Below are 56,358 nucleotides of genomic sequence, written 5' to 3'. Positions count from 1 at the left end.
ACCAGGTGAACAACTTCTGGAAATGCCTGGCCGCCCACCCGCCGACGTTGCGCCGCACCTGGGAAAGCCTCAAGGAAATCATGGCACCAGGAGCTCTCGACCCGCTGACCAAGGAGTTGCTGTATGTGGCGGTCAGCGTGACCAACAATTGCCCGTATTGCATCGCCTCCCACACCGCCGCCGCACGCAAGGCCGGCATGACCGACGAGATGTTTGGCGAGTTGCAGGCCGTGGTCGGCATGGCCAACGAGACCAACCGCCTGGCGACCGGCTACCGTGTACCAGTGGACGATATGTTCAAGTGGCCGTGATACCCAGCTTCATGCGCAGATGCGCGAGGCTTCTGCCGGGCGCGCAGGGCGGTGGTGATAGAACTGCCCCTGCTGCGCCTTTCGGCTTCTGCGGGACTGGGAACGGGTCCATGTGGTGAAGTCAAAGCGAGTGGCCGACACGACGTTTTCCTGAACCAGCAGGATCGGCCTGGGGCGGTTTATAGGGGCGTGGTAAGTGTGGAGCGTGACCTCCAATGTGTCCTTGTCCCGGTACCCGCTGAGTATGGGCACCAGGCTGAACCCCTGACCAATGCCTTCGGACTCCGTGGGGGTGCCTGCGAATACTACAATCCCGACATAGACCTTCCTGTTGCTCAAACTGAACATGCACGGCACACACTTGACGATGGACTCTCTCAATAAAAGCTTGAATGGCGTGCCCTCAAGAACACCCAGCGAAAGCACATGGTAGAGCTGCGTGTCGGTTTCCAGCTTCAGCATTTTCTTCTTCGCGCGTACATATAGCCTTGCCCAGAAAAAAGGAATCGCCAGAGTGGTCATACCCGCCTGCAACATGAAAACCCATAGCGTGCAGTTTTTCTCATTGGCAATGTCGAGTTGTACCAATAGCGTACCCAGTTTTTGGCTGTAGTCCGCCGCAACTTCATGCCCGGCGATAAAGGCTGCTTGTTTTGATAACGTCAGCAGGGCAGCACTCAAAAACGTGGCAACGATTAGGCAGAGCATTCCGAGCCTTGCTACCTGCAGGTAAAGCAACTGTCCCTGGAATCGGTGCAATCGCAAGTAGAAAAACGGGTGCCTGAGGCAGACCAGATAGCCACTGACCAGTAACGGCACAATGATCAGCAGGCCCATGAGTCGTCTGACTCCATTTTTTGCACTTGGCGCAGAGCGTCCTTGTAACCCTCTGACGCGATAACCTCATCGATGTCCAGGCCGATGCCTCCACGTACGAGCTTCCAGGTTTTACGGGATTTGACATCCCTTACTCGATCCCAATCGTCCTGAGTCGGTTTCCCAAACAACAAATGCAATAAAGACATGGCGACAACCTCGAAAAGAAGTAGCCATTTTTATAGCAAGCGACTGGGTGCCTCACCACTGATGGCAAGCCGCGCCACTGTCGCCAGTTCCCGTAGGAAACGTCTGCATTTGCTACAGCGGCCTAAAATGTCGGGGGTGTAATCACCCAGATCACCACTGTATCCACCTTGCCCGGGTTGCCATACCGGTGCGGCTCGCTGCTGGCAAAGCTGAAACTGTCGCCTTCAGCCAACAGAAAATGCCGCTCACCGACCCACAGCTCAAAGGTGCCGCTCAACACATAGCCCGCTTCTTCGCCTTCATGGCTGTAGCTTTGCTGGCTGTAGGTGCCGGGTGGGAAGCATGAGTGCAGGATCTCCAGTTGGTGGTTGGGCAATGGCGTCAGCAGTTGGTCGACGATGCCATCTTCATAACGGATGCTTTGACGATTGTTTTTACGTACCACATAGCCTTCATCCGCTGGGGCAGGGGCGGCCTCGCTGGCAAAAAACCACTGGATAGTCACGCCCAGGCTGCGGGCGATATTGAACAGCGCCGGGATCGATGGGTACGCCAGGTTGCGCTCCAACTGGCTGAGATAGCCGGCGGTCAGTTCACTCAGTTGCGCCAGTTCGGTCAGCGTCAGGCCGCGTGCCTTGCGCAGGCCGCGAATGCGGGTGCCGAGAAACAGTGGCTGCGGTTCGTCGTTCAGAGTTTCCACGCTACCTTGAGTCCTTCGTAGATCGCCTCTTCGGCGGTGCGCGGCGCCAGGCAGTCGCCGATGCGTTCAAACGGCACCAGCCCGGCAAGCGCCGTGCCCAGAGTGTCCACCGGCTGATGGCCCTGGCACAACACCAGGCTGTCGATATTCTCCAGCAGCATCGGTTCGCCGCTGGCGCTGTGTTGCAAGTAAACCGTGCTGTCGTCGCAGCCGTAGAGGCGCGCATAAGGGATGATGGGAATGCCCAGACGGTGTAGCTCGCCCGCCAGTTGATCGCGTACATAGAGCGGCAGGTTTTCCCCGCAATGCGTGCCATTGACCGCCAGTTGCACCTGATGGCCGGCGCGCACCAGACGCTCGGCGATACCGGGGCCGATCCAGTCGCAGCGCCAGTCGACCACCACCACCGAGCGCCCCAAGGTGACCTGATCGCGCAACACCTGCCAGGCATCCACTACTTGCAGCTCGCCGCCGCGCTCGAATGCCGGCCAATAGGGTTCGGCGCCGGTGGCGATGATCACGTGGTCGGGTTGCTCCTGCACCACCAGGGCGCGGTCGACGCGGGTATTGCGCAGCACACGCACGCCTGCCAGCGTCATCTCTCGTTGCAGGTTGGTACTGGCGCCGCCGAATTCGCTGCGCCGTGGCAGCAACTGCGCCAACAGCACCTGCCCGCCCAATTGCCCGCTGGCTTCAAACAAGGTCACGTCGTGGCCGCGTTGCGCGGCCACAGCGGCAGCTTTCATGCCGGCCGGGCCACCGCCGACCACCATGATGCGGCGTCGCTTCAACGTCGGTTGCAGGTTACCGAAGTGCAGCTCGCGCCCCGTCTCGGGGTGCTGGATGCAGGAGATTGGCAAGCCCTTGTGAAAGTGCCCGATACAGGCCTGATTGCAGGCGATGCACGCGCGCACGTCTTCAGCGCGGCCGCCGAGGGTTTTGGCCGGCATCAGCGGGTCGCAGATCAGTGCGCGGGTCATGCCGCACACATCGGCCTGGCCGCGCGCCAGGATCAGCTCGGCCTCCTGCGGCTGGTTGATCCGCCCGGTGACAAACAGGGGTATCGACAGGCTGGCTTTGAACGTCGCGGCCGCATCGGCCAGGTACGCGGCGGCGATGGCCATGGGCGGCACGATATGCACTGCGCCGCCCGTGGACGCCGAGGTGCCGGCGACGATATGCACATAATCCAGCTGCGTTTGCAGGTGTTGCACGGCCTCCAGGGATTCGCTTTCGGTAAGGCCTTCGCTGTCGCGCTCATCGGCAGAAATGCGCAGGCCGATGATGAACTGCGGGTCGGTCGCGGCCCGCACTGCGGCAATAATTTCCCGCAGGAATCTCAGGCGCTGTTCAAGCACGCCGTTGTAGTCATCGGTGCGCCGGTTAACCCGTGGGTTGAGAAACTGCGCGGGCAGGTAGCCGTGGCTGGCGACCACTTCCACGCCATCAATTCCCGCCTGATGCAAGCGCCTGGCCGCCGCTGCGTAACCGCTAACGATCTCATCGATCATCGCCTGGTCGAGCGCCCGTGGCATCACCCGAAACCGCTCATTAGGCACTCCCGACGCCGAGTACGCCACCGCCAGCAACCCGTCTGCCGACTCCATGATCTCGCGGCCCGGGTGGAATATTTGCGACAGCACCACGGTGCCCTGAGCATGGCAAATATCGGCAAGCTCGCGATAGCCGTCGATGCATGCGTCGTCGGTGGCCATCAGCACATGGGAGGTGTACCGCGCACTGTCATGCACGCCCGCCACCTGCAGCACAATCAGCCCCACACCGCCTTCGGCGCGCGCACGGTGATAGGCGATCAATTGCGCATTGACCCGGTTATCCGTCGGCATCGAGGTGTCATGCCCGCTGGACATGATGCGGTTCTTCAGACGTTTGCCGCGCAGTACCAAGGGTTCGAACAGATGCGGGAAGGCAGCGTGCGACATGGTGCGGATACTCCAGGCGCTGTTATTGTTATTTTTCTAGTAAGAGGCGAGCGCCAGTAAAAAATCAACTTGTTTTTTTACTGACGGCTGGCTTAGCGTCGCCTTTACCAACCCCGTGCCTGGAGAATAAAAATGACTCACTCCACCGAGCAGCAACTGCGCGAAGAGCTCGCGGCCTGCTATCGATTGGTCGCGCACTACCGCATGAGCGACCTGATCTTCACGCATATTTCGGTGCGTATTCCCGGGCCGGAACATCACTTTCTGATCAATCCTTATGGGCTGATGTTCGATGAAATCACCGCCTCCAACCTGGTCAAGATCGGCCTGGACGGGCAGGCGGTCGAACCTTCTGCTTATGCCGTAAACCCGGCTGGTTTTGTCATTCACAGCGCCATTCATGGCGCTCGCGAAGACGCCCAGTGCGTGCTGCATACCCACACCCGTGCCGGCTGTGCGGTGGCGGCGCTGGAGTGCGGTTTGTTGCCGGTCAATCAGATCTCGATGGAGTTCTACGGCAAGGTTGCCTACCACGACTATGAAGGCGTCGCCCTGGACATGCACGAGCAACGCCGGCTGGTGCAGGACCTTGGCGACAAGCCGGTGCTGATGCTGCGCAACCATGGTTTGTTGACGGTGGGCGAGACGGTTGGTGAGGCGTTTCTGCGCATGTATTACCTGGACAAGGCCTGCGATATCCAGATCGCCGCGCAGGCCTGCGGCAAGCTGATCCTGCCGCCGGCTGAGGTTTGCGCTTACACCGAGCAGCAATTCAATAACCCCAACCGAGCGCTGGAGGAGGGCGAGCTGACCGATGTGAATGCCATGCAGCTGGCATGGGCGGCGTTGCTGCGGATGCTGGATCGGGTGTCGCCCGGTTACCGCGACTGAGGTAGAGTCGTGCAGCCGACTCAACCGAAGGACACCGCCCCATGACTCAGGAATCGCGTTTCTCCCGCATGGAGCCGCAATTGCGCAAGGCCAACCTGGTTCAGGCGACGCTGACGTGCCTCAAGCGCGATGGCTTCCAGGGCGCTTCGATCCGCAAGATCAGCGCTGAGGCCGGGGTGTCGGTAGGGCTGATCAGCCATCACTATTCGGGCAAGGATGAGTTGGTGGCCGAGGCCTATCGCACCATCACCGCCCAAGTCATGAGCCTGTTGCGCGAGACCATGGCCAAGGCGCCGCCGCAGCCGCGTGAGCGTTTATCGGCGCTGTTCCGTGGCTCCTTTTCAGCTGAACTGCTCGACCCACAGTTGCTGGACGCCTGGCTGGTGTTCTGGGGCGCGGTCAAGACCGCGCCGGCGATCAACCAGGCCCACGAGCATTCCTATGGCGAGTACCGCACCATCATGCGTTCGGCGTTGGCGGACATGGCCAGGGAGGAAGGCTGGGAGCAATTCGACGCTGATTTGGCCGCCATCGGCTTGAGCGCGTTGCTCGATGGCTTGTGGCTGGAGTCGGGGCTCAACCCCGGCACGTTCACGCCGCAGCAGGGCATCCAGATCTGCGAAGCCTGGGTGGACGGCCTGCAAGGCGGCGGTCGCGCGCGCTACCAGCTCAAAGCCTGAACCTTCCCTTCAGCGCCTGAACGCTCTATTCGGGCGTTTTTTTTCGCCCTGAAAATATTTGCAGTTTGCCGATTGCCTCATTACTGAACACTCGTTTAGTATCTCGCCATGTCGCACCCCTCACGCCAACTAAAATAATTCGAGGAAGCCATGACTACCGATTCGCCCGTGCTCACTCAGGTGCAAGCTGGCGTTGCCTGGATCACGCTCAACCGTGGCCCGCAGCGCAATGCACTCGACATCCCGACCCTCAACTACCTGCATGCGGTGCTCGACGCGTTCAACACCGACCCCAGCGTGCGGGTGGTGGTGCTCACCGGCAGCGGCCGTAGTTTCTGCGCCGGTGCCGACCTGGCTGAGTGGGCCGACGCCGAGTCCCGTGGCTCCCTGGAAACCTACGGCTGGACCGAAACCGCTCACGCCCTGATGACCCGTCTGCATACCCTCGACAAACCTACGATTGCTGCGATCAACGGCACCGCCGTCGGCGCGGGCATGGACCTGACCCTGTGCTGCGACCTGCGCATCGCCGCCCAGTCGGCGCGGTTCAAGGCCGGCTACACCAGCATGGCGTATTCGCCGGACGCTGGCGCCAGTTGGCACTTGCCGCGCTTGATCGGCAGCGAGCAGGCCAAGCGCCTGCTGTTCCTCGATGAGCTGTGGAGCGCCGAGCGTGCACTGGCCGCCGGGCTGGTGGGCGAAGTGGTCGCCGATGAGCAGTTGCATGCCCACGCAAGCGAGCTGGCCACGCGCCTGGCCAACGGCCCCACCTTCGCCTTCGCCCAGACCAAAACCCTGATCCGCGAAGGCGCCGGGCGCAGCCTGCCTGAACAGCTTGAGGCCGAACTGGCCGCCGGGCTGCTGTGCGGGCGCAGCGACGACGGCGCCGAAGCGCTGCGTGCCTCGATGGAAAAACGCCTGCCGGTTTTCTCCGGTCGCTAAGCCCACACAGGAAGCCCACATAGGTAGCGCCATGAATTTCCAACTCAGCCAAGAACAAGACATGTTGGTGGACGCGGTACGCAGCTTTGTTGCCAAGGAATTGTTGCCCCATGAGGACGCGGTGGACCGTGCCGACGCGGTTTCGCCCGAGCTGGCCGCGCAGATTCGCGACAAGGCTGTCGCTGCCGGCTTCTATGCTTTCAACATGCCCGAAGAGGTGGGCGGTGGTGGCCTGGATTACCTGTCCCAGGCGTTGATCGAACGCGAGTTGTCCAAAGTCTCGTGGGCGCTGCATGTGTTTGTCGCGCGCCCGTCCAAGATTCTCATGGCTTGCACTGGCGCGCAGGTCGAGGACTACCTGTTGCCGTGCGTGCAAGGCAAGAAAGTTGACTGTTTCGCGCTGACCGAACCCGGCGCCGGCTCCGACGCCAATGCGATCAAGACCCGCGCCGTGCGCAGCGGCGAAGACTTCGTGATCAACGGCAGCAAGCACTTCATCAGCCACGCCGGCCATGCCGATTTTGCCATCGTGTTTGCCGTCACCGACACGTACGAACACAACGGCCGCCAGCGCAATGCGGTGACGTCATTCCTGGTCGATCGCGATACGCCCGGCATGACCATCCGCCGTGGCCCCAAGTGCGTGAGTAACCGCGGTTATCACACCTATGAAATGTTCTTCGACGACTGCCGTGTGCCTGCCTCCAAAGTGCTGGGCGAAGTCGGCAAGGGTTGGGACGTGGCCAACGCCTGGCTCACCGCCGGCCGGGTGATGGTCGCTGCCAACTGCGTCGGCCAGGCCCAGCGTGCGTTGGAGGTGTCGCTGCAATGGGCGGCGGACCGCAAGCAGTTCGGCCAGCCCATCGGCACCTACCAGGGCGTGAGTTTCAAGCTGGCCGACATGGCCACGCAGATTCGCGCCGCCGAGCTTCTGACCCTGCACACCGCCTGGAAGATGGACCAGGGCAGCATGACCGATGGCGAGGCCGGCATGGCCAAGCTGTTTGCCAGTGAAACCCTGGGCAAGGTAGCCGATGAAGCCGTGCAGATCTTTGGCGGTATGGGCTTGATGGATGAAGGGCCGGTGGAGCGCATCTGGCGTAATGCGCGGATCGAACGGATCTGGGAAGGCACGTCGGAAATCCAGCGGCACATTATTGCCCGTGAACTGTTGCGGCCGTTGTTGCGCTGATCGGCGCGGAGAACGCTTATGTCCCAGGCTATTCGCGACAACCTCAAGCGCCTGCTGGCGCCCCGGCACCTGGCTTTTGTCGGCGGGCGCAGCATGGCCCGCGCCCTCAAGCGCTGCGCCGACGGCGGTTTTACCGGGCCGATGTGGCTGGTCAACCCGCAGCATGACAGCCTCGACGGCATCCCGTGTGTACGTCGGGTTGCCGATTTGCCTTACGGCCCGGATGCGGTGTTTATCGCGACTAACCGGGAGCTGACCTTGGCTTGTGTAGCCGAACTCGCCGCCCTCGGCACTGGCGGCGCCATTTGCTATGCCTCCGGGTTTGCCGAGACCGGTGCCATTGGTGCGGCCTTGCAACACCAGCTTATTTCAGCGGCGGGCGACATGGCCTTGCTCGGCCCCAACTGCTACGGCTTGTTGGACTATTTGCACAGCGCCGCGCTGTGGCCGGTGGCCCACGGCGGCAAGGCGGTAGAGAAGGGCGTGGCGGTGCTCACCCAGAGCGGCAACTTTGCCTACAACCTGTCGATGAGCGACCGCTCGCTGCCCATTGCTTATATGGCGTCGGTGGGCAACCAGGCGCAGTTGGGGGTTGCCGAGTTGATGGACGTGCTGCTCGATGAGCCGCGCGTGACCGCCATCGGCCTGCACCTGGAAGGCTTGAAGAATGTGCCGGGGTTTGCCCGCGCGGCGCACAAGGCGCTGGAAAAAGGCATCCCGATTATCGCGCTGAAAACCGGCGTGTCGCAGATCGGCGCCGAGTTGGCCCTGAGTCACACCAGTTCGCTGTCTGGTTCCGATGCGCTGTACGACAGCCTGTTTGCGCGCCTTGGCGTGATCCGCGTGAGTGGGCCGGTGAGTTTTGTCGAAACCTTGAAAGCGGCGGCCTGCGGCAATCTACCTGGCGGCAATTGCCTGATCGCACTGGCCTGTTCCGGTGGCGACGCGGGGCTGATTGCCGACTACGCCGAGCGCAACCAGCTGGCCTTGCCGAAGCTCGACGCAGGCCAGCGCGCCGAACTGGCGCAGGTGCTGCCCAGCTATGCCAACCTGGTCAACCCATTGGACTTCACCACCGCCATCTGGGGCGACCGCGAGGCGCTCGAACGCATGCTCGAAACGGCCCTGCGCACCGATGCCGATGCGGCGATGCTGGTGCTGGATTACCCGGCCGAATTCACCGGCGAGCGCAAGGAGTGCGACCTGTTGCTGGCGCTGTTTTGCGCTGCGCTCAGTCGTCATGGCAAAACCGGATTCGTCACCTCGGCCTTTCCCGAATTACTGCCGGCCCATGCCCGCGAACGCCTGCATGCCCACGGCATTGCCGCGCTGCAAGGGGTGGAAGATGCACTGGCTGCCTGGGGGCGGATTGCCGACTATCAAAACCATCGCCGTGTGTTGTTGGAACGCGGCGAGTCGATCCTTGCACCGCTGTGCCCTCAGCCTCTTGCGGGCCAAGGCCTGGCGCTGGATGAATGGGCGTCCAAACAAGCCTTGCGCGCCTTTGGCTTGAGCACGCCAGCGGCGGTGCTGAGCACGCCAGGGCGCGCCATCGCAGACGCCAAACTCTTGGGCTATCCGTTGGTGCTCAAGGCCGTCAGCACCGACCTGCCGCACAAAACCGAAGCCGGTGCAGTGGCGCTCAACCTGAAAGACGGTGTCGCACTGACCGCCGCGCTGGAGCAGATGCGCGAGCAAATCGGCGCTTATGCGCCGGGCATTGTCTTTGATCAATTGCTGTTGGAAAGCATGGCTACAAAGCCCTTGGCCGAGTTGATCGTGGGCATCAAGCGGGAAAATGACTTTGGCCTGGCCCTGGTGATTGGCGCTGGCGGGATCCTCGTGGAATTGCTCAAAGACAGCCGCAGCCTGCTGCTGCCGACCACCGATGAGGCGATTCGCAACGCCGTGCTCAGCCTGCGCAGCGCGGCCTTGCTGCAAGGTTTTCGCGGGCGTGAAGTGGCGGATATGGATGCGTTGGTGGCGGCCATTCGCGCGGTGGCCGACTACGCCTGCGCCAACGCCGGGCAGTTGCTGGAACTGGATGTGAACCCATTGTTGGTCAATGCCCACGGCACGCTGGCGGTGGATGCGTTGATTCGCCTAGGAGATGAACATGCAAGATAAGACCCTGACCGGCGGCCAGGCCCTGGTGCGGTTGCTGGCTAATTATGGCGTCGACACCGTGTTCGGCATTCCCGGCGTGCACACCCTGGAACTGTATCGAGGTTTGCCCGGCAGCGGCATTCGCCACGTGCTGACACGCCACGAGCAGGGCGCCGGTTTTATGGCCGACGGCTATGCGCGGGTCAGCGGCAAACCGGGCGTGTGCTTTGTGATCACCGGGCCTGGCGTGACCAACGCCGCCACCGCCATCGGCCAGGCCTACGCCGACTCGATTCCGATGTTGGTGATCTCCAGCGTCAACCACACCGCCAGCCTCGGCAAAGGCTGGGGCAGCCTGCACGAAACCCAGGACCAGCGCGCCATCACCGCGCCGATCACCGCGTTTTCGGCGCTGGCCTTGAGTGCCGAGGATTTGCCCGAATTGATCGCCCGCGCCTATGCGGTGTTCGACAGCGAGCGGCCACGGCCGGTGCATATTTCGGTGCCGCTGGATGTGCTGGCAGCGCCGATCAAACGCGACTGGAGCCATGAAGTCGTGCGGCGCCCGGGACGCGGCATGCCATCGGCCGAGGCGCTGGAGCTGGCCGTAGCCAAGCTCGCGGCGGCCAAGCAACCCATGATCATTGCCGGTGGCGGCGCGCTGGCGGCGGGTGATGCGTTGCAGCGCTTGAGCACGTTGTTGGCGGCGCCGTTTTTCAGCAGTGTGGCCGGCAAGGGTTTACTGCCGGTCAATGACCCGCTGAATGCCGGTGCCACCCTGTGCGTGGAACCCGGCTGGCAACTGATCAGTCAGGCGGATGTGGTGCTGGCCGTCGGCACGGAAATGGCCGACACCGATTACTGGCGCGAGCGCTTGCCCATCACCGGCGAACTGCTGCGCATCGATATCGACCCGCGCAAGTTCAACGATTTCTACCCTTGCGCCGTGGCGCTCAAAGGCGATGCCCAACAGACCTTGCTGGCCTTGCTCGAACGTCTGCCGCCTGCGCCGCGTAACGCCGATGCGGCAAGCCAACAGGTCGCGACATTGCTTGAGGCGGTCGAGCTGGGGCACGGCCCTTTGCAGGCCATTCACCAAGGCATTCTTGAGCGTATCGAGGCCGAGCTGCCCGCCAACGCATTTATCAGCAGCGACATGACCCAGTTGGCCTACACCGGCAACTACGCCTACCGCAGCCGCGCCCCGCGCAGTTGGCTGCACCCTACCGGCTACGGCACCTTGGGCTATGGCTTGCCTGCCGGCATTGGCGCCAAGTTCGGCGCGCCGCTGCGTCCGGGCCTGGTGTTGGTGGGCGATGGTGGCTTCCTCTACACCGCCCAGGAACTGGCGACCGCGGTCGAGGAACTGCACAGCCCGTTGGTGGTGCTGCTGTGGAACAACGACGCCCTCGGCCAGATCCGCGACGACATGCTCAGCCTGGACATCGAGCCCATCGGCGTGCTGCCACGCAACCCGGACTTTGCGCTGTTCGCCCAGGCGTTCGGCTGCACCGTGAACCAACCCAAAAACCTGGATGAGTTGCAGACGGACTTGCGCAACGGTTTCAAACGCAATGGCGTGACCTTGATCGAGCTCAAACATGCCTGTGCCTGTTGACCTTTAGAGGAGCAAGACCATGAGCGAAAACAACAACAAAATGACTCAAGCGATGCACCGAAGGGACTTTCTCAAACACAGCGCCGTGGCGGGTGCGGTGGCGGCAGCGTTTTCCATGGGCCTGCCGTTGCACGCGTTTGCCGAAGAGGCGACACCCAAAGCCGGCGGCGTGCTGCGCCTGGGCCTGGCCGGCGGCAGCACCACCGATTCGCGCGACCCCGGCTCCTGGGTCGACACTTTTACGTTTGTCGGCTTCTCGGCGGTGTACAACACACTGACTGAAATCGCCGTCGACGGCAGCGCGATCCCCGAGCTGGCCGAGCGTTTTGAATCCACCCCGGATGCGCGGGTGTGGACCTTTCACTTGCGTCAGGGCGTGACCTTCCACAACGGCAAAAGCCTCAGCGCCGACGATGTGGTGGCGTCGATCAATCACCACCTGAGCAAAGACTCCACGTCGGCGGCCAAAACCGTACTGGGCGACGTCGCCAGTGTCAGCGCCAAGGGCAATGATACGGTGGTATTCGAGCTGCATTCCGGCAATGCCGACTTTGCTTATGTAGTTGCCGATTACCATTTGGTGATCATGCCCGCCAAAGACGGCGCCGCCGATTGGCAGGCCGGTGTGGGCACCAGCGGTTACCGCTTGAAAAGCTTTGAACCCGGCGTGCGCATGGACTTGGAACGCAACCCCGATTACTGGAAGCCCGGCCGCGCGCACTTCGCCAGCGCCGAACTACTGGCCATCGCCGACGGCGCGGCGCGGGTCAATGCACTGGTCACCGGGCAAGTGGATGTGATCAACAAGGTCGACCTCAAAACCGTGGCCTTGCTCAAGCGCAATCCAAATCTTGTGATCGAGGAAACCAAGGGCGCCCAGCACTACACCTTCCCGATGCTGTGCGACAGCAACGAGTTCAAGAACAACGACATCCGCCTGGCGATGAAGCACGCGATCAACCGCGAAACCTTGCTGGCTTCGGTATTGCACGGCTACGGCCTGGTGGGCAATGACCATCCGATCCAGCCCGGCAGCCGCTTTATCAACGCCGCGCTGGAGCAGCGCACTTACGACCCGGACAAGTCACGCTTTTACCTGCGCAAAGCCGGTGTGGACTCGCTCAAGGTACGGCTGCAAGCCTCCGACGCCGCCTACACCGGCGCGGTGGACGCCTCGGTGCTGTTCAAGGAGCAGGCGCGCCAGGCCGGTATCGACATTGACGTGGTGCGCGAACCCGCTGACGGGTTCTTCTCCAATGTGTGGATGAAACAGCCATTCACCACCTCGTTCTGGTACAGCAGCCTGACCGCCGACCGCATGTTCAGTATCGGCTATGCCAAAGGTGCAGCCTGGAACGAAACCCACTGGGACAACCCACGCTTCAACCAACTGCTCACCGCCGCCCGTGGCGAGATGAACGCGCCGCTGCGCCAAGAGATGTACAACGAAATGCAGGCCCTGTGCCGCGATGACGGCGGCGCGATTGTGCCGCTGTTCGCCAGCTCCGTGGCAGCGCGTTCGAACCGCGTGAGTCATGGGCCGCTGACGGCGCCCTACGGCGAACTGGATGGGCTGCGGTTGATTGAGCGGTGGTGGCAGGCATAGAAACCCTCCAAACAATGAAGACTCAATGTGGGAGCTGGCTTGCCTGCGATGGCGGTGTGTCAGGCTAAAAATCTATCGCTGATGTACCGCTATCGCAGGCAAGCCAGCTCCCACACTGGATTTGTGGTGGCTTAGGAGTCAACACACACATGAATAGTCTGTTGAAACTGGTCCTCCAGAGATTGGCCCTCGGCCTACTGTCGTTGTTCGCCGTCTCGGTGATCATCTTCCTCGCCGTCGGCCTGCTGCCCGGCGATATCGCCCAGGCCATGCTCGGCCAGTCGGCCACGCCGGAAACCATCGCCGCGTTCCGCGCGCAGTTGGGCCTGGATCTGCCGCCGCTGACGCGCTTTGCGCACTGGCTGTTGCGGCTGTTACAGGGTGATCTGGGTGCGTCGCTGGCCAACCAGCGGCCCATCGCCGAGTTGATCGGTGCGCGGCTGGGTAACACCTTGAAGCTGGCCGCCCTGGCGGCATTGGTGTCGGTGCCTACCGCGCTGGTACTGGGCATGCTTGCGGCGCTGTACCGCAACAGCTGGTTCGATCGCCTGCTCAACACCACGGCGTTGAGCGCAGTGTCGTTCCCGGAGTTCTTTGTCGCGTACCTGCTGATCCTGGTGTTCTCGGTGAAGCTGGGCTGGTTTCCCAGCCTGTCCAACCTGGCGCCGGATGCCACGTTCGGCATGTTCCTGGAGCGCTCGGTGCTGCCGGTTGCCACCCTGAGTCTGGTGGTGATCGCGCAGATGATGCGCATGACCCGCGCCTCCTTGATCAACCTGTTGGCCAGCCCGTATATCGAGATGGCCCGGCTCAAGGGCATCAGCCAATCGCGGATTATCTGGAAGCACGCGTTGCCCAATGCACTGGCGCCGATCGTCAACGTGGTGGCGCTGAACCTGGCGTACCTGGTGGTGGGTGTGGTGGTGGTCGAGGTGGTATTTGTCTATCCAGGTCTCGGCCAGTTGCTGGTGGACTCGGTGTCCAAGCGTGACATCCCGGTGGTGCAGGCGTGCAGCCTGATTTTTGCCGCCACTTACATCCTGCTCAATACCGGGGCGGATGTGCTGTCCATCGCCAGCAACCCACGCCTGATGCATCCCAAGGGGTAAGCCATGAGCCTGTTGAGCCAAGTGGCCCGCGCGCCGTTGAGCGCCAAGTTCGGCCTGCTGATTATTCTGTTATACGTCGCGCTGGCGCTGTTGGCGCCGCTGCTGGCGCCCTATGGCGAAACCCAGGTGGTGGGTGAAGGCTTCGCGCCGTGGAGCGGCCAGTTTTTGCTGGGCACCGATAACCTGGGGCGCGACATGTTCAGCCGCCTGATGTACGGCGCGCGCAATACCTTGGGCATTGCCTTCCTGACGACGACGCTGGCGTTTCTGCTCGGTGGTTTGAGCGGTTTGGTCGCGGCGATCAAGGGCGGTTGGGTCGACCAGGGGTTGTCGCGGGTGGTGGATATCCTCATGGCGATCCCGCAGCTGATTTTTGCCTTGTTGATTCTCAGCGTGGTCGGCACCAATGCCACCTCGCTGGTGCTGGTGATTGCGCTGCTGGATTCGACGCGGGTGTTTCGCTTGTCCCGCGCGGTGGCGATGACGGTGGTGGTGCAGGATTTTGTCGAAGCCGCGCGCCTGCGCGGTGAAGGCTTGTGGTGGCTGGTCACCCGCGAAGTACTGCCCAACGCCGCGGCGCCGCTGATCGCCGAGTTCGGCCTGCGCTTTTGCTTTGTGTTCCTGTTTATCAGCGCGCTGTCGTTCCTCGGCCTGGGCATCCAACCGCCCACCGCCGACTGGGGCAGCATGGTGCGCGACAACGCGGTGTTGATTACCTTCGGCGATATCAGCCCATTGTTGCCCGCGTTGGCGGTGGCGTTGATCACCGTCAGTGTGAATTTTGTCGTCGACTGGATGCTGCACAAATCCAGCGGCCTGAAGGAGGGTTGAGGATGGACAGGCCATTGCTGGAAATCCACAACCTGCAGGTCGAAGGGCATTACGAGGATGCCTGGCACCCGTTGATCAAGGGCATTGACCTGACCTTGCAGCGCGGTGAAGTGTTGGGGCTGATCGGTGAGTCCGGGGCGGGTAAATCCACCCTCGGGCTGGCAGCGATGGGCTATGCGCGCGACGGTTGCCGCATCATCAGCGGCTCGGTGTGTTTTGATGGCATTGAGTTGCTGCAGGCCAAGCCCGAAGCCTTGCGCAAGCTGCGCGGCTTGCGCATCGCGTATGTGGCGCAGAGCGCGGCGGCGTCCTTCAACCCGGCGCATCGTCTGATCGACCAGCATGTGGAAACGGCAGTGATCAACGGCGGCATCAGCCGCGCCCAGGCCGAGCGCGAGGCGGTGGAGCTGTACCGCGTACTGCGTTTGCCCAACCCCGAGACCATTGGCCAACGCTACCCGCATCAAGTCTCGGGCGGGCAGTTGCAGCGGGTGATGACGGCCATGGCCATGGCCTGCCATCCGGACCTGATTATCTTCGACGAACCCACCACCGCCCTCGACGTCACCACCCAGATCGAAGTGCTGGCGGCGATCCGTGACGCGGTGAAAACCTTCGGCAGCGCCGCCTTGTACATCAGCCACGATCTAGCCGTGGTCGCGCAGATGGCCGACCGCATCATGGTGCTGCGCCACGGCAAGTTGGTGGAGGAGGCGGACACTCGCAGCATGCTCAGCCAGCCGCAGCAGGACTACACCAAATCGCTGTGGGCAGTGCGCAGCTTTCGCACCGAGCCCAAGGCATGCCCGGTGGCGCAGGTGCCGTTGCTGGAAGTGCGTCAGGCCTGCGCCAGCTATGGGCAGCAGCCGGTACTGCATGAGGTGTCGATGCAGCTGTATCGCGGCCAGACCCTGGCGGTGATCGGCGAGTCCGGCAGTGGCAAAAGCTCCACCGCGCGCTTGATTACCGGGCTGCTGCCGGCCACGGCAGGGCAGGTGCTGTATGACGGCGAGGCGCTGCCGGTGGATTTTCGGCGGCGCAGCAAGGAGCAATTGCGGCGCATCCAGATGATCTACCAGATTCCCGACACGGCGCTGAACCCGCGTCAGCGCATCGTCGACATCATCGGCCGGCCACTCACGTTTTACCTGGGCCTCAAAGGCAAGGCGATGCGCGCGCGGGTCGCCGAGTTGCTGGAGATGATTGAACTGGACCCGGCGGTGTTCATGGAGCGCCAGCCCCGTGAATTATCGGGCGGGCAAAAACAACGTATCTGTATCGCCCGCGCGCTGGCGGCCGACCCGCAACTGATCATCTGCGATGAAGTCACCTCGGCGCTTGATCAACTGGTGGCCGAGGGCGTGCTGAAACTGCTCAACCGCCTGCAGCAACAACTGGGCGTGGCCTACCTGTTTATCACCCACGACGTGGCCACCGTGCGGGCGATTGCCGACGAGGTGCTGGTGATGCAGCGGGGCAGGGTAGTGGACCAAGGCAGCCGCAATGCGATTTTTACTCCGCCGTACCAGGCTTACACCGGCCTGTTGTTTTCATCGGAGCCGGAAATGGACCCGGACTGGCTCGACCATTTGCTGGCCCAACGGGCGGCGCCCACTGTTTGAGGAATGCACATGAAGGTGTTGATTGTTCACGCTCACCCTGAGCCTCAGTCGTTTACCGCGGCGTTGCGCGACCAGGCGCTGGCTACGTTACAAGGCCAGGGCCATGAAGTGCAGGTGAGTGACTTGTATGCTATGCAATGGAACCCTGTGGCGTCTGCCGCTGACTTTGCCACGCGGGAGAATCCGGATTATCTGGTGTATGCCCTGGAGCAGCGCCTGGGCGTAAAAAATCAGTCGATCGCGGCGGACATCCAGGGCGAACTGGACAAGCTGCTGTGGGCCGACCTGCTGATCCTCAACTTCCCGATCTTCTGGTTCTCGGCACCGGCCATGCTCAAGGGCTGGATCGACCGGGTGCTGGTGTCCGGCGTGTGTTACGGCGGCAAGCGTTTTTACGATCAGGGCGGGCTGGCAGGCAAGCGCGCGCTGGTCGCCGTGACCTTGGGCGGGCGTGAGCATATGTTTGGTGAGGGCACGATCCACGGGCCGTTGGAGGAGATGCTGCGGCCGATTCTGCGCGGCACCCTGGCGTATGTCGGGTATGACGTGCTGGCGCCATTTGTGGCCTGGCATGTGCCGTATATCAGTGCCGAGGCGCGGCAGGATTTTCTGCTGGGGTATGAACAGCGGCTGCAAGGGCTTGCGGATGAGCAGCCCTTGGTATTTCCGAAGCTGGCGCAGTTTGATGAGGCGCTGTATCCACTGTCCTGAACGCAACGATATTCAAATGTGGGAGCTGGCTTGCCTGCGATAGCATCAACTCGGTGTACCTGACACACCGGGGTGTCTGCATCGCAGGCAAGCCAGCTCCCACATTTTAATCTGCATGGATCAGTTGGCTTTGTGCTGTGCCCGCAACCGCTCAGCCGCACTGCGCAGCAATTGCTCGGTGCCGTTCCAGCCCAGGCAACCATCGGTCACCGACACCCCGTACTTCATCGACGCGCTCAACGGTTGGCAGCCTTCGAACAGGTGGCTTTCGAGCATCATGCCGATCAGCGACGTGTCACCCTGCAGGCGCTGCTCGAGCACGTCATTGAACACCGCCGGTTGACGCAGCGGGTCTTTGCCGCTGTTGGCGTGGCTGCAATCGACCATGATGCGCGCCGCGACCTTGGACTTGGCCAGGTCGTGTTTCACCTGCGCCACGCTTTGCGCATCGTAGTTCGGCCCACGATGACCGCCGCGCAGTACCAGGTGCGTATCGGGGTTGCCGGGTGTCTGGATGATCGCCGGATGGCCTTGGCTGTCCACGCCGAAGTGACGATGCGGGTGGCAGGCTGAGCGCATCGCATCACAGGCAATCGCGACGCCGCCGTCGGTGCCATTCTTGAAGCCGACCGGCATGCCCAGGCCGCTGGCCATTTCGCGGTGGATCTGCGATTCGGTGGTGCGTGCGCCGATGGCGACCCAACTGAGCAGGTCATCGAAGTAGCCGGCGGCCATGGGTTGCAGCAGCTCGGTGGCGACCGGCAAACCCAGGCGCAGCATCTCGCGCATCAGTTCGCGCGACAGGGTCAAGCCTGCGGCCATGTCGTCGCTGCCATCCAGGTGCGGGTCGTAGGCCAGGCCTTTCCAGCCGATGGTGGTGCGCGGTTTTTCGACGTAGGCACGGATCACCAGCAGCATCTGGTCGCTGACTTCCAGCGCGAGCTTCTTGAGGTTGCGCGCGTATTCCATGGCCGACTCGGGGTCGTGGATCGAACACGGGCCGACAATCACCAGCAAACGCGAGTCTTCGCCATTGAGGATGGCGCGCACGGCTTGGCGATGGGCGTGGATCTGTTCGTTGAGGAACGGGCTGAGGGGCAACTGGTGCTTGAGTTCAAGGGAACTGGGCAGGCGCTGGGTCAGGGCTTCATTGGCGCTGGACAGGTTGGCAACAGGCAAGGCGGCAGTGGCAGAGTTCATATTCAAGGCTTCCTGGGCAAGCGGCGGGCTGTTCCCGCACGCTCTGCCCTACTGGGGTGTTCGACAATTGGCCGTATTGGCTACGTGTGTTGGCTTGCCACCAATAGGTGACCGATCGGAGGCGGCAGGCTGTCCCGAACGGAGCTTGCTAAATCGCCATGCAGTCGAAGTGTCGTAACGGTAATAAGTGGCGTAGTTCATGTCGTGAGTCCTTTTAGTGTTCGGTGTGAAGCAAAATTATTGGGGCCTTGAAAAAACAAAACCCCCGGTCGGGGAGCCGACCGGGGGTTAGATTTCTCTGGTAGGCGACCCCTTGAGTAGTGGGCGCCGATTTCAGGTATCAGGCGCGCCAGTGGCTAAACCAATACCCAAAATAAAAGCTGACCAGTGCGCTCAAACCGCTCACACGGGTAGCCGACACCGAGCGCTGGGCGCTGGCAGCAGGGCAAACCTGAGTATGGGTGAGTTGCAACATGGTGTGTCTCCAAATGATGGGGGGAGCTTACTAGAGGCACGCGGGTTGATTCAATCAGTAATTTCTATCGCATGACCTACTTACGGCTATGGGGTAAGTGCCGATATGCTGGTAACACGTTAATAATGATTGCCAGGACGCGACCATGACTGCCTTGACCCTCGCCGCAGCTCAAACCACTTCCATCGCCGGCGACGTGCCGGGCAACATCCAGGGGCACCTGAGGTTCATGCAGGCGGCGGCGGAGCAGGGCGTGCAATTGTTGGTGTTTCCGGAATTGTCGTTGACCGGCTATGAACCCGCTTTGGCCGCCCAACTGGCAATTACGCCCGAGGACGTGCTGCTGGCGCCGCTACGTGAGATGGCGCAAGAGTTGCGAATGACCGCAGTGGTGGGCATGCCGATTCGCTTGGCACCCAGGTCCGATGTGTTTATTGGCGCCCTGGTATTGGGCGCAGATGGCTCGCTGGCGGTCTACACCAAGCAGCATTTGCACCCGGGCGAAGAGGTGGCGTTTGTCGCAGGGCAGGGCGGTGCAGCACTCGAATGGGCGGATGACCGGATTGCGCTGGCGGTCTGTGCGGACTTTTCCCACGCCAGCCATCCGCGTCTGGCAGCAGAGGCTGGCGCTACGGTGTACGCCGCCGGTGTGCTGATCAGCGAAGGCGGGTACGCGACCGACAGCGCGCTGCTTCAGGGGTATGCCGCAGAGCATCGCATGCTGGTACTGATGGCCAACCATGGTGGCCCGTCCGGCGGTTATACCTGTGCGGGGCGCAGCGCTATCTGGAGCGCTGATGGAACCCTGCTTGCCGACGTACCGGGCATTGGCGAGGCCTTGGTGATTGCTCGCCGCAACGGTGAGCAATGGACTGGCCAAGTGGTAGCCTTCTGAAATGGCTTTTCACCTGCGCGCGGCGACGGACCGCGACCTGCCATTCGCACGAACGCTGACCCATGAAGCCATGAACCGCTATTACCTGCAGTACGATTTGTTGTGGTCTGACCATGGCTTTGACGTCGCCTGGGCTTCGCGTGAAAACTGGCTGATTTGCCAGAATGAAACCGTGATGGGGTTTATCAGCGTGAATCGTGACAGCCAGGCACTCTATATTCGCGAATTACACCTGCTCGAGCGCTGCCGCAAACAGGGCGCTGGCAGTTGGGTGTTACAGCAGATGGTGCTTAAGACGTGTGCGCAGGGCTTGGGCCTTTTACGCTTGACCGTGTTCAAGACCAACCCGGCGAGACGCCTGTATCAGCGCCAAGGGTTGAGTATTGTCGGGGAGGAGGACTGCTTTTGGCGCATGGAGCGCGAGTGTCGGGCGGCTGTCGTGGACTAAATCAGGCACGCTGTAGGAATAAGCGCATACTGCGCTCAGGACACACTGCTTGGATTAAGGTGTTGAGCGACGCGTTCATCCACGATAATCCCTTCTTTCATGCCCAGCAGCACCGCTACTTTATGGGCTTCCCCACGCCGTCCCTTTTTACGCCCAGCAAGCACTTGATACGTGGTGGCCGGATCAACGCCATGTTCACGTGCGAACGCTTGAACTGACTTTCCTTGATATTCCAGCCAGGCCTTGGCTTGTGCAGCGGTACGGATTCCGGGCATAGTTCAAAACCGTTCAAGTTTGTGTAATACGAGATGAATGTGTCACCTCTTGGGGTGTGCCAGATAGGATCATACATCCAAATGAGTGGAATCGGTTCGCGTTTGCGGCAAGAAAGAGAGCGACTTGGCTTGTCGCAAAAAGCATTTGGTGAAATTGGAGGGGTTGAGGCCAATGCCCAGGGTAAATATGAAAATGGGGGCCGGGCGCCTAAAGCCGACTACCTGTCACGGGTAGCCGAAAAAGGTGTGGACATCCTGTATGTGTTAACCGGCAACGCCACCCCGATTCAATTGGAAAACCTCAGCCAGATAGAAGAAAAGGTCCTCGGTGATTACCGCGCCATGTTCAAGGAAGACCAGGATGCAATCCGCCGCCTGACGTCTACCCTGGCCGAACATTCGGCTGCGTCGAATGGGAAAAGCAAACCGCAACCCCAGGATTCCTGACCTTTTACCCAGGAAATAGCGCTGCTTGTCATCCGACGGGCCGCCGCATCGCGTTGAAACTCTATATATATGACGCTAGCAGCTAGGTCTGCGCCTTGGTTTTTTGCTAAGGTGTTCAGCAACCTATAAGACCATATCGCGAGGTGTCTGCTTGATTAGGGTGCTAGTAGTCGATGACCATGATCTCGTTCGTACGGGCATTACACGAATGCTGGCTGACATCGATGGCCTGCAAGTAGTCGGCCAGGCTGAATCGGGGGAGGAATCCCTGATCAAGGCTCGGGAGTTGAAACCCGATGTGGTTTTGATGGACGTCAAGATGCCTGGGATTGGCGGTCTTGGTGCCACCACCAAATTGTTGCGCAGCCATCCGGACATCAAGGTCGTGGTGGTCACTGTGTGCGAGGAAGATCCGTTTCCTACGAGGCTTCTGCAAGCTGGGGCAGCCGGTTACCTGACCAAGGGCGCAGGCCTGGCCGAGATGGTGCAAGCCATACGCCTGGTATTTGCCGGCCAGCGCTATATCAGCCCGCAGATTGCCCAGCAGTTGGCGATCAAATCGTTCCAGCCTACCAGCGACTCGCCGTTTGATGCGCTGTCGGAGCGGGAAATCCAGATCGCCTTGATGATCGTCGGCTGCCAGAAAGTACAGACGATCTCCGACAAGCTGTGCCTGTCGCCCAAAACCGTCAACACCTACCGCTATCGTATTTTCGAGAAGCTCGCCATCAGCAGTGATGTTGAGTTGACCCTGCTCGCGGTACGCCACGGCATGGTGGACGCCAGCGCCTGACATGACCACACCGTTTGATCCAAGTGCCTTTCTCTCAACCTGCAGTGGCCGCCCTGGCGTGTACCGCATGTTCGACAGCGAGGCACGCCTGCTTTACGTGGGCAAAGCCAAGAACCTGAAGAACCGCCTGGCGAGCTACTTTCGCAAGACCGGGCTGGCGCCGAAAACCGCCGCGCTGGTGGCGCGTATCGCCCAGGTTGAAACCACCATCACCGCCAATGAAACCGAGGCGCTGCTGCTGGAGCAGACGCTGATCAAGGAGTGGCGGCCGCCCTACAACATCCTGCTGCGTGACGACAAATCCTACCCCTATGTGTATTTGTCCGACGGCAACTTCCCGCGCCTGAGCATTCACCGAGGCGCAAAGAAGGCCAAAGGCAAGTATTTCGGCCCGTACCCGAGCGCCGGTGCGATCCGCGAAAGCCTGAGCCTGCTGCAAAAGACCTTTTTTGTGCGCCAGTGCGAAGACAGCTTCTACAAAAACCGCACGCGGCCGTGCCTGCAATACCAGATCAAACGTTGCAAGGCACCCTGTGTCGGCTTGGTTGAACCTGCTGAATACGCCGAAGACGTGCGCCATTCGGTGATGTTCCTTGAAGGACGCAGTAATGCCCTCACCGATGAACTCTCCGGCGCCATGGAGCAGGCCGCCAGCACCCTGGATTTCGAACGGGCCGCTGAGTTGCGCGACCAGATTTCGCTGTTGCGCCGCGTGCAGGACCAGCAAAGCATGGAGGGTGGCAACGGCGACGTCGATGTGATCGCTGCATTCGTCAACCCGGGCGGCGCCTGTGTGCACCTGATCAGCGTGCGTGGCGGGCGAGTGTTGGGCAGCAAGAACTTCTTCCCGCAGACTGGTATCGACGAGGAAGTGGCCGAAGTCATGGCCGCCTTCCTTGGCCAGTACTACGTCAGTAGCCCCGAGCGCGACTTGCCGTCCGAACTGATCGTCAACGTGGTGCATGAGGACTTCCCCACGCTGATCGAGGCGATCCACGAGCTGCGCGGGCGCGAGCTGGACATCAGCCACCGTGTACGCGGTACCCGCGCGCGCTGGCAGCAACTGGCGGTGACCAACGCCGAACAGGCCCTGGGCGCGCGTCTGGCCAATCGTCAGCACGTTGCCGCACGTTTCGATGCCCTGGCCGAGGTCCTCAACCTCGACGAGCCGCCCCAGCGCCTGGAGTGCTACGACATCAGCCACTCCAGCGGCGAAGCCACCGTGGCTTCCTGCGTGGTATTCGGGCCGGAAGGGCCGATCAAGTCCGATTACCGGCGCTACAACATCGAAGGCGTCACCGCCGGCGATGACTACGCCGCCATGCACCAGGCGCTCACGCGGCGCTTCAGTAAGCTCAAGGACGGCGAGGGCAAGCTCCCCGATATCCTGCTGGTAGACGGCGGCAAGGGCCAGTTGTCCATGGCCCGTGACGTGCTCAACGAACTGGCCGTGCCCGACCTGATCCTGCTCGGCGTGGCCAAGGGCGCCACGCGCAAGGCCGGTTTCGAGACGTTGTACTTGAATGATGCCGCCCATGAGTTCACTTTGAAGGGCGACTCACCCGCATTGCACCTGATCCAACAGATTCGTGACGAAGCCCACCGTTTTGCCATTACCGGCCACCGCGCCCGCCGTGGCAAAACCCGGCGAACCTCAACCCTGGAAGGGGTGGCGGGCGTTGGCCCGACGCGCCGTCGCGACTTGCTTAAACATTTTGGTGGCTTGCAGGAGCTATCCCGTGCCAGCATTGACGAAATAGCCAAAGCCCCCGGTATCAGTAAAAAGCTCGCAGAATTGATTTATGCAAGTCTGCACAGCGAATAGAATGCCTTCTCACCTCGTAGCCAGTTGTGCCGATGAATATCCCTAATCTGATCACCGTTCTACGCGTCCTGCTTATCCCGATTTTCATTTTGTTGTTCTATTTGCCCTACGAATGGAGCTACGCCGCCTCCAGTTCGGTGTTTGCCTTCGCTGCCGCAACCGACTGGCTCGACGGCTACCTGGCGCGCCGCCTGGAGCAGAGCACGCCATTCGGCGCGTTCCTTGACCCTGTGGCCGACAAACTCATGGTCGCCGTCGCCCTGGTCCTGCTGGTGCAGGAACATGGCAACCTGTGGCTGACCCTGCCGGCCGCCGTGATCATCGGCCGCGAGATCGTTGTCTCGGCCCTGCGCGAGTGGATGGCCGAAATCGGCGCCCGCGCCCACGTGGCCGTCTCCAACATGGGCAAATGGAAAACCGCCGCGCAAATGCTTGCGCTGGTGATTTTGCTGGCCAACCCATCGGACTTCTCGATTTGGGTTCTTATCGGTTACGCCTTGCTGCTCATCGCCGCCGGCCTGACCCTGTGGTCCATGCTTCAGTATTTGCGCGCCGCCTGGCCGCATCTGCGTACCACCGTTGAAAAGAAATAAAACTTTTTTGAATCAAGGGGTTGACGGGGGTTCTGGATTCTATAGAATGCACACCACCAAGACGCGGGAATAGCTCAGTTGGTAGAGCACGACCTTGCCAAGGTCGGGGTCGCGAGTTCGAGTCTCGTTTCCCGCTCCAATTATTTTTCTATAGGCTTCCATTGAAGTATGTAGAAACCCAAAAAAGAGGCTTCGGCCTCTTTTTTCGTTCCAGTAAGTTCTTCTCGAAAGTACTCGCAGCCACGATTTTTTAGTACATCGTTTAGTACATTAATTCGTCGCTTGGTAGATCACTTTTTCGTGGGACTGACCCCTCTGGATACCGTACAAATCTCCTCTATTCAACCGAGACGGAGATTGTACGATGGCCCTCACCAATACGGCAGTCCGACACGCCAAACCCCGTGCCAAGGACTACACCCTCCTTGATTACGATGGCCTCGCTCTTTTTGTGAATACAAAAGGCGCCAAGTGCTGGCACTTCCGCTTTTCCTGGGCGGGTAAGCAACCTCGTATTTCTCTCGGTACTTATCCTGAAATTAGCCTGCGAGATGCTCGCGCTCTGCGTGATGTTGCCAGGGCACTGGTCGCCAGTGGCATCGATCCGCGTGTCTATCGGCAGTTGGAGCGTGATGCTAGGCGCCTGGCAAAGAAGCGGTTGTTCGGCATTGAAAAGTGGTGTGCAACGTTGAGCGTCGCGTTTCTGGTCGTGGGGGCTCTGGTCCGTTCGGGCCAGAACCTCCCGCTTCAATTGGCCGTCGAGTTGGCTGACAGCGAGGGCGCTCAGGTTGAGATGTGTAGGCGGACCCCTTACCTTCGCTGCTCATGGCCAGTTAAGCCGTCGGGCCAGGTCGGTGATAAGTCATTAGGCAAGTGCAATTGCACTTCCATGGCGTCATGCAGGAGTCTGACGACCTCGATCACGTCGTCGTTTGCCACGCGATAGAACACGATATGCCGTGGGCTTTTGGCCGTCCTATGGGGCTGTTTGGCCTGCTGGCGTGAATACATGAGGTAATAGCTGCGAAGGCCCGGTGCAAGCTCATCGCGTTCGTGGCTGCCAATGCGATAAGGCGTGTCGGCAATCGCTTGCAGCGCCGCGAGGATCAGCGCCTGGTAGCGCTGGCGTGCTTGATCGCCGAACTGCGTCTGGGAGAGCCTGAGGATGTCGACAAGGTCGGCGCGCGCCGCGTTGGAAATCCGATACTGCGACATGCTCAGTGTTTCTCTCTCGCGGGGATCGTTGCCTCCTGGCTCAATCCCTCAAGGAAATGCTCCAGATCCCCTTCGTTCAACTGAGTGAAGCGCCCGTGCTCAAGGTCCATGATGCCGATCGAGGTCGCCTGACGCAGGGCCTCAATTTTGGCGGTGTCTTCGGCGACGCGCTGTTCCAATAGACGCAAACCTTCTCGCATCACTTCGCTGGCATTCTGATAACGGCCGGACTGAACCAGGTCCTGGATAACCTGTTCCTGGTGAGGGGTGAGCACAACGTTTCGCGTCGCCATAACTAGCTCCAGTTCTATGCAAACAGGTACCTTCGATTGTTGGCATATTATGCCATTTTCGCTTGGAGAATAACTTGGGGCCGACATCCGGCGATCAGGTGATGGCCGACTCGGCGCCAATCAGCAAGGGCCAAAGTGATCCACCTATTAATAAAGCAACCTGCAGATTGATTTGAAGATTGATATGCCTGACTGTGCGTGGGAGGAGGCGCGCGATGTGTGCTTCTCGATCCGCCCTGAAATCGATCGGTGCCCATCAATATTTGCGTTTAGAGGCATCAAGAGAGGTTCCAATGCCCTACGAGTTAGAAAATCGCCTGGTGATCGGCGTGGCTTCCAGCGCTGTGTTTGATCTGCTGGCATCGGACGCAGTGTTTCAGAGTCAGGGTGAAGAGGAATACCGCAAGTTCCAGCAGGAAAATCTCCACGTCCCGCTTCCTAAGGGGATCGCGTTTCCGTTCATCAAGCGTTTACTGTCAGTGAATGACCTGAGCGTCGATCCTACTGATCCGCTTGTCGAGGTAATACTTCTTTCGCGAAATGATCCCGACACTGGGCTGCGCGTTCTGAAGACTATCGAGCACTATGGGCTTGGGATGACAAGGGCGATTTTCATGCAGGGAAAGTCCCCGTACGAATACATACCGGCACTGAATATCGCTTTATTTCTGTCGGGCGACAAAAAAGACGTGGAAGCGGCTATCAAGGCCGGGTACCCGGCAGGCCAAGTGCTCGATTCAAAATTCGAAGACGACGAATCCGATAAAACCCTGCGCATCGCATTCGACTTTGACGGCGTACTCGCCGGCGATGAGTCTGAAACAATCATGCAGGCCTCGGGATTGTCCGAGTTCCATGCGCACGAAGTGAAGAACGTTATGCAACCCCATAACCCTGGGCCGCTGAAGGAGTTCATGGTGCGGATATCCAAGATCCAGTCGGTCGAGGAGCAGCACAAAAAGCTCAATTCTAAATACGAAAACCGCATACGCGTTTCGATCGTCACGGCCCGCAATGCTCCATCTCATGAGCGTGCGATGAATACACTCAAGAGTTGGGGTGTCATGGCCAATGACGCCTTCTTTCTGGGTGGCATCGAGAAAGGGAAAATTTTGGGCGTGTTGAAGCCGCACATTTTCTTCGATGACCAATCAGGGCACCTTAAATCGACTAGCGCGGTTGCTCCATCCGTGCACATTCCTTTCGGCATCACCAACCATGTGGCGACAGAGGTTGCGCTAGAGCTTGAAGCTGATCAGATTCAACCGGTGGTGTAATACGGTGGCTTGCGCGCGTAAGTGCCACAGGAATTCGCATCGGTTCTGTGCTGCAAAAAAGCCTATAGCACGGCCTTTTTGAAGGCCAGGCATGCAGGCTATATGGCATTTTTGGGCTTGGCGTCACTCTCTTGTAACGAATACGCCAGATAGGGGAAGCAAGGCTCTCATGTACCTACGAACATTGGATATCAGTGGTTTCAAGTATTTCGGTGATGCTTTCACCATCGAATTCCAGGACGGCCTCAACGTCTTGGTCTGTGAGAATGGAGCAGGCAGGACGGGCGTTATTGCTGCATTACGGCAGCTGTTCAACGACTCTGAGTCCGGTAAGCGTGTGATCAATGGCGGTTTGAAAAAAGGCTGACGTAACGTTCCTTAACCGCGCAGTCTTTGGAATAGGCTAAGGTTGACGAAGCGACCCGTCGGCAGTAAAAAATTTACGGAAAATTTACGGATGAGACGTTTTGGCGCCGCGATACTTCGCGGCGCTAACTTGCCAGGTTATTGTTTATGTCCCACGCGGCAATACGACTCATCGGCTTTGTCTTAGGTCTGTTTCTGATTACGTTGGCCATCAGCATGGCCATCCCCATGATCACCTTGATGATCTATGAGCGCAGCGACGATTTGTCCGCCTTTCTTTGGTCCAGTTTGATTACGTTCATCTGCGGCCTGTTGCTGGTCATGCGAGGGCGCCCAGAGACCGCTCAACTTCGCCCAAGGGACATGTACCTGCTGACGACCGGCAGTTGGGTGGTGGTGTGTATCTTCGCGGCGTTGCCAATGGTGTTTATCAGTCATATCAGTTACACCGACGCCTTTTTTGAAACGATGTCTGGCATCACAACCACCGGCTCAACGGTGTTGAGTGGTTTGGACACTGCCTCGCCCGGGCTGTTGATCTGGCGATCGATGCTTCACTGGCTGGGTGGGATCGGTTTTATCGGCATGGCCGTGGCGATTCTACCGCTGCTGCGAGTAGGGGGCATGCGGCTATTCCAGACAGAGTCTTCAGACTGGTCGGAAAAAGTGACGCCGCGCTCCCATGTGGCAGCCAAATACATTCTGTTTCTCTATTTGGGACTCACAGGGGGCGGAACGCTCGCGCTCTGGATTTCCGGGATGACGCCATTTGATGCCTTCAATCACGCCATGTCGTTGATCTCTACCGGTGGTTTCTCGACGTCGGACGCCTCGCTTGGGCATTGGACACAGCCTGCTATTCACTGGGTGGCAGTTGCCATCATGATTCTGGGTAGCCTGCCTTTTACGTTATACGTCGCGACATTACGCGGCCATCGGCGCGCGCTGCTGAAGGATCACCAGGTTCGTGGATTTATTGGGTTCTTGGTCTTCGCGTGGTTGGCGGTAGGTACTTGGCTTTGTCTTCACAGCGATTATGGATGGTGGGATGCATTTCGTATCGTGGCGGTGAATGTGACATCGGTTGTCACCACCACCGGCGTCGCCGTCGGCGATTACACCGTGTGGGGCAGTTTCTCCGTGTTGCTTTTTTTCTATTTGACCTTTGTGGGGGGCTGTTCAGGCTCCACAGCGGGGGGTCTTAAAATCTTCCGTTTTCAAGTGGCGGCAACTTTGCTGGTGAGCAGTTTGAAGCAACTGATCCACCCGCGCGCCGTGATTCAGAAAAAGTACAATGGCCACCCCATCGACGAAGAGATCTTACGTTCGCTTTTGACGTTCTCATTCTTTTTCACCATCACGATTGCTGTGATTGCCTTGGGCTTGAGTCTGATTGGGCTGGATTGGACAACGGCGTTGAGCGGTGCCGCTACGGCGGTGTGTAACGTCGGGCCTGGGCTTGGCACAATCATTGGGCCGGCCGGTAATTTTTCATCACTGCCGGATGCCGCCAAATGGCTATTGACCATAGGCATGCTACTTGGACGGCTGGAAATCCTGACAGTGTTAGTGCTCATAACGCCGGTATTCTGGAGATATTGAGTGTTCACTGTTGATAGGCTGGAGCCAAGATAGAGGGTCAGCACTCAGGGCCGTCGCGATGCGAAGCGCCGATGCATGTGCGACCCAAAGGCTACTCGGTGATCCCATTTAGCGTGCAGTAATCCTTCCATGCCATCTCAACCATCTCTGAAACTTCCCGATGGAACGCCATGGTCAGGCGTTTCAGCTCTTGGGGAGACTGCGAAATCATTGTCAGCGTCAGCTCCCACACTTCTACCCCAAGCCTTGCGGCCTCTTGTTCAAAGGCCGATTCGATACACATTTTCTTTTCAGCCTGACTCAGTCCCTGTACAGCGTCATTGAGGGATGAATCGCCTTCGAAGAATTTTGAAAGCGCGAGCTCTTTGCGTAGATCATCGGAGTTCATGACCTTCTCCTCACTATTCACGTTATCTGACCCCCATCGAACCAACCGCGGATCGTCCGGGTAAAAAACAAATGCACGGTATCCCACCAACGTCGCCACCAATGACCTTGCTCCGCGTCCACAAGAACCACCAATGGCCGACTCCCCAGCTTATGCTCGGCGTCGAACAGGTCGAGTCTTCCGACGACCGTGCCTGCCGTGATAGGGGCTTCGATGGGGCCATCAAACGCCAGGTGCATCTCGACGTCACGATTTTTATTCTTGGGCAGCGTGAGGGTCATGTCTTCAAGTAAACCCACATTCACATAGGGTTGTATGCCTTTCCAGAGCGCCACCTGCGAGAGTACTTCGCCACCTTTCTTATAGGTTTGGGTGGCGTAGAAGCGAAAGCCGTAACCCATCAGTTTCTCTGTTTCTGCCGTACGCTTATGGGCGCTACTGGCGCCCAGAACTGCGCTGATCAAACGTTGCCCATCCCGCTGTGAGGAGGCGATCAAGCAGTAGCCCGCCGCCTCTGTGTGCCCGGTCTTCAAGCCGTCATAGGTGGAGTTACGCCATAAAAGCGCGTTGCGGTTGGATTGCTGAATGCCGTTCCAGGTGAAGGTTTTCTTGGCGTAAAGAGGGTAGTAGGTGGTCCCTTCGTTGATGACTTTTCGAGCCAGGGTCGCCATGTCACGTGCGGAAGAATAGTGCTCCGGGTCCGGTAGGCCGGTGGAGTTCATAAAGTGGGTGTTGAGCATTCCCAGTGTTGAAGCGGTTGCGTTCATCATCCCGACAAACCCGGCTTCGCTTCCAGCGATATGTTCGGCCAGCGCAACGCTCGCGTCATTGCCTGAGTCGATGATCACGCCGCTTAGCAAATCGTGAACCGAAGCAGAGCTGCCGGGCTTGAGAAACATCCGTGAGCCGCCTGTACGCCAGGCATTTTCGCTCACGACGACCTCATCATTTGCGCTTATCAGGCCAGACTTAAGCTCATGCGTCGTGATATACGCAGTCATTAACTTGGTCAGGCTGGCCGGTGGTAGGCGTGCATCACTGTTGTGGCTGGTAATGACCCTGTTCGTTTTCGCGTCTATGAGTATCCAGGCTTCGGCTCCCAGCTTCGGCGCAGCGGGGATCATTGTCCCCATGGTCGCGTTGGCAGCCAGAGCGGCATTCGCCCAAAGAAGCGGTGGTGTTACACAGAGCACGGTTAAGACACGCAGGAACAACAGATATCTCACAAGCAAAAGGCCTTGGGTCAGCAATATGTGCTGCCAAACTAGGCCTGGGCGCCGAGGCGCTCAAATTAACCAGTATTAAGTAAAATTTAATGTTCAGGTACAGATCGATCCGTGGCTTGACCGCTGAACATCGGGCAGTGAATCAATACGCGTGTTCCCCTGCCCGAGGCACCGGGGTGGATATCCAGTGTGTATCCGTGCAATTTCACTATGGCGGCGACTAACGACAGGCCTAGGCCGTGGCCTGGGTTTATCTGGCTTCCCTCGCCGCGATAGAGCCGGCGAATGACATGCGTACGGTCCGCTTCAGGGATGCCGGTACCATCGTCCACTACTTCAATAATGACAGTTGAGTCCTTGATGCTCCCCCGCAATTCGATATGGCCGCCCTCCGGGGTAAATTTAATGGCGTTATCGAGCAGATTGACCAGCGCTTCGAACAGTAACGAAGAGTCGCCATACACCTGGGGACAATCGCTGGGAATGTCCAGCGAAAGCGTTTGGGCGCGGTCCAGTGCCATCGGTTCGTAAAACTCATGCGCCTGTTTCAACAACGTCATGATCGGGAAGGGCGCAAAGGCAGAGCGGCGACGAATATCCTCAAGCTCAGCGACCCGCAGCAGTCCTTGAAAGCGCACCATGATCGACTCGCTCTCCTCAAACGCCTGATTCAAGGTCTGCTTATGTTCTAGGGCCAGCGGTAACTGCTGGAGCTGATAGAGCCGTGCGCGTAAGCGTGTCAAGGGTGTGCGCAAATCATGGGCAATACCGTCGCAGACGCTTTTCACCTCATGCATCAACTGCTCTATGTGATCAAGCATCGTATTGACGGCGTTGGCCAGCATATCCAGTTCATCGCGGCGTGCTGACAACGGCAAACGCTCAGCCAAGTTGCCCGAAACGATACTTTTGGTACACAGCTGCAGGCGTTTGACACGACGCAATGGGCGACGTCGCAGTAAGCGCCAGCCAATCAAACCGGGGATAAGTGTTAATGACAACCCCCACATCAGGGCCTGCTCAATAATGCCACCCACGGCGGAAATCGACCCGCCGTCACGTGCCAAAATCAGGATATGTCCGTCAGGGCGCCGTGCCAGCAAGGCATAGCTGCTTCGGGTTTCGGTGCTGGGTAACGCAATGCTCAGGCCGCGCTCAAGGTAGTGAACCTGGCCGTCGTCGGGTAGGTTGGAGCGCAGTTTCAGCAGGTCGCCGGCGACATGGGTGCCATCGGGTCCAAATAAACCGTAGGCGTCGATCCCGGGGGTCGAGTAAGCCTCACTCGCCGCCAACTCAGCAAGCAGGTTCGAGTCGTCGACCTTTTGATAATAGTGGGCGCGTTGCAACAACGTACGCTCGGCAACCGTGCCCAGATAGTGGGAGATTTCCCAGTACAGTACACCGGTAAAGAGTGCTCCCCACGCCACGAAGAACACCGCGTAAAACCCGATCAATCGACTACCGGACGAGCGCCATTCCTCATTTTTTGGTAGCGAGGACATAGCCGGCACCGCGTATTGTATGGATCACAGGTGAATCTTTGTCGCTTTCCAGCTTTTTACGCAGTCGTCCGATGTGCACATCAATGATGTTTGTCCCGGGATCGAAGTGATAGCCCCAGACGCCTTCAAACAGCATGGTACGAGTGACCAGTTGGCCGGCACTGCGCATCAGGAAGTTGAGCAGTTTGAACTCGGTGGGCAGCAACTGGATGTCTTCGTCATTGCGCGTCAGCTTGTGCTCCACCAAGTCCAGTCGCAGGTTGCCGCAACTGAGGTGTGGGTTGCTGGGGTCTGCGGCGGTGCGTCTGAGCAATGCGTCAAGGCGCGCGACCATCTCGACGGCCGAAAATGGCTTGGTCAGGTAGTCATCGCCGCCCGCACGAAGTCCCAGGACGCGCTCATCCACATCTGACAGAGCACTGATCATCAGGACCGGCGTCTGAATCCCGAGACTGCGCAAGGTGCTGACAATCGTCAGCCCGTCAAAGTCCGGCAACATGCGATCCAGCGTAATCGCGTCGTAACCGCCTGCAATCGCCAAGGCCAGTCCGTCGCGTCCAGTGGCAGCCCACTTTGAGCTGAAACCGTGGCGTTGGAGTTCAGCGACAATGATTTCGGCCGTCACCTGATCATCTTCAATGACCAACGCATTACTCATAATTTCCTCCATTCGTGCGTGTTTTTCAGTGCTCCCGACTCAATGCCGACATCCAGTGCAAGCGAACCTTATTGCTCCAAGTTGCGCGCGAATACTAACTATTTCTTAACCCACCTTAACCCGGCCATCTCGCCTGCACGGATATATTCGTAATAACAGCCGAACGAGCTGACTGACATGAGCGTAAATAGTGACAACCTATCTGGCTTTCTTCTTGCTGACATTCGCCTTGGTATGCGCCCACGCAAATTGGCTTACTCACAAAACAAAATCGACGTGGTGGGGCTCCTGAGCCGGGAGTGAATAGCTATAGTTATCTGGTCACTGCCGGTTGGACGTGACCGTTTAACCCGTTAATCTTGTTTTTGCATGTTATTGAACCTCAACAACGGGAATCCGCTCGGGTGATCAAACCGATATTGCTGATACGTCGTCGCTTTGCCTCGATCCGATGGCGTACTCGGGTGACACTCTGGGTCGCTGCTACCCTCGCAGGGTTGCTGGTAGTGATGTTCGCCCGGTTGGCTGACCTGGCGCTGATGCAGTTCGCCCAACAGGCCGTCGCCCGGCCGTGGCTGCCGTTTATCTACACGCCGCTGATCGGCATGTTTGTGGTGTGGATGACCTCGCGTTTTTTTACAGGGGCTCAAGGTAGCGGTATTCCCCAGGTGATCGCGGCTACGCGGTTGGCCCACCAGGGCAAGCCCGTGAATAAGTTGGTATCGTTGCGTCTGGCCTTCGCCAAGATAGGGCTCGGTACCCTGGCCCTGACCGGTGGTTTTTCAGCGGGGCGTGAAGGCCCTTCGGTGCAAGTCGCCGCCTCGATCATGCATTTCTTTCACCGTTACCTGCCCAACGCACGCATCATTCGCCCTGAAGACCTCATCCTGGCCGGTGGCGCGGCGGGTATTGCTGCTGCCTTCAACACGCCCTTGGCCGGTGTAGCCTTTGCAGTGGAGGAGCTTGGGCGCAAGTTGGAAACCCGCACCAGCGGGGTGTTGCTCAGCACGATCATTTTGTCGGGTATGGTCGCGATAGCCTTGCAGGGCAACTACAACTATTTCGGACACTTCGACGTACAAGAGGCCAATCTCGATATCGTTCTTCCGATACTGGCGATTGGTATTGGCTGTGGTGTTATGGGGGGATTGTTCAGTCGGATGCTCCTATGGCCACAGCGGTATCGCAGTTTTGTCGTCTGGGAATGGCGCCGCCTGCATCCAGTCTGGTTCGCAGGTGGCTGCGGCATGATCGTGGCGATTCTCGGTTGGCTCAGCGGTGGGATGTCCTTTGGCAGCGGTTACGGGATCACCTCCCAGATCATCGTGTCCGATGTTGGTTTGCCGTGGCACGCGCCGATTACGCGTTTTCTTGCGACCGTTGTGACTTATTTTTCCGGCATACCGGGCGGTATTTTTGCCCCCTCTTTGGCGGTAGGCGCCGCTGTCGGTGCCAATGTCGCTGAATACTTCGCCTTGGCGGCACAGCCCATCATTGCACTGTGCATGGTGGGGTTTCTGGCAGCAGTCACGCAATCGCCAATCACCTCTGCAATCATCGTGATGGAGATGATCGACAGCCATGGCATGGTTATTAGTCTGATGGCTGTTGCACTGATTGCCAAAGCAGTCAGTGCCAGGATGGGCCCCGAGCTCTATCAGCAGTTGGCGCGTGGCTTTCTGCAATCGGACGGCAGTGGCGCCGCCGCGCAAAAAGCCAACACGTAGATTGGGTCAGTGCAGCAGCGGTCGCGCCGCTGCTCTGAGCTTGTGCCGGTCCTCTTCGAGTACAAGTGCAGTGTTCGCGTGCTTGAGCAGCAGTTCTGCGTGCCGGGTACAGGCACCCCTGAACATCGCCGGGTTTATCTGTGCCAGGCTTACAAGGGCCTTCATCATGCGCAGGTCGACTTCCACTAGACCCGCGCCATCTCTGGCAATCGGTGCGAAGAAGTCATCGAACAGGTCATCCACGGTTAAACCGCGCAGGTAAACGTGCTGGCAGTCAGCGTCGATTTTCGCAGCGGGTTCTTTAGGTGTACCCCAACATGTCAGGCTTCTGACGCCGCGCCCAATGACGTCAATGGCGGTGCCGGGGTCATTGACGGCCGGCGACAAGGCGCGGGAGGCGATCTCCGACAACACTGACAAGCCGAACCGGGGATCGTGTTCGAACGTTCGACGCACGCCGATAGCCAGGGTAGCAATGATTTTTTCGTTGCTCGACGCCAGTTCCTCCCCGCGTGCCTTGCTTAAGCTAACGGTTCTTGCGAGCGGCATGCCGATATGCACAAAGCTTCCCGGCAAGACGTCCATAAATATCTGTATCTCGTCTGTGTTGGCGATCACGCCTAACGCCTGAACGTCAATGTGCTGGACGTACCCCGTGTGGAGGCTTGTGATGATCAGCGCAGAACTGGGGATCACTGACTCGCAAGGGTAGGCGGCTGCCCCCAAATGCGGCCATTGGACTCGATTGTTAATGGCATCAATGGCTGCCTGCTCGACACGGTCAATAGTTTCTCCCACCCGCCCAAGCTTGGACAAATGATCGATCCAGCGTAGCAGCGTGTAGACAATCAGAATGACCACGACAATGGTTACCGCGAATAGCAAAACCCTCCCTTGTGTACCGTAGGCGCCGGTACTCAGCGCAATGATCCCCACCAGGCTGAACAGGAATGAGCCAATAAAGGTGGCCAGGGCATTTTGTGTCGTGGTGTCTTCCATCACCAGTGTAGTGGCGCGGGGTGTCACGCCGCTGCTCGCTGCACCGTAGGCGGTGACCATGGTGCTTAACGAAAAGGTCGTCACCGCGAGCATGCTTGAGGCAATGATGCCTAAAATCTTATCGACGGCGTCGGCACCGATGCGGGCGGGCAACGATTCGGGAATGTAGTCCTTGAAGACAACGGCGAGTAACGCGGTGGCAATACCCAGCAAGGAAAACAGACTCGCCCTGAACCACAGCCGTTTGGTCAATTGGTGCAAAACCCAGCGCCAGCGTGCGAGCATTTTTATACCTCCTGCAAATAACGCGATGGGACCCATCGCACGGATTCAGGGAAACGAAGGCGGTGAGTTAATTATCCTTAATGGAGTCTGTCGTCTGGTCAAGGGTTCATCCAGCGTCTTTGTTTGCAGCACACGGAATGACTCTCTTGACCAATTTACCGATCGACATGCCTTGGATCAGGATAGAAAAAACGACCACTAGATACGTCAGGGAAACCACGATATCGCGAGCCGCGCCTGGGGGCAGCGACAACGCCAATGCCACCGATATCCCGCCCCGCAGGCCGCCCCAGGTCATCACACTCCAGGCACCTTCCGGTAGGCGGAAGCGTTTACCCAATACCGCAATGGGAACCCCTACAGTCAACAATCGTGATAACAACGTCAGCAATATGACCAGCAGGCCAGTGGTGAGCAATGGGTTAGAGAACTGGATCAAAACGACTTCCAACCCGATCAATACAAACAGCACTGCGTTGAGTATTTCATCGATCAGTTCCCAGAACATGTCCAGGTTTTTTTCAGTCTGCTCGGACATGGCATGGGAGCGCCCTTGGTTACCCACAATCAGTCCCATCACCACCATCGCCAATGGGCCGGAAACATGGAACTGAGTGGCGAGTGCATAGGCGCCGAGAACAGCGGCCAAGGTGATGAGCACTTCCTCCTGATAGCTATCGATACTCTTGAGCATTCTGTAAGTGATATAGCCCACGCAGGCGCCTAACAGAGCACCGCCTCCGGCTTCCTTGAGTAACAGATGCGATGCACCGATAACCGACGGTGTCTCCCCGCTGGCGATCATTGCGACGATCAGCGAAAACAGCACGACACTCACGCCGTCGTTGAACAGTGACTCACCGGAAATGACCAGTTCCACGCTATGGGGCGCGCCGGCAGATTTCAGAATACCCATCACGGCGATGGGGTCGGTGGGGGAGATCAGCGCGCCAAACACCAGGCAATAAGACAACGGTAGCTGCAGTTCTGTGAGGGACAACAACGCCCAGAGCCCGAAGCCGATGAACAATGTTGAGAGCGTTGTCCCTACTACCGCCAAGGATGCAACCTGCCATTTGTAGGCCCGCAGCTCCGATAGGTCCACATGCAACGCCCCAGCAAAGAGCAGCAATGACAACATGCCTTGCATCAGCAGTTCGGAAAAGTCGATGGACTCCACCAGCGACTGCTCAAGGGTATGCAAGGCATGAAAGCCCAGCGCATCGAATGCCATATTCAATAGTGACAGGCCCAAGGCAATGCCCATCACACCGATGGCGGATGGCAGGCCGACGTAGCGCCGATTGAGATAGGCAAGTACTGCCGTGATGCAAAGGAAGATTGCAATAATGTCCAGCATTGACCCGCTCCAATAAAACAGGATGAGGAAAGCACCCTCGGCAATGCAGATCGCAAATGCTTCTGACCGTTCAGAAATAACCGCCGTCAGCGCTGTGCATTCAGTGAATGCCGCGCCTGCCGGGATTATAAATATGACGGCCCGCCGTTACGCAGCAGTTGTTGCCACTCATAGCGTAGATCAGACGTGGCGCTTGATCCTCGTATCGGGATGTGATGTGGTGGGCGACACAGAAAGGCCACTGCCCTTTGCGATGTAGGGCGCTCGTAACTTTAATTCTTTTCAGCATTTCGAGGTTTCATGCAAATCGAGTTACAGGAGATCAGCGACCACCTCTATCGTTTTGCTCCATTTGATACGCTGCCAAAGGAATCGGTAGACGCCATCGCTCGGCGGGTAGAAGTGAGTTATTTCAAGGCCGGCAGCGACATCCTTGAAGCGGGCGCGATCATTCATGACTTGCACTATGTGCGTAGCGGTGCGGTGGAGATTTACCGGCGCAATGGCGAGCTCTACAACCGACTTGTCGAAGGCGACCTCTTCGGTCAGGCCGGTTTGTTGCGCAGTAACAAGGTGCGTTTTCCCGCCCGGGCCTTGGAAGATAGCCTGATCTATTACATACCCGCCGACGTGTTCGCTGACCTTTGCGCGCAGCATGATGCTTTCGCCGACTTCGTTGAAGCTGAGGGGCACTCCAGGCTCAAGACTGCCGTTGAGGCGCAGGGGCGTGCCAGTGAGCTTATTCAGCTCAAATGCCGAGGCCTTATCTCTCGGCCCTTGGTGTGGGTCACGTCGGATACCTGCGTCGGCGACGCGGCAAAAATCATGACAGAACAAAGCGTTTCTTGCGTTCTAGTGATGTCATCAGCGGGCTTGCAGGCGGCTGAAATCCAAGGGATCGTGACGGATCGGGACCTTCGCACACGTGTTGTCGCGGCCGGCCGAAACGCTGACGAAACGGCTGCCCGAGACATCATGACGGCCGAGCCGGTAACGATAGGCGCAGACGACTCAGTGTTTGAAGCGATGCTGGTGATGTTGCGCCGTAATATTCACCATCTGCCGGTGGTCCATCATGGCCATCCGATTGGGCTGATCAACCTGTCGGATATCATCCGCTACGAGTCACACAGCAGTTTGTATCTGGTAAACAGAATTTCTAACCAGACTTCGGTCGACGGCCTTAAATCGCTTTTGCGTGACCTGCGCGGAACCTACATTCGCATGGTGCGTGACGGCGCGACGGCGCACATGATTGGTAGCGCGATTTCCGGTATTGGCCGGGCCTTTACCCAGCGTTTGCTGGAGCTCGCAGAGAAAAAACTGGGGCCGCCTCCGGTGCCTTACTGCTTTATGGTGTTGGGTTCCATGGCGCGTGATGAGCAGTTGTTGGTGACGGACCAGGATAATGCTCTGGTGCTCGACGACCGCTTCGATCCAATCCAGCACGATGCTTACTTCCGAGCGTTGGCGACGTTTGTGAGTGATGGCCTGGCCGCATGCGGTTACAGCTATTGCAAAGGCGGAATCATGGCGACGAACGATCAGTGGCGTCAGCCGTTGAAGGTATGGCGAAGTTATTTTGATCAGTGGATCGAAAAGCCAAACCCCAAGACGTTGCTCAATAGTTGTATTTTTTTCGATCTGGATGGTGTGTTTGGCGAGCTCGAGCTTGTTCAGGAACTGAAAGTTCTGTGTGCTCGAAAATCCAGCGCACATCCTGTTTTTCTAAGTGCCATGGCTCGAATTGCCCTTAACCGGACGCCGCCATTGGGCTTTTTCCGGACCTTTGTGGTTGAGACAGACGGACAGCACAAACGGATCATCAACCTGAAGGGGCGAGGTACCGCACCGCTGACAGACCTGATCCGCATCCACGCGCTCGCGTGTGGCAGTACCGCGCAGAATTCATTTGATCGTATGGACGCCATCGCGAACAGCAACGTCATTCCGCCTGAAGCATTAAAGCAACTCCGATACGCGCTGGAGTTCCTGTCGATGGTGCGAATTCGACATCAGGTTGACGCACTGGAGCAGGGAGCGGCGCTCAATAATTATGTCGAGCCGGAACGCTTTTCCAACAGTGAACGACATAATCTCAAAGAGGCGTTTCAGGTCTTGAGTAATGGCCAGAATTTCTTGCGCTTCCGTTATCCGTCAAAGGGTCGCCTGTCGTCATGAAACACGTGAAAGCGCAGCCCAATCATAAAGTGCTGGAGTGGTCTTCCAGGTTCGAGACCCTGGCAGACAATGCCGTTAACAGCCGCTTGCGACAGTTCTATCAAGCCGGCGCGGTCTCGGCACAGACCTCCATTGACAGCTTGCAACTGCTGGCCATGGACGTGGAAACCACCGGCCTTGATGCACAGGCTGACAGTATTGTGAGCATCGGGGTAATGCCGTTCACGCTGCAGCGCATTTATTGTGGGAATTCGCTTTACTGGGTGATAAAACCAGCGTCCGAGTTGAATGAAAAGTCGGTGACGTTTCATCACATAACCCATGCTGAAATTTCAGATGCTCCCACCTTTGAGCAGGTGCTGGCCCCATTGCTGGAGGCCATGGCAGGCAAGGTGATGGTCGTCCATTATCGGAATATTGAGCGAGCCTTTTTGGATCAGGCAGTGCGTAGGCATTTAGGGGAGGGGTTTGAATTCCCGGTCATTGATACGATGCAACTGGAAGCCCGACTACATCGGCAAAAACGTGGATGGTTCGCCCGACTTATGGAGCGCTCACAACCGTCCATAAGGCTGGCGGATAGCCGGGCGCGCCTTGGTCTTCCGGCTTATCACGCTCACCATGCATTAACCGATGCCCTGGCAACCGCAGAACTGTTGCAGGCGCAGGTAGCGACTTATTACTCAGCGTCAACGCCTGTTGGCGAGTTATGGAACTGAGTCACCGCTTGATAGTGAAACGTTAGCGCCTGTCCGACCGATATTCCTGTAGGCATTGACTCACTAGCGGTCAGTATGGTGAATGCTTGTGACATCCTGGCTCAGGCATCGGCCGTAACCGGATCAATGTGCGGGAGGAATAGCCCGCAAGCGCGGGCTGCCATTACCTCGGCCATTGAGCTTTCAAAAGACTTCCGGTCAAGCACTCAGCGTGTCTCATGATCCGTTTGAGAGCCCTCATCGCGCCAGGCACACATCGCGTGTACTGCGTCATTTTTTTCAAACAACGAAGCGATTCACCATCTTATTAAGATCAACCGCCAGCTTTGACATTTCCCCGCATGCGCTGGCTGTTTGACTGGCGCCTGCAGAACTTTGCACGGCAAGCTCTCGAATGCTGACGAGATTACGATCAACTTCTCGGGCAACATGGGCCTGTTCTTCAGACGCAGTTGCGATCAACATATTTCGCTCATTAATCTGCGTAATGGCCTTGGCGATCTGATCCAGTGAACTGCTGGCCTCCTGTGCCACATCGAGGGATTGGGTTGCTAGCTCTTTGCTTTTACTCATGGCTTCGACTGCTTCAGCTGAATCGCTCTGCATTGCGGAGATCATCTGTTCGATCTCTTGAGTGGAAGACTGCGTTCTGTGCGCCAACGCCCTGACCTCGTCAGCAACGACTGCAAAGCCGCGGCCTTGCTCACCAGCCCTGGCAGCTTCAATCGCTGCGTTCAACGCCAGAAGGTTAGTTTGCTCTGCGATTGCACGAATCACTTCGACGACTTTGTTGATGCTTTGAGCCCGCTGTGACAAAACCTGAATCTTGTCACTCGTGGCTTCAACATTGCCGCTGAGTTTTTGAATCGACTTCAACGTTTGAGAGACTCGCTCTAAACCGGTCTCAGTAAAGCCCTGGGTGCGACGCGACTCTTCCGAGGCCGACTCCGCATTACGGGCCACCTCATCAACCGCCGCACTCATCTCAGTTACCGCAGTGGCAGCTTGGTTGACCTCATCATTTTGGGAGATGAGACCTCGACTGGATTCCTCAGTGACCGCTGTCATTTCTTCTGCGGCTGAGGCCAGCTGTGTAGATGAGTCGCCGATTTGCATGATGGTTCTGCGAAGGTTCTCTTGCATTTGGGCCAGCGCTTTTAACAGGCGTCCGGCTTCATCCTTCCCGCTGACGTGCACTTCTTTGGAGAGATCACTGCCGGCGATGCGTTCTGCCACAGATAACGCTGCACCGATTGGGGTCGTAATGCTCTTGGTCAGAAGTGTTGCCAACGCCACAGTTAGGACTACGACAACTGAAATAAGGCCAATGATTACCCAGATACCGTCGGAGTAAGTATTGGTTGCGTATTGCCCAGCCGCTGTGGCGCCGTCGTTGTTGAAGTCAGTCAGGGCTTTGATTTCACCCTCCATCCTATTAGTCAACGGCCGGATACCTGTACTCACCAGGTTGACAGCGGCAGGTATGTCACCGCGCGCCATCAAAGGTTCTAGGATATCCAGCTGTTTGGCATACGCATCGGCGGATGCTTTCACTACTAGATAACGCGTGCGTTCGTCGTTGTTAGCGATTAGCGGTTCATAATTCAGAACCGCATCCGCGAAAGTCTTCCGGTAACCTGCGAAGGACGCAACCGTCGATTGAAGTGCTTGAGGGTCAGCAAGTGCACGTTGAGTTTCAAGTCTGAGCCGCATTACTCCAACGTTCATCAGTGCCGTTTGTCGGACACTTGGAAGCCAATTGGTTTCGACATCTTTTTCGGCGTCCCGCAGCTTGCCCATCTGCACAGCAGCAACTGCGCCGAGCACAAAGACCAACAGAATGATTGACGCAAAAAACAAGGAAGCGCGTGGAGCTACGTTGAGATTTCTAAGGTGCATGCGAGCTTCCTGACTGCGAAGGAATGATCTAGGTATCTAGACTATCGACCTGACGTTAATAAACTTAATCAGGCCTCTCGCTTTTAACTGCTCTGCTAAGTCGCCTGCGCGCATCCGGTGATGCATTTGCTGATATCCAGTGCGACAGTGCTTTTCTACGTTTGAGTTTCTAATATGGAACTCTGCTGGAAACCGGAACGTGAACGGTCATGCAGGCATGTACCAAATTCTTACGGAGAGGGTTTTTTCGTCGTAAATGTCGGCCGCTCAGGCTGACGCCATCGCTCCAGGCGATGGCGTCAGGGGTTGTTTGCTGTGCGCTGACAGCGAAAGCCCGATTCGCTAACGAGGCTCCGACATCAGTCCTTTCACCAGCGATACACACCCGAGCATCAGAACGATTGCGAAAGGTAAACCTGTGGATACTGCCATTGCCTGCAGTGCCACCAGCCCCCCACCCAACAGAAGGGCAATCGCAATCACGCCCTCGATGACTGCCCAGAACACTCGTTGAGGCACAGGCGCATCCACCTTGCCGCCGGCGGTGATCGTGTCGATTACCAAGGAGCCTGAGTCCGAGGAGGTAATAAAAAACACAATGACCAGAACGATGCCCAGGAAGGAGGTGATCTCTTTAAGCGGCAGCTCTCCCAGCATGGCGAACAACTTCAGCTCCAGCACAGCGTCCTTGACGCCCATCAGGCCCTGTAAGGTCGTTTGGTCAATGGCAGTTCCGCCGAACGTTGTCATCCACAGCACAGACACCACTGAGGGAACGAGCAAGACCGAGATCAGAAACTCTCTGACCGTTCGACCACGACTGACGCGCGCGATAAACATGCCCACAAACGGCGACCAACTGATCCACCACGCCCAGTAGAAGGCCGTCCAGCCTTGGGTGAATTGGGTGTCAGTGCGGCCGAATGGATTTGACAGTGCCGGCAGGTATTCAACATACGTCACCAGGTTCTTGAAGAACCCTGTGAAGATGGCCAAGGTCGGTCCCACTACGATGATAAACACCAGTAAGAGCAATGCGAGTCCCATATTGATCTGGGAAAGCATTTTGACGCCCTTGTCCAAACCGGAAAGGACTGACCACAGCGCGATCAAGGTAATGCCAACGATAAGAACGACTTTACTGAGATTCGTCGATTGTATCCCGAAGAGATATTCAATCCCCGCGGCAGCCTGTTCTGCACCAATGCCCAGAGAGGTTGCCAACCCGAATAGCGTGGCGAATACCGCCAGGATATCGATGATATGCCCCGGCCAGCCCCAAACGCGCTCACCCAACAGTGGATAGAAAATCGAGCGTATCGAAAGCGGTAAGCCCTTGTTGTAAGAAAACAACGCCAGGGACAACGCCACAATCGCATAGATCGCCCATGGATGAAGTCCCCAGTGAAAGATCGTAGCGGCCATTGCCAAGTCGGCGGATGCTTTCATATCGCCTGCTGCACCGCCCAACGGCGCCCAGTCCGTACGCACGCCGCTCGCATCGACTGTCACGCCTCCCATGGACGCCGCGTAATGCGACATGGGTTCGGCGACGCCATAAAACATCAAGCCAATGCCCATGCCCGCGGCAAACAGCATTGAAAACCATCCGACGTAGGAGTGGTCTGGTTTGGCATCTCTGCCGCCCAAACGCACCTTTCCCAATGGGGAGAAAATCAACGCAATGCACAGCACCACAAAAACGTTCGCAATGCTCATGAAGAGCCAGGCGAGGTGACTAGTCAACCAGTTCCGGATGGCGCTGAAGAGAGGTTCTACCTCATTCTGCAGTGCCAATGTCAGAATCACGAACAGTAAAATTGTGGCGGCTGAAATGATAAATACTTTGCCGTGGATATCGAGCGAGAACGAAAACTCTCCCTTGATATTGTCTTGACCAATAACATAGTCGGTGTCGATCAGATTGGCAGCTCCACTTGGAGCCGGAATACCGTCCTCACTGGCAATGTGAGGGGTGTTAGGCCGATCATCCGTAGGCTTTTCAACCATAAGAATCTCCTTGTTGTTGGCACGTCTTAACGTGTAGTTGTGATTATCCCCGCTGTTCCTATGGTAAAACGAGATGTAAACGCCTTTATCCTAACAAGCTTTTAGAACAAAACCGCCAAAACCTGCCGATTGCATAGCCCTTCGATCGAATATGTCACCGTCACATGACGTCTTTGTGGGCTGCAATCTATTCGATTGAGTGCAATGAACAGGTTTGCGCGGGCCCGCTTAATGCCCCATCAACTTATTTATGCCATCGGGTTTGTCGTGAACGCCAAAGCGATCCACGATCGTGGACGTAGCCTGGTTCATCCCGATGATATCTACGTGAACCCCTTCTCGGCGTAGCTTGAGCACGACCTTATCGAGCGCAGCGACTGAAGTGATATCCCAAAAGTGGGCCTCTCGAAGATCGATGGTCAGGGTCTCCAGTCGTTCCTTAAGATCGAACGAATGAGTGAACCTGTCCGCTGAGCCAAAAAACACCTGGCCTGTGACGTAGTAAGTGCGATGGGCATGTGCGGGGTCACGCTGAGAAGTGACCTCCAGGTAATGTCCGATCTTGTTGGCGAAGAACATGGCGGCCAGCAAGGTGCCTGCGACAACGCCGTAGGCCAGGTTATGGGTCGCGACGACCACGACCACCGTGACCAACATCACGATGTTCGTTGAGAGCGGATAGTCTTTGAGATTGCGGATGGAGTCCCAACTGAAGGTGCTGATGGAGACCATGATCATCACGGCGACTAACGCGGCCATCGGTATGCGGGCGAGCCAGTCGCCCATGAAGATCATCATGATCAGCAGTGAAACGCCTGCACTCAGCGTAGACAAGCGTGTTCGTCCGCCAGATTTAACGTTGATCATCGACTGCCCGATCATCGCGCAGCCTGCCATGCCGCCAATGAGGCTGCTGGTGATGTTGGCGATACCCTGGCCTTTGCATTCACGATTCTTGTCGCTGCTCGTGTCTGTCAGGTCGTCGACGATGGTTGCTGTCATCATCGACTCCAGCAAACCGACCACTGCCAGCGCGGCAGAGTACGGCAGTACGATGATCAGTGTTTCAAGGTTTAGCGGCACGCTTGGCCACAAGAATATCGGCAGACTATCAGGCAGCGAACCCATGTCGCCTACCGTATGTATATTCAGGCCCATGTAGATCGAAATCGCCGTCAGCACGATGATGCATACGAGCGGCGAGGGGAGCAGTTTTCCTACGCCCGGCAGCCTTGGGAACAGGTAAATAATCGCCAGTCCGCCAGCAGTCATGGCGTAAACGGGCCAGGTTACCCCGGTGAGTTCTGGCAGCTGCGCCATGAAAATCAGGATCGCCAAGGCGTTAACGAAACCTGTGACGACTGATCGCGATACGAAGCGCATCAGCTCGCCCAGCCGCAGATAGCCCGCGATGATTTGAAGTACGCCGCACGTCAGCGAGGCTGCGAGGAGGTACTGAAGGCCGTGATCCTTGACCAGGTTGACCATGAGCAATGCCATGGCGCCGGTGGCCGCCGAGATCATCGCCGCACGCCCCCCAACAAACGAGATCACAGTGCAGATACAGAAAGAGGCATAAAGGCCAACCTTTGGGTCGACGCCGGCAATAATAGAAAAGGCAATAGCCTCTGGAATAAGGGCCAGTGCGACAACGAGGCCCGCGAGGACATCGGCTCGGATATTCGACAGCCAAGCGACTTTGATCTTTTCAAACATTGATTCACCCATGGCAGGTACCACATCCCGCGCAGCGGTGGGCGCTGAGCAGTGCGTGTGTATCTGTCTTCAATTGAGTTGTGGAGTGGCTGCGGCCAAAAAAGCAGGCGCGGCAAAATACGACCGCAGCTAGGGGGCGGTCAGGGGCGTGCGAGGGGGCGGTGCGCTATGGCGGCGTAGGCAGCCAGCTGGAACGGGGCAAGGTAACTCCTTTGGCGTGTCGTCGATAGACCGCAGGATAATAACCGGCAGTAGCGCACGCGCACAACCGATAGGCGGGATTGCACGAACGTATCATGTAGAATGCGCCCATGGGTGTCACCGCAAAACGCGGGAGGGCAGGTTTAATTCAGCGCAGGTCGGGCCGCCGCGCGGAGTGGCTGTGCCTATGAGCTTGAAATCTTCACGTCCGGATAAAACCCACGGCCATCGTGAATCACGCGACACGCGTGCTTTTTTCTCCCGATTCCTGGCCGCGGAATCCGCGGGTGGCCTGATACTCATGGCCGCTGCTTCGATAGCACTCCTCGTCGCCAACTCCCCGTTGGCAGACATTTACTTCTCGTCACTGCACGTAAAAGTCGTTGGCCTCTCGATTGAGCACTGGATCAATGATGGCCTGATGGCTGTCTTTTTCATGTTGGTCGGGTTGGAGATCAAGCGTGAAATGCTGGTTGGCCAATTATCGAGCTGGAGCCAGCGCGCACTTCCAGGGTTCGCCGCGGTAGGCGGTATGCTGGTGCCTGCTTTGATCTACATTGCGGTCAACTGGGGCAATGCCGAAACCTTGGGGGGTTGGGCTATTCCTGCAGCGACCGATATCGCGTTTGCCTTGGGCGTACTGTCGCTGCTCGGTAAACGTGTGCCCATTTCGTTGAAAATCTTTCTATCCGCGCTGGCGATTCTTGATGACCTTGGCGCCGTACTGATCATCGCCCTGTTTTACACCAGCGGCTTGTCGGTCAGCATGTTGCTGGCCTCACTGAGCGTTATTGTGTTCCTGGTGATGCTCAACCGATTCGGTGTGACCCGGCTCTGGCCTTATCTGATAGCGGGCGGTCTGCTGTGGTTCTTTATGCTTCAGTCCGGTATCCACGCGACCCTGGCAGGTGTCATTCTCGCACTGTGCATTCCCATGCGGACGGCGAGCAGCGAGCGCACATCACCGCTCATCTACCTGGAAGGAAAGTTGCATCCGTGGGTCGCTTTCGCCGTTGTGCCCATCTTCGGTTTTGCCAATGCGGGTGTCTCTCTTGCTGGTATCTCGCCCAATAACCTGATCGACCCGGTACCTCTGGGAGTAACGCTTGGGCTATTGCTAGGCAAGCAAATTGGCGTGTTCGGTTTGGCTGCGCTGGCTATTCGCACAGGGCTGGCCAAGCTGCCTGAGCAATGTAATTGGTCTCAGCTGTACGGTGTAGCGCTGCTGTGCGGCATTGGTTTCACAATGAGCCTGTTCATCGGGGCGCTCGCCTTCCCGGATAACCCGCATTTGGTCGATGAGGTGAAAGTTGGAGTGCTTATGGGCTCTATTCTTTCCGCTGTCCTCGGTGTTGCTGTTCTTTTGAAGGTTAAACATTAATCCTGAGCTCATCTATCCGTTGATAGCTGCATGGGGGGGATGAGCATCCAGTAGCGCCTACGGGTTCAGGCATCATGAATGCTGCTGTTCGATCAATTTTTTGGCCTTGAGATGCTCCGAAAACAAGTCCAGAATTAAGTACTTTCCTGCTTGGGAAAGAAATGAAACCCCTTAGATTTCAATAGGTCGGACACCAGATGCGAGTCTCGTTTCCCGCTCCAAAATTTGATCCACAGATGTCCACTGGACGCTGGGATCCACGAAATAGACGCTTAGGCGTCTTTTTTCGTTTCTGCGGAAAACCACTGGAATCCAGGGCAATCCGGTACGTTTAAGTATCGTTTTAAGTACTGTCTAACCGACAGACTCGAATTCGTATTGTTGCTGGATCCCCTCAGGTCGCCAAACCTCCCTCTCGCAAATCCTCAGGGTCTTCAAAAAAGACATTTTGCCGACCCTCGCTGAACGTCCTATCAAAAGCATCACCCGCCATGACCTGCTGGCCATTCTCAATACCATCGAACAACGCAAAGCCTTCATCATGGCTGAAAAATGCCGAACCTGGTTCAACCAGCTGTTTCACTATGCCCTGGTAAAGGTCGAAGGTATGGAACTCAATCCCCGGTGACGAACACCCCTATCTACTGATGGAGCATTCTTCCTGATTTGGTTTGCGAGCTGCGTCGAGCTGTTGGCTTCCTAGAGACGATATGGTGCCTCAAAACCTAGACAAATACCCCCATGGCCGAATCGTTATAAACATGTGTTTTCACACAGCCTGGCCAGAAGCAGGCGATGACATCAGGCATAAACCGACCGGGAGCGGAGGGTCACTTCAGAAAAAACAAGAGGGTTCCCTTTGTCGGTCGGAGAAGGCCTGAGCTGAGTTTATGGGGATAGTTTGGCAATCACCTTGATCTCGAAGTCGAAGCCGGACAACCAGGTCACGCCGATAGCGGTCGCCGTCGGGTAGGGAGCTTCGCCCCAGTACTCGGCCGCTACTTCCCAGATTGTTTCGAATGTTGAGTCGGGGTCGACCATGAAGATGGTCGTGTCCACCACATCCTCGAAACTACTGCCGGCCTCGGCCAGGATCGCGTTGAGGTTGTCGAAGGCCAGGCGAACCTGTGCCGCGAGGTCTGGCTCGGCCGAGCCATCCTTGCGGCTGCCGACCTGACCGGATACGAACAGAAAACCGTTGGAGCGAATCGCCGGTGAGTAGCGGTGGAGCTCGTACAGTGCATGGCGGTCAGGCGGGAAAACGACATCACGTTTGCGGGTCATTGCATACCTCCTTCGGGGGCCATCGCGGCCCGCTGTTTACGATGGAGCCAGTGTAAAAAGACGAGCGACCTGAATAAACGCGCAACGCTGGTCATGACTGTTTGTAGAATCCAAACTATCCAGATCCGAGTGAGGCGTGAAATGGACCGTTTCGATGCAATGCAGGCCTTTGCCCGAGTGGTGGAAACCGGCAGCTTCACCAAGGCGGCAGCCACCCTGCACATGAGCAAGACCACCGTGACGCAGCTCGTTCAGCAACTGGAAGCGAGGCTGCGTGTGCGTTTGCTCAACCGCACCACACGCAAGGTCAACGTCACCGCCGACGGCGCGGCCTACTACGAGCGCGTCATCCGGCTACTGGTCGATATGGACGACGCCGAGACCAGCCTGTCCAGCGCGTCGATGACACCGCGCGGGCGGCTGCGGGTGGATGTGCCCAGCCCGCTGGCGCGAATGCTGCTGATACCCGCCTTGCCGGGGTTCTTTGCACGCTACCCGGAAATCCAGCTGACCGTGGGCGCGAGCGATCGCATCGTCGATATCATTGGCGAAAACGTCGACTGCGTGTTGCGCGGCGGCGAGATCACCGATCAGTTCCTGGTGGCAAGGCATGTGGGCGATCTGAACATCGGCATGTATGCCGCGCCCGGCTATCTGCAGCGCTTCGGTATGCCGGCGCACCCTCGTGAGATGGAGGAGGGCAGGCACAGTACCGTTGGCTTCCTCTGGTTTCGTACCGGCAAATCCTTGCCCTACGCGATGCAGCGGGGTGAGGAACGCATTGAGGCCCAGGGTCGCCCGCAACTGACGGTCGACGACGGTAATGCGTACCTCGCCGCCGGCCTGGCTGGCCTGGGCATGCTTTGGCTACCGCAGTACATGGCCAAACCGCACCTGGTCAGCGGCGAGCTGCTGCCGCTGTTTGAGGACTGGCACATGGCGCCAATGCCGATGTATCTGGCATTCCCGCCGAATCGCCACGTCAGCGCCAAGGTGCGGGTATTTATCGACTGGGTAATAGAATTGATGGCCGAGCATGCGCCGGTGGTTAAGTGAAACAGGGCCCACAATGGGGGCCCGGCAGGATCAGGAAGAGCGGGCCCCTTGTTGGGTGGGTTTGGCGACGTTGCGCTCGAATAATCCGTGGGAAAACTCCAGTACCGCCAGCACCAGTTGAACGGCACCCAGCACCAGCAAGAACGGCGAAGCGCCACCGCTGACGGCCACTACCTGCAATACCACTACGATCACGCGTAGCAAGGCGCTGAGACGGGCGTGTTCGCGTGTGGGGGCTCGCCAACGCACAAAGCCCCACACGAGATATGCCCACGCACCGATGTTGAGCAGGAACATGGCCGTGGGGTCGAGCGTCGAGAAGGGGCTGTCGAAGCCCAGTTGATGATCGAGCCATTGGATCAGTGAATAGGCCCAGATGGACACCACCGGCAAGGCGAATGGAGCCATTGCAAGAACGTCGTATGCAGCGCCGACGCGTACGATTTTCTCATGTGTGGATTGGGTCATTGCGAGTCTCCTCCTGGAGTGGCTGGTTCAACAAGTCACGAATTTCTTGGAACTCTCCCGATTTCAGTCCATTACGATGGCGCTCGGCCAAGACGTAGGCGATATGCCCAGCGCGGGACTCGGCGTCGACGATGTAGCCGGGAGTTGCCGCTCGTTGTCGCAGCGCGACAAGGTCGCTGAAACGCTCATCCGCCGCCATGATGGTTCGTGCCACCGTTGTTTGGACGTTGCAGAGCCCCAGAACGGCAAAGAAGCTGTGTGGGTTTTCCAATTGATAGATTTTTGCCAGGGCGTTCAACGCCGCCTTGGATACCGAATATGAGAGCATCCCTGCACGTTGGCGCAGTGCCGAAATCGATGATGAGAAGACCACGGTACTGGGGGGCTGCGTCGCACTCAGCATAATGTCCAGGACCATTTTCACGGCGCCCAGGTTGAGCGCCAAGACGCTATTGAACTCCTGCATCGAGGTCTGCGTGGCCAGTTGGGGCGCGCTGCCGAACCTTCCCGCATTCAGGTAGACGGTCTCTACCGGGGTAGGGGTGCGCGATAGCAACGCCTGCAAGATTGCCGGCGCGCGCTCGATATCGGTCAAATCGCACCGCAGGAAGTGGAAGCGCTCCTGTGGCGGGATATTGGCCGCAGGGCTTCGTGACACCGCGAGCACTTCGTCGCCCCTGGCCAGGTGATAGCGCGCCAAAGCGTTGCCGATACCGGTGCTTACACCGGTGATCAATATGCTAGCCATGATTGCCCCTAGAATTTGCCGATGTGATAGCCGCCATCGGCGCTGAGCACCGTGCCGGTGATGTAGCTGGATCTCTCGCTCAGCAAAAACACGATCGCATCGGCGATTTCCTCTGGCTGGGCAAAGCGCTTCATGGCCGTCACGTCAAGCTTGCGCTGGGTGTTTTCCGGGTGGGCAGCCAGCCGTTCCGGAGAGTTCATACCTCCCAGTGTCGGCCCGGGCGCTACGGCGTTGACGCGCACGGCAAAGCGGGATTCGCTGTCGCAGGCATTTTCCATGGCGGCGACCTGCGTCAAGGCATTGAGCGCTGTCTTGCTGGCGACATAGGCCGCCTGATTGGCCATGGGCATCACGCCAGCGCACGAGGACACGTTGACGATCGCTCCATTGGGGTACTGGCTGATCAATGCCAGTTCTTTTTGCAGGCAGTAAAGGGGGCCGTTCAGGTTGGTGTGGATGACCCTGTTCCAGTCCTGCGGTTGGATTGTTGCGATCGGCGCGTAGGGGGCGGTAATGCCTGCGTTGTTGATTGCGTAGTGCAACCGATCAACCTCGCCAGCCACCGTCGCGAATGCCTCGGCTACTGACGTTTGCGACGCCACATCGCAAAAGATGAACTGCGCCGAAGCACCCAGTATCTCCAGAGCGGCGTCAGCCTTTTGCTGGTTCCTGCTCATCAGGAACAGCCGTGCGCCTGCTTCGGCCAGTTGCTTTGCCACCGCCAGGCCGATGCCGCTTGCACCGCCGGTAATGACGATGTTCTTGTCTTTAAATTCCATGTTATTGATTCCCGTAATGGATGTGAGCAGGACGCTTGTAATGCTCATTTACACAGCAATACACCCGATCGAGTTGCGGATTGCTCTTGTCCCGAAAGCAGTTACCGTCAAACCGGCATTGCTGGACCTGATCCTCGTGGCCGGCGAGCGACTTGCTGATCAGGTCGTTATCGGCAAAAAGGGCCCGGCTCATGCCGATCAGGTCGCAGTGACCAAGCCGCAGTTGATCTTCTGCCTCCTGCAGGGAGCCAATGAAACCGGCATAGCCGACCGGGAGCGAGGTGAACGACTTGATCAGGCGTACCCCTTCGACGAACTGTCGCTGAATTGTCGGATGGGCAGTAAGCATGTAGCGGAAGGTTTCCTTGATGGTGATCGAGCACATGATTGCCGACGTCCCCGCGTCCGCCAGGGCTGCCACCACGTCCTCGAGCAGTTCCGGTTGCTGCCCTCTGGCGCCCAGACAATCATCGATGCCCAGGCGCACGGAAACCTCCAGGTCTCCAGCGGTAACCCTATGAATGCGGTCGATGACTTCCAGCAGGAACCGCGCTCGCTTGATGGGGCTTGCGCCATAGGCGTCACGGCGATGGTTGGTCCAGGGCGACAGAAAACTGCTCAGCAGATAGCCGTTGGATGCCTGAAGCTGGACCATCCTGGCACCGGCCTGCCTGGCACGCAGAGCCGCTTGGGCAAACTGATCGCAGACAGCGTCGATGTCCTCGACACTCATCTCTACCAATAGATCGGCGCCGCTGCTGGCGGATAACGCACTGCGGCTCGGGCAAAGCAGCGGTTGGCCGCTGATCTGCGTGCCGCCTTGGGCTCCGTAATGCTGAAGTTGCACCACCACTGGGCAGTCCCGCTGGCGACCGTACTCCACCAGCGGCACGAGCTTTTCCAGGTTGGCATCGCTGTGCAGGCACAGGCCACGCGCATGCAGGCGCGTGGAGGGCGCTATGGAGGAGTTGCCCAGCACCACCATGGCGCAGCCACCGTCGATCACATGTTTATAGAAGGTGAGCATTTCCTCGGACAGCGAACCGTCCGAGGTGGCCAGGTCGATGCCCATCGGGGCGAAATACAAGCGGTTTTTCAGCGAAACGCTCTGGCCGATCACCAGTGGGCGTTGTGATATCTCATAGCTCATGGGCGCACGATCCTCATGCCACGATTTGCTCGTGGGCGAGAGAGGCAGGTGAAGGGGCCGCGGCAGCGGCCCATTGCATCTGCCCGGCAAAGAAGCAGTGGCACTTGATCGTTTCACGCAGTTCGCTGGCCTGGTTCTTGGACAGCTTGCCGAACACCAGCACTCGCTGGTCGGACTCGCTGGTGGAGCAGCTCGAAGCAACTGGCAGACTGAGGAAACCACCCCCTTCGATGTAGAGCGATACGGTACTGACCGTGCTCCAATCGATGGCCCCGGCTTGATGAGTCACCAGCACTCCCAGTACCGAGAGCAGGCTCAGCCTGGCTTGCAACACGCTATCGGCGTGATGCACGAGGATGTTCTTGGGCAAGCGATCAGAAGGGGTAAACCAATGATCCTGAGGGTAGTTCAACGAGCGCATGCGTTTGAACAGCGGTAACTTGATCACTGCGCCTTGTAGCCAAAGACGCGACACCAGCCGACCGTTCTGATAGAAGTTCGCGCACTTGTCGATGGACTTGGGTTGTGATCGCTTGAGGCCCTGGGCCTGCTGCACCACGACTTCGACTTCATAGGCCGATTCGGTGTAGGCATTGAAGGAAATGCGCAAGTCTTCGATAGAAATGGAAACTGCGCCGCGTTGGTGTCCCAAGTAGTTGTAGACGTAGTGGTACATGGCTTGCCTGGCCACTTCGATCAACATCAGGCCTGGTACATGTTCGTGCTGCTTGTTGTAGAAGTAGTAATTCTTGGTGTCGTTGATCAACAGATAAGACCCCTGCCTGGCCTTATCCCACTGCGCGAGCGCTTCAAGGCATTCGATCATGCGTAATACCTGGTCGGCCGGTATTTCGGCATCACCGCCCTGAAAATGCTGGGCCAGGTAGCGTTGGGCCTGCTGGGGGATGAATTCAGCCGTGAGGATGAAGTGGTCGCCGCACTCGGTATAGAAGTCAGTCAGGCGGATCTCGAAGGTGGAGAGTGTGCTCGCCTGCTGCGCGCTGATGGTCAAGGGCAGATAGCTCAGCACATACTGGCCATCTTGCGCACGGTACAGGGCCTTGAACAGGGCCTGATCCTGCGCGTTGCCAGCCAGTATTTCGGCACCGATCGGAGTGCTGAGAAAACTGGGCAGAAGCAGCCTTGGTCGAGCGATCAGGACATCCTTGGATGTGTCTTTGTGCAACAGATGAGGGTCAATCGAGTCTGCGCTGTTCATGAGTTGCGATCTCCAAGTGAGCGAGTTGGGGAATGTAGGGGGAGGTGGGACAGTAAAAGCTTGATGATGAGCCCATGCACCGGCGCCACCGGCAGCATGTACAGGCGGCCGAACGTGTTGAAGGTCTTGACGGAGGTGGTGATATGCAGGCAACGCGGTTGCGCGAGTGTTGCATCGATCGAGACCATGACCGCCAGATGGGTATCGCGTGAGGTCAGTACCAGCTTCTGTGCGCTGATGGCCTCGATGGTGAAGAAATCGAGCTTTTCGCCGACCGTCGGGACGCACTGTGGTGTGACGCCCGAGAACCCGCCGATCCTCTCGACGTGAAAGTGCTGGGAGATGCTGTCGCGCAGCCTGAACGCGCCTTTGAGCCAGGCGGGCGTCGCGGCCGTCATTTGGCAGTACAGTTCGAATACCGTGGATTCGGTGTCGATGATCGCGCTGGCCGAATGCAGAAAATTCAGCTCATGGTGCGCGGCCACCAGGCTGGCGCACGGTGGGATCTGGTCATTTGGCGTCTTCATCCTTGATGACGCCTTATTGCAGCAGGGCGATTTGCGCCTGCTCGGCCTGCAACAGCATGTTTTCGTAGAGCTGATCGGCGGATGCCTGGTCCTCAATGACCTGTTCGGCGACATTCCGAGCGGTGACGTCGATTGATTCGTCATCGATGAATACCGATTCGTAAATCCCGACAACAGGCAGGTAGATACCTTTGACATACGCCACCGTCTGCTGCAAAGGCCTGAGCAATTCATCCAGTGTGTAACGGTTGAACCCGCCAGCGCGGTAGCCTGTGGATGGTGCACCCACCGTGGTGATGATCATGAACTCCTTGTTCTTGAGCTTGTCGCCGCCGCGTGCGTAGGCATAGCCGGGGGTGAACACTTCATCGATCCACTGTTTCATGATTGCCGGGCAGGAATACCAATACAACGGAAACAACAACACGATGCGGTCATGGGCATCGAGCAACGCTTGCTCTGCATGAATATCGAACCCGGTGGGCGTGACCGCGCTGGCCAGGCTATGGACCTTGACGCCACGATGGCTGATCTTGCTCATGATCGCGGTATTGACGCGGGAAACCGAGAGATCAGGATGGCCAGAAATGACAATGACGTTTTTCATGTAGGGCGCGTGTCCTTTATAGAGTCGGTTGGAATGCCGATGCAGCACTATTTAAGAGTAGGTGCCTGAGGTTGTAACCTAACCTTTTGGGGAGTCGGCTTGGCCAACTTGCCGGCAGCGGCAGGCCTTTCGTGGTGCTTCAGGCCACTGCTCGATCAACAAGGCTGGGCGGTACCCTGATCCAGTTGGCCATGATCTTATGCCCGTCGATTACGGTCAGCTTGCCCTCGCAATGCGCGTCGAAGCCCGCTTTGCGCAACAATCGGGCAATCCCCGGCGGAGAGACCGTGATCAATTGGCGAACCTCGTGGCGAGCCGCGACCTTGAGCACTTCGTGCAGTAGCGCCACGGCGTTCGGCGATGACAGTGAATGGCCAGTGAAGGTCTGTTGTTGCAGGTCGACGGCGGCAAAACGGGAGATTTCCCAGATGTCTGCGGAATGAGGGAGTGCCTGGCCGCCAATCACCTGGGGGAACACCTCTCCCAGCAGATAGGGCTTGTGCGTGGGCAGCAGCCGCGCTACGCCGACGATGCGCGGGCCTTGATGGGCGATCACGTATACCGTGTCGTCGCGGTCGAATTGATCCAGTTCCTCACCGATCGCACAATCTAGATGCCATCCAAGCTTCTCGACAAATACGCGATAGCGATAGAGCAACAGGGCCTGCCACAGTTCTATCGGTAATGTAAGGCGCGTACCCGTGGTCATATACATGAGGAACCCTCGGCAAATAATCGAGGGGCTATTCGGCAGAATAATCGAATGCTTAGGTACTGCTCTTTTGGGCAGGTGTGCCGCCAAGGTGCGAGTATCATTATTGTTGTTATCACTCAGCGACCTTAACGCATCAGAGGTGCGGAACTGAGTTGTGTGTCAGACGAGCAAGCCCAGTGAAGTGGCGCGCACTACGGTAGCGGTACAGTTATGGACGCCCAGTTTCGAGCCTGCATTGCGCAGGTGAAACTTGATGGTTTCCCGCGATAGCGAGAGGATCAAACCGATCTCGTGGGCGGTCTTGCCGTCGGCTGCCCACTTAAGGACTTCACATTCGCGCCGCGACAGCGATTTTTCCTGTGGTAATTGCCAGTGCGGTGTCAGCACGCGCAAGAAACCCTGATGGGCGACCTGCACCAAAAAACGCATGTATTTTTGATTGGCGGCAAGCTCTTGGGTAGTAATAGGGTCATTGGGGCGCGCCAGTGTCAGCATGCCGCCGCTGCCGCGGCCGTCCAGACAGGATTGCGCCCAACCGTGGGCTAGTCCGACGGCGCGGGC

The 56,358-nt window shown here is 58.1% G+C and carries 52 protein-coding genes, 1 tRNA gene and 3 pseudogenes (2 of these 56 cut by a window edge); 30 read left to right on the top strand and 26 right to left on the bottom strand.

Annotated features, from left to right (window positions below):
* A protein-coding gene (locus tag HBO23_RS14955; protein WP_058420656.1) for a carboxymuconolactone decarboxylase family protein crosses the window boundary here: on the top strand, nt 1-311 show its 3' portion. It extends 85 nt beyond the left edge of the window; 311 of the gene's 396 nt are visible here — the last part of the coding sequence; its start codon lies beyond the left edge, outside the window; the stop codon is at nt 309-311.
* 9 nt (nt 312-320) lie between these two features.
* Here the strand turns inward: HBO23_RS14955 and HBO23_RS14950 are convergent, their stop codons facing one another.
* The 3 genes from HBO23_RS14950 to HBO23_RS14940 form a co-directional block, all read right to left on the bottom strand.
* Nucleotides 321-1,148 (bottom strand): hypothetical protein, encoded by an 828-nt coding sequence (locus HBO23_RS14950; RefSeq protein WP_170038737.1) that lies wholly within the window; start codon nt 1,146-1,148, stop codon nt 321-323.
* Nucleotides 1,149-1,458: 310 nt separating this feature from the next.
* On the bottom strand, nt 1,459-2,037 hold the full coding sequence (locus tag HBO23_RS14945; RefSeq protein ID WP_017139004.1) for a cupin domain-containing protein: 579 nt from the start codon (nt 2,035-2,037) through the stop codon (nt 1,459-1,461).
* Nucleotides 2,025-3,980: an FAD-dependent oxidoreductase gene (locus HBO23_RS14940; RefSeq protein ID WP_170038735.1), complete on the bottom strand. Its 1,956-nt coding sequence runs from the start codon at nt 3,978-3,980 to the stop codon at nt 2,025-2,027. The genes HBO23_RS14945 and HBO23_RS14940 overlap by 13 nt, the downstream gene beginning before the upstream one ends.
* Before the next feature lie 132 nt (nt 3,981-4,112).
* Here HBO23_RS14940 and HBO23_RS14935 point away from each other — a divergent pair, with 132 nt between their 5' ends.
* From HBO23_RS14935 to HBO23_RS14885, 11 genes are all read left to right on the top strand, one after another.
* Nucleotides 4,113-4,871: a class II aldolase/adducin family protein gene (locus HBO23_RS14935; RefSeq protein WP_138450339.1), complete on the top strand. Its 759-nt coding sequence runs from the start codon at nt 4,113-4,115 to the stop codon at nt 4,869-4,871.
* Between the two features lie 41 nt (nt 4,872-4,912).
* Complete coding sequence (locus HBO23_RS14930; protein WP_058420659.1) at nt 4,913-5,551, top strand: TetR family transcriptional regulator C-terminal domain-containing protein; 639 nt, start codon at nt 4,913-4,915, stop codon at nt 5,549-5,551.
* Nucleotides 5,552-5,701: 150 nt separating this feature from the next.
* Nucleotides 5,702-6,493 carry an enoyl-CoA hydratase-related protein gene (locus HBO23_RS14925; protein ID WP_017139008.1) on the top strand — a complete coding sequence of 264 codons (792 nt, stop codon included), beginning with the start codon at nt 5,702-5,704 and terminating at the stop codon, nt 6,491-6,493.
* Nucleotides 6,494-6,524: 31 nt separating this feature from the next.
* On the top strand, nt 6,525-7,685 hold the full coding sequence (locus HBO23_RS14920; RefSeq protein ID WP_170038733.1) for an acyl-CoA dehydrogenase family protein: 1,161 nt from the start codon (nt 6,525-6,527) through the stop codon (nt 7,683-7,685).
* A gap of 18 nt (nt 7,686-7,703) precedes the next feature.
* Nucleotides 7,704-9,812, top strand: coding sequence for an acetate--CoA ligase family protein (locus HBO23_RS14915; protein ID WP_170038731.1), 2,109 nt, complete (start codon nt 7,704-7,706; stop codon nt 9,810-9,812).
* Nucleotides 9,802-11,409 (top strand): 5-guanidino-2-oxopentanoate decarboxylase, encoded by a 1,608-nt coding sequence (locus HBO23_RS14910; protein WP_099547678.1) that lies wholly within the window; start codon nt 9,802-9,804, stop codon nt 11,407-11,409. Before HBO23_RS14915 ends, HBO23_RS14910 begins: the two co-directional genes overlap by 11 nt.
* 19 nt (nt 11,410-11,428) lie before the next feature.
* On the top strand, nt 11,429-13,015 hold the full coding sequence (locus HBO23_RS14905) for an ABC transporter substrate-binding protein (RefSeq protein WP_170038729.1): 1,587 nt from the start codon (nt 11,429-11,431) through the stop codon (nt 13,013-13,015).
* 149 nt (nt 13,016-13,164) lie between these two features.
* A complete protein-coding gene (locus tag HBO23_RS14900) occupies nt 13,165-14,124 on the top strand; it encodes an ABC transporter permease (protein ID WP_170038727.1) in 960 nt (319 codons plus the stop codon).
* 3 nt (nt 14,125-14,127) lie between these two features.
* Entirely contained in the window at nt 14,128-14,955 is an 828-nt protein-coding gene (locus tag HBO23_RS14895) for an ABC transporter permease (RefSeq protein WP_170038725.1), read from the top strand.
* Between the two features lie 2 nt (nt 14,956-14,957).
* Nucleotides 14,958-16,577 carry an ABC transporter ATP-binding protein gene (locus tag HBO23_RS14890; protein WP_170038723.1) on the top strand — a complete coding sequence of 540 codons (1,620 nt, stop codon included), beginning with the start codon at nt 14,958-14,960 and terminating at the stop codon, nt 16,575-16,577.
* A gap of 9 nt (nt 16,578-16,586) precedes the next feature.
* Complete coding sequence (locus HBO23_RS14885; protein WP_017139016.1) at nt 16,587-17,288, top strand: NAD(P)H-dependent oxidoreductase; 702 nt, start codon at nt 16,587-16,589, stop codon at nt 17,286-17,288.
* Nucleotides 17,289-17,408: 120 nt separating this feature from the next.
* On the opposite strand, the gene HBO23_RS14880 is transcribed toward HBO23_RS14885, so the two are convergent.
* A complete protein-coding gene (locus tag HBO23_RS14880; RefSeq protein WP_170038721.1) occupies nt 17,409-18,488 on the bottom strand; it encodes a 3-deoxy-7-phosphoheptulonate synthase in 1,080 nt (359 codons plus the stop codon).
* A 620-nt stretch (nt 18,489-19,108) separates the two neighbouring features.
* Between HBO23_RS14880 and HBO23_RS14875 the strand changes: the two genes are divergently transcribed.
* Both HBO23_RS14875 and HBO23_RS14870 read left to right on the top strand, forming a co-directional pair.
* Nucleotides 19,109-19,858, top strand: coding sequence for a carbon-nitrogen hydrolase family protein (locus HBO23_RS14875; protein WP_138454040.1), 750 nt, complete (start codon nt 19,109-19,111; stop codon nt 19,856-19,858).
* Nucleotide 19,859: 1 nt separating this feature from the next.
* On the top strand, nt 19,860-20,306 hold the full coding sequence (locus HBO23_RS14870) for a GNAT family N-acetyltransferase (protein WP_099547684.1): 447 nt from the start codon (nt 19,860-19,862) through the stop codon (nt 20,304-20,306).
* Nucleotides 20,307-20,341: 35 nt separating this feature from the next.
* Here HBO23_RS14870 and HBO23_RS14865 read toward each other — a convergent pair whose 3' ends face one another.
* Nucleotides 20,342-20,581 (bottom strand): DNA-binding protein, encoded by a 240-nt coding sequence (locus tag HBO23_RS14865; protein ID WP_017139021.1) that lies wholly within the window; start codon nt 20,579-20,581, stop codon nt 20,342-20,344.
* Nucleotides 20,582-20,662: 81 nt separating this feature from the next.
* Between HBO23_RS14865 and HBO23_RS14860 the strand changes: the two genes are divergently transcribed.
* The 6 genes and pseudogenes from HBO23_RS14860 to HBO23_RS14835 form a co-directional block, all read left to right on the top strand.
* On the top strand, nt 20,663-21,028 hold the full coding sequence (locus tag HBO23_RS14860; protein WP_099547685.1) for a helix-turn-helix transcriptional regulator: 366 nt from the start codon (nt 20,663-20,665) through the stop codon (nt 21,026-21,028).
* A 151-nt stretch (nt 21,029-21,179) separates the two neighbouring features.
* Entirely contained in the window at nt 21,180-21,821 is a 642-nt protein-coding gene (gene uvrY, locus HBO23_RS14855; RefSeq protein WP_003190387.1) for a UvrY/SirA/GacA family response regulator transcription factor, read from the top strand.
* Between the two features lies 1 nt (nt 21,822).
* Nucleotides 21,823-23,646 carry an excinuclease ABC subunit UvrC gene (uvrC, locus tag HBO23_RS14850; RefSeq protein ID WP_099547686.1) on the top strand — a complete coding sequence of 608 codons (1,824 nt, stop codon included), beginning with the start codon at nt 21,823-21,825 and terminating at the stop codon, nt 23,644-23,646.
* Between the two features lie 32 nt (nt 23,647-23,678).
* Nucleotides 23,679-24,239 (top strand): CDP-diacylglycerol--glycerol-3-phosphate 3-phosphatidyltransferase, encoded by a 561-nt coding sequence (gene pgsA / locus HBO23_RS14845; RefSeq protein WP_099547687.1) that lies wholly within the window; start codon nt 23,679-23,681, stop codon nt 24,237-24,239.
* A gap of 63 nt (nt 24,240-24,302) precedes the next feature.
* Nucleotides 24,303-24,378 (top strand) — tRNA-Gly (locus tag HBO23_RS14840).
* Nucleotides 24,379-24,603: 225 nt separating this feature from the next.
* A pseudogene (locus HBO23_RS14835) lies at nt 24,604-24,849 on the top strand (Arm DNA-binding domain-containing protein); the annotation flags it as partial.
* 200 nt (nt 24,850-25,049) lie between these two features.
* On the opposite strand, the gene HBO23_RS14830 reads toward HBO23_RS14835, so the two are convergent.
* Nucleotides 25,050-25,454 (bottom strand): type II toxin-antitoxin system RelE/ParE family toxin, encoded by a 405-nt coding sequence (locus HBO23_RS14830; protein WP_170038719.1) that lies wholly within the window; start codon nt 25,452-25,454, stop codon nt 25,050-25,052.
* Nucleotides 25,455-25,456: 2 nt separating this feature from the next.
* Complete coding sequence (locus tag HBO23_RS14825) at nt 25,457-25,747, bottom strand: type II toxin-antitoxin system ParD family antitoxin (protein ID WP_170038717.1); 291 nt, start codon at nt 25,745-25,747, stop codon at nt 25,457-25,459.
* A gap of 293 nt (nt 25,748-26,040) precedes the next feature.
* Between HBO23_RS14825 and HBO23_RS14820 the strand changes: the two genes are divergently transcribed.
* The 3 genes and pseudogenes from HBO23_RS14820 to HBO23_RS14810 all read left to right on the top strand — a co-directional run bounded on the left by HBO23_RS14820 (nt 26,041) and on the right by HBO23_RS14810 (nt 28,992).
* On the top strand, nt 26,041-27,024 hold the full coding sequence (locus HBO23_RS14820) for a 5'-nucleotidase (protein WP_170038775.1): 984 nt from the start codon (nt 26,041-26,043) through the stop codon (nt 27,022-27,024).
* A 169-nt stretch (nt 27,025-27,193) separates the two neighbouring features.
* Nucleotides 27,194-27,367, top strand: a pseudogene (locus HBO23_RS14815) (AAA family ATPase); the annotation flags it as partial.
* Between the two features lie 170 nt (nt 27,368-27,537).
* Nucleotides 27,538-28,992 carry a TrkH family potassium uptake protein gene (locus tag HBO23_RS14810; RefSeq protein ID WP_170038713.1) on the top strand — a complete coding sequence of 485 codons (1,455 nt, stop codon included), beginning with the start codon at nt 27,538-27,540 and terminating at the stop codon, nt 28,990-28,992.
* Between the two features lie 91 nt (nt 28,993-29,083).
* Here the strand turns inward: HBO23_RS14810 and HBO23_RS14805 are convergent, their stop codons facing one another.
* The 4 genes from HBO23_RS14805 to HBO23_RS14790 all read right to left on the bottom strand — a co-directional run bounded on the left by HBO23_RS14805 (nt 29,084) and on the right by HBO23_RS14790 (nt 32,766).
* Complete coding sequence (locus HBO23_RS14805) at nt 29,084-29,380, bottom strand: DUF6388 family protein (RefSeq protein ID WP_170038711.1); 297 nt, start codon at nt 29,378-29,380, stop codon at nt 29,084-29,086.
* 17 nt (nt 29,381-29,397) lie between these two features.
* Nucleotides 29,398-30,513, bottom strand: coding sequence for a D-alanyl-D-alanine carboxypeptidase family protein (locus tag HBO23_RS14800; RefSeq protein ID WP_262378191.1), 1,116 nt, complete (start codon nt 30,511-30,513; stop codon nt 29,398-29,400).
* Between the two features lie 179 nt (nt 30,514-30,692).
* Nucleotides 30,693-32,108 carry a HAMP domain-containing sensor histidine kinase gene (locus tag HBO23_RS14795; protein ID WP_170038707.1) on the bottom strand — a complete coding sequence of 472 codons (1,416 nt, stop codon included), beginning with the start codon at nt 32,106-32,108 and terminating at the stop codon, nt 30,693-30,695.
* A complete protein-coding gene (locus HBO23_RS14790) occupies nt 32,086-32,766 on the bottom strand; it encodes a response regulator transcription factor (RefSeq protein WP_083359030.1) in 681 nt (226 codons plus the stop codon). The genes HBO23_RS14795 and HBO23_RS14790 overlap by 23 nt, the downstream gene beginning before the upstream one ends.
* 404 nt (nt 32,767-33,170) lie before the next feature.
* On the opposite strand from HBO23_RS14790, the gene HBO23_RS14785 reads away from it, so the two are divergent.
* The gene (locus tag HBO23_RS14785; RefSeq protein WP_170038705.1) at nt 33,171-34,493 is read left to right on the top strand and encodes a chloride channel protein; all 1,323 of its coding nucleotides are present in this window, start codon (nt 33,171-33,173) and stop codon (nt 34,491-34,493) included.
* 6 nt (nt 34,494-34,499) lie between these two features.
* On the opposite strand, the gene HBO23_RS14780 is transcribed toward HBO23_RS14785, so the two are convergent.
* On the bottom strand, nt 34,500-35,777 hold the full coding sequence (locus HBO23_RS14780) for a DUF2254 domain-containing protein (protein WP_106118393.1): 1,278 nt from the start codon (nt 35,775-35,777) through the stop codon (nt 34,500-34,502).
* Between the two features lie 106 nt (nt 35,778-35,883).
* Nucleotides 35,884-37,137 (bottom strand): sodium:proton antiporter, encoded by a 1,254-nt coding sequence (locus HBO23_RS14775; protein ID WP_106118392.1) that lies wholly within the window; start codon nt 37,135-37,137, stop codon nt 35,884-35,886.
* Between the two features lie 300 nt (nt 37,138-37,437).
* Between HBO23_RS14775 and HBO23_RS14770 the strand changes: the two genes are divergently transcribed.
* The 3 genes and pseudogenes from HBO23_RS14770 to HBO23_RS33875 form a co-directional block, all read left to right on the top strand.
* On the top strand, nt 37,438-39,318 hold the full coding sequence (locus HBO23_RS14770; RefSeq protein WP_106118391.1) for a DUF294 nucleotidyltransferase-like domain-containing protein: 1,881 nt from the start codon (nt 37,438-37,440) through the stop codon (nt 39,316-39,318).
* A complete protein-coding gene (locus HBO23_RS14765; protein ID WP_106118390.1) occupies nt 39,315-40,037 on the top strand; it encodes a 3'-5' exonuclease in 723 nt (240 codons plus the stop codon). The genes HBO23_RS14770 and HBO23_RS14765 overlap by 4 nt, the downstream gene beginning before the upstream one ends.
* Nucleotides 40,038-40,085: 48 nt before the next feature.
* Nucleotides 40,086-40,259: pseudogene (locus HBO23_RS33875) on the top strand (helix-hairpin-helix domain-containing protein); the annotation flags it as partial.
* A 57-nt stretch (nt 40,260-40,316) separates the two neighbouring features.
* On the opposite strand, the gene HBO23_RS14760 reads toward HBO23_RS33875, so the two are convergent.
* From HBO23_RS14760 to HBO23_RS14750, 3 genes are all read right to left on the bottom strand, one after another.
* Entirely contained in the window at nt 40,317-41,936 is a 1,620-nt protein-coding gene (locus tag HBO23_RS14760; RefSeq protein WP_106118389.1) for a methyl-accepting chemotaxis protein, read from the bottom strand.
* Nucleotides 41,937-42,278: 342 nt separating this feature from the next.
* Nucleotides 42,279-43,946 (bottom strand): BCCT family transporter, encoded by a 1,668-nt coding sequence (locus HBO23_RS14755; RefSeq protein ID WP_170038703.1) that lies wholly within the window; start codon nt 43,944-43,946, stop codon nt 42,279-42,281.
* A gap of 228 nt (nt 43,947-44,174) precedes the next feature.
* Nucleotides 44,175-45,662 (bottom strand): SulP family inorganic anion transporter, encoded by a 1,488-nt coding sequence (locus tag HBO23_RS14750; protein ID WP_170038773.1) that lies wholly within the window; start codon nt 45,660-45,662, stop codon nt 44,175-44,177.
* A 388-nt stretch (nt 45,663-46,050) separates the two neighbouring features.
* Here HBO23_RS14750 and nhaA point away from each other — a divergent pair, with 388 nt between their 5' ends.
* Both nhaA and HBO23_RS33635 read left to right on the top strand, forming a co-directional pair.
* Entirely contained in the window at nt 46,051-47,244 is a 1,194-nt protein-coding gene (gene nhaA, locus HBO23_RS14745) for a Na+/H+ antiporter NhaA (RefSeq protein WP_170038701.1), read from the top strand.
* A 448-nt stretch (nt 47,245-47,692) separates the two neighbouring features.
* Nucleotides 47,693-47,872, top strand: coding sequence for a hypothetical protein (locus HBO23_RS33635; protein WP_017139023.1), 180 nt, complete (start codon nt 47,693-47,695; stop codon nt 47,870-47,872).
* Between the two features lie 260 nt (nt 47,873-48,132).
* On the opposite strand, the gene HBO23_RS14735 is transcribed toward HBO23_RS33635, so the two are convergent.
* Nucleotides 48,133-48,528: a RidA family protein gene (locus tag HBO23_RS14735; RefSeq protein WP_099547688.1), complete on the bottom strand. Its 396-nt coding sequence runs from the start codon at nt 48,526-48,528 to the stop codon at nt 48,133-48,135.
* Between the two features lie 141 nt (nt 48,529-48,669).
* Between HBO23_RS14735 and HBO23_RS14730 the strand changes: the two genes are divergently transcribed.
* Nucleotides 48,670-49,584, top strand: coding sequence for a LysR family transcriptional regulator (locus HBO23_RS14730; protein ID WP_099547689.1), 915 nt, complete (start codon nt 48,670-48,672; stop codon nt 49,582-49,584).
* Between the two features lie 30 nt (nt 49,585-49,614).
* Here the strand turns inward: HBO23_RS14730 and HBO23_RS14725 are convergent, their stop codons facing one another.
* From HBO23_RS14725 to HBO23_RS14685, 9 genes are all read right to left on the bottom strand, one after another.
* Nucleotides 49,615-50,052, bottom strand: a complete 438-nt coding sequence (locus HBO23_RS14725; protein ID WP_017139026.1) for a hypothetical protein — start codon at nt 50,050-50,052, stop codon at nt 49,615-49,617.
* Nucleotides 50,033-50,800 (bottom strand): SDR family oxidoreductase, encoded by a 768-nt coding sequence (locus HBO23_RS14720; RefSeq protein ID WP_170038699.1) that lies wholly within the window; start codon nt 50,798-50,800, stop codon nt 50,033-50,035. Before HBO23_RS14720 ends, HBO23_RS14725 begins: the two co-directional genes overlap by 20 nt.
* 8 nt (nt 50,801-50,808) lie before the next feature.
* A complete protein-coding gene (locus HBO23_RS14715) occupies nt 50,809-51,627 on the bottom strand; it encodes an SDR family NAD(P)-dependent oxidoreductase (RefSeq protein WP_262378189.1) in 819 nt (272 codons plus the stop codon).
* The gene (locus tag HBO23_RS14710) at nt 51,581-52,699 is read right to left on the bottom strand and encodes an NADH:flavin oxidoreductase (RefSeq protein ID WP_170038697.1); all 1,119 of its coding nucleotides are present in this window, start codon (nt 52,697-52,699) and stop codon (nt 51,581-51,583) included. Before HBO23_RS14710 ends, HBO23_RS14715 begins: the two co-directional genes overlap by 47 nt.
* A gap of 43 nt (nt 52,700-52,742) precedes the next feature.
* Nucleotides 52,743-53,948, bottom strand: coding sequence for an AfsA-related hotdog domain-containing protein (locus HBO23_RS14705; RefSeq protein ID WP_170038695.1), 1,206 nt, complete (start codon nt 53,946-53,948; stop codon nt 52,743-52,745).
* Nucleotides 53,945-54,475, bottom strand: coding sequence for a DUF2867 domain-containing protein (locus HBO23_RS14700; RefSeq protein ID WP_099547692.1), 531 nt, complete (start codon nt 54,473-54,475; stop codon nt 53,945-53,947). The genes HBO23_RS14705 and HBO23_RS14700 overlap by 4 nt, the downstream gene beginning before the upstream one ends.
* Nucleotides 54,476-54,488: 13 nt before the next feature.
* The gene (locus HBO23_RS14695) at nt 54,489-55,082 is read right to left on the bottom strand and encodes an NAD(P)H-dependent oxidoreductase (RefSeq protein WP_017139032.1); all 594 of its coding nucleotides are present in this window, start codon (nt 55,080-55,082) and stop codon (nt 54,489-54,491) included.
* Nucleotides 55,083-55,221: 139 nt separating this feature from the next.
* Entirely contained in the window at nt 55,222-55,797 is a 576-nt protein-coding gene (locus tag HBO23_RS14690) for an acyl-homoserine-lactone synthase (RefSeq protein ID WP_017139033.1), read from the bottom strand.
* A gap of 159 nt (nt 55,798-55,956) precedes the next feature.
* Nucleotides 55,957-56,358: the 3' portion of an autoinducer binding domain-containing protein gene (locus tag HBO23_RS14685; RefSeq protein ID WP_032865893.1), read on the bottom strand. 300 nt of this gene lie beyond the right edge of the window; the window shows 402 of its 702 coding nt (coding positions 301-702); its start codon lies off the right edge, out of view; the stop codon is at nt 55,957-55,959.

The sequence above is a fragment of the Pseudomonas sp. WS 5532 genome (assembly GCF_012985445.1).
In the GTDB taxonomy this organism is placed as follows: domain Bacteria; phylum Pseudomonadota; class Gammaproteobacteria; order Pseudomonadales; family Pseudomonadaceae; genus Aquipseudomonas; species Aquipseudomonas edaphica.
This window is presented reverse-complemented; position numbering and strand designations above follow the sequence as displayed.

What these genes read in the sequence shown, in the direction of transcription:
- HBO23_RS14805 (WP_170038711.1), bottom strand. Translation starts at nt 29,380, where the DNA reads ATGAACTCCGATGATCTACGCAAAGAGCTCGCGCTTTCAAAATTCTTC.
- HBO23_RS14860 (WP_099547685.1), top strand. Translation starts at nt 20,663, where the DNA reads ATGAGTGGAATCGGTTCGCGTTTGCGGCAAGAAAGAGAGCGACTTGGC.
- HBO23_RS14825 (WP_170038717.1), bottom strand. Translation starts at nt 25,747, where the DNA reads ATGGCGACGCGAAACGTTGTGCTCACCCCTCACCAGGAACAGGTTATC.
- HBO23_RS14725 (WP_017139026.1), bottom strand. Translation starts at nt 50,052, where the DNA reads ATGACCCAATCCACACATGAGAAAATCGTACGCGTCGGCGCTGCATAC.
- HBO23_RS14950 (WP_170038737.1), bottom strand. Translation starts at nt 1,148, where the DNA reads ATGGGCCTGCTGATCATTGTGCCGTTACTGGTCAGTGGCTATCTGGTC.
- HBO23_RS14800 (WP_262378191.1), bottom strand. Translation starts at nt 30,513, where the DNA reads ATGGGGACAATGATCCCCGCTGCGCCGAAGCTGGGAGCCGAAGCCTGG.
- HBO23_RS14790 (WP_083359030.1), bottom strand. Translation starts at nt 32,766, where the DNA reads ATGAGTAATGCGTTGGTCATTGAAGATGATCAGGTGACGGCCGAAATC.
- HBO23_RS14830 (WP_170038719.1), bottom strand. Translation starts at nt 25,454, where the DNA reads ATGTCGCAGTATCGGATTTCCAACGCGGCGCGCGCCGACCTTGTCGAC.
- HBO23_RS14770 (WP_106118391.1), top strand. Translation starts at nt 37,438, where the DNA reads ATGCAAATCGAGTTACAGGAGATCAGCGACCACCTCTATCGTTTTGCT.
- HBO23_RS14880 (WP_170038721.1), bottom strand. Translation starts at nt 18,488, where the DNA reads ATGAACTCTGCCACTGCCGCCTTGCCTGTTGCCAACCTGTCCAGCGCC.
- HBO23_RS14730 (WP_099547689.1), top strand. Translation starts at nt 48,670, where the DNA reads ATGGACCGTTTCGATGCAATGCAGGCCTTTGCCCGAGTGGTGGAAACC.
- nhaA (WP_170038701.1), top strand. Translation starts at nt 46,051, where the DNA reads ATGAGCTTGAAATCTTCACGTCCGGATAAAACCCACGGCCATCGTGAA.
- HBO23_RS14735 (WP_099547688.1), bottom strand. Translation starts at nt 48,528, where the DNA reads ATGACCCGCAAACGTGATGTCGTTTTCCCGCCTGACCGCCATGCACTG.
- HBO23_RS14870 (WP_099547684.1), top strand. Translation starts at nt 19,860, where the DNA reads ATGGCTTTTCACCTGCGCGCGGCGACGGACCGCGACCTGCCATTCGCA.
- HBO23_RS14780 (WP_106118393.1), bottom strand. Translation starts at nt 35,777, where the DNA reads ATGCTCGCACGCTGGCGCTGGGTTTTGCACCAATTGACCAAACGGCTG.
- HBO23_RS14925 (WP_017139008.1), top strand. Translation starts at nt 5,702, where the DNA reads ATGACTACCGATTCGCCCGTGCTCACTCAGGTGCAAGCTGGCGTTGCC.
- HBO23_RS14765 (WP_106118390.1), top strand. Translation starts at nt 39,315, where the DNA reads ATGAAACACGTGAAAGCGCAGCCCAATCATAAAGTGCTGGAGTGGTCT.
- HBO23_RS14910 (WP_099547678.1), top strand. Translation starts at nt 9,802, where the DNA reads ATGCAAGATAAGACCCTGACCGGCGGCCAGGCCCTGGTGCGGTTGCTG.
- HBO23_RS14720 (WP_170038699.1), bottom strand. Translation starts at nt 50,800, where the DNA reads ATGGCTAGCATATTGATCACCGGTGTAAGCACCGGTATCGGCAACGCT.
- HBO23_RS14885 (WP_017139016.1), top strand. Translation starts at nt 16,587, where the DNA reads ATGAAGGTGTTGATTGTTCACGCTCACCCTGAGCCTCAGTCGTTTACC.
- HBO23_RS14705 (WP_170038695.1), bottom strand. Translation starts at nt 53,948, where the DNA reads ATGAACAGCGCAGACTCGATTGACCCTCATCTGTTGCACAAAGACACA.
- HBO23_RS14940 (WP_170038735.1), bottom strand. Translation starts at nt 3,980, where the DNA reads ATGTCGCACGCTGCCTTCCCGCATCTGTTCGAACCCTTGGTACTGCGC.
- HBO23_RS14930 (WP_058420659.1), top strand. Translation starts at nt 4,913, where the DNA reads ATGACTCAGGAATCGCGTTTCTCCCGCATGGAGCCGCAATTGCGCAAG.
- HBO23_RS14695 (WP_017139032.1), bottom strand. Translation starts at nt 55,082, where the DNA reads ATGAAAAACGTCATTGTCATTTCTGGCCATCCTGATCTCTCGGTTTCC.
- HBO23_RS14750 (WP_170038773.1), bottom strand. Translation starts at nt 45,662, where the DNA reads ATGTTTGAAAAGATCAAAGTCGCTTGGCTGTCGAATATCCGAGCCGAT.
- HBO23_RS14900 (WP_170038727.1), top strand. Translation starts at nt 13,165, where the DNA reads ATGAATAGTCTGTTGAAACTGGTCCTCCAGAGATTGGCCCTCGGCCTA.
- HBO23_RS14715 (WP_262378189.1), bottom strand. Translation starts at nt 51,627, where the DNA reads ATGAGCATTACAAGCGTCCTGCTCACATCCATTACGGGAATCAATAAC.
- HBO23_RS14795 (WP_170038707.1), bottom strand. Translation starts at nt 32,108, where the DNA reads ATGTCCTCGCTACCAAAAAATGAGGAATGGCGCTCGTCCGGTAGTCGA.
- HBO23_RS14935 (WP_138450339.1), top strand. Translation starts at nt 4,113, where the DNA reads ATGACTCACTCCACCGAGCAGCAACTGCGCGAAGAGCTCGCGGCCTGC.
- HBO23_RS14810 (WP_170038713.1), top strand. Translation starts at nt 27,538, where the DNA reads ATGTCCCACGCGGCAATACGACTCATCGGCTTTGTCTTAGGTCTGTTT.
- uvrC (WP_099547686.1), top strand. Translation starts at nt 21,823, where the DNA reads ATGACCACACCGTTTGATCCAAGTGCCTTTCTCTCAACCTGCAGTGGC.
- HBO23_RS14895 (WP_170038725.1), top strand. Translation starts at nt 14,128, where the DNA reads ATGAGCCTGTTGAGCCAAGTGGCCCGCGCGCCGTTGAGCGCCAAGTTC.
- HBO23_RS14890 (WP_170038723.1), top strand. Translation starts at nt 14,958, where the DNA reads ATGGACAGGCCATTGCTGGAAATCCACAACCTGCAGGTCGAAGGGCAT.
- HBO23_RS14865 (WP_017139021.1), bottom strand. Translation starts at nt 20,581, where the DNA reads ATGCCCGGAATCCGTACCGCTGCACAAGCCAAGGCCTGGCTGGAATAT.
- HBO23_RS14760 (WP_106118389.1), bottom strand. Translation starts at nt 41,936, where the DNA reads ATGCACCTTAGAAATCTCAACGTAGCTCCACGCGCTTCCTTGTTTTTT.
- HBO23_RS14700 (WP_099547692.1), bottom strand. Translation starts at nt 54,475, where the DNA reads ATGAAGACGCCAAATGACCAGATCCCACCGTGCGCCAGCCTGGTGGCC.
- HBO23_RS14820 (WP_170038775.1), top strand. Translation starts at nt 26,041, where the DNA reads ATGCCCTACGAGTTAGAAAATCGCCTGGTGATCGGCGTGGCTTCCAGC.
- HBO23_RS14755 (WP_170038703.1), bottom strand. Translation starts at nt 43,946, where the DNA reads ATGGTTGAAAAGCCTACGGATGATCGGCCTAACACCCCTCACATTGCC.
- HBO23_RS14690 (WP_017139033.1), bottom strand. Translation starts at nt 55,797, where the DNA reads ATGTATATGACCACGGGTACGCGCCTTACATTACCGATAGAACTGTGG.
- HBO23_RS14915 (WP_170038731.1), top strand. Translation starts at nt 7,704, where the DNA reads ATGTCCCAGGCTATTCGCGACAACCTCAAGCGCCTGCTGGCGCCCCGG.
- pgsA (WP_099547687.1), top strand. Translation starts at nt 23,679, where the DNA reads ATGAATATCCCTAATCTGATCACCGTTCTACGCGTCCTGCTTATCCCG.
- HBO23_RS14905 (WP_170038729.1), top strand. Translation starts at nt 11,429, where the DNA reads ATGAGCGAAAACAACAACAAAATGACTCAAGCGATGCACCGAAGGGAC.
- HBO23_RS14920 (WP_170038733.1), top strand. Translation starts at nt 6,525, where the DNA reads ATGAATTTCCAACTCAGCCAAGAACAAGACATGTTGGTGGACGCGGTA.
- HBO23_RS14775 (WP_106118392.1), bottom strand. Translation starts at nt 37,137, where the DNA reads ATGCTGGACATTATTGCAATCTTCCTTTGCATCACGGCAGTACTTGCC.
- HBO23_RS14875 (WP_138454040.1), top strand. Translation starts at nt 19,109, where the DNA reads ATGACTGCCTTGACCCTCGCCGCAGCTCAAACCACTTCCATCGCCGGC.